The sequence below is a fragment of the Rhizobium freirei PRF 81 genome (assembly GCF_000359745.1).
Classification (GTDB): domain Bacteria; phylum Pseudomonadota; class Alphaproteobacteria; order Rhizobiales; family Rhizobiaceae; genus Rhizobium; species Rhizobium freirei.
In genome coordinates this window covers 115,344-173,014 of sequence record NZ_AQHN01000096.1, presented here as the reverse complement: position 1 = coordinate 173,014, position 57,671 = coordinate 115,344, and the positions used below count along the sequence as shown (strand labels likewise).

52 protein-coding genes and 2 pseudogenes (2 of these 54 cut by a window edge) are annotated in these 57,671 nt (G+C 59.6%); 21 read left to right on the top strand and 33 right to left on the bottom strand.

The genetic code is table 11. The features are described from left to right. The 9 genes from RHSP_RS33015 to RHSP_RS32975 form a co-directional block, all read right to left on the bottom strand. Window positions 1-12: the 5' end (the start) of an ABC transporter permease gene (locus RHSP_RS33015; protein WP_004130109.1), read on the bottom strand. Its footprint begins 1,002 nt before the window's first position; only the first 12 of its 1,014 coding nucleotides appear in the window; the start codon lies at window positions 10-12; the stop codon falls past the left edge of the window. A 12-nt stretch (window positions 13-24) separates the two neighbouring features. Then, on the bottom strand, window positions 25-993 hold the full coding sequence (locus tag RHSP_RS33010; protein WP_004130106.1) for an ABC transporter permease: 969 nt from the start codon (window positions 991-993) through the stop codon (window positions 25-27). After that, window positions 993-2,552, bottom strand: a complete 1,560-nt coding sequence (locus tag RHSP_RS33005) for a sugar ABC transporter ATP-binding protein (protein ID WP_004130104.1) — start codon at window positions 2,550-2,552, stop codon at window positions 993-995. The genes RHSP_RS33010 and RHSP_RS33005 overlap by 1 nt, the downstream gene beginning before the upstream one ends. A gap of 509 nt (window positions 2,553-3,061) precedes the next feature. Next, a complete protein-coding gene (locus RHSP_RS33000) occupies window positions 3,062-3,460 on the bottom strand; it encodes a GFA family protein (RefSeq protein ID WP_037156033.1) in 399 nt (132 codons plus the stop codon). A gap of 2 nt (window positions 3,461-3,462) precedes the next feature. After that, the gene (locus tag RHSP_RS32995) at window positions 3,463-4,713 is read right to left on the bottom strand and encodes an LL-diaminopimelate aminotransferase (RefSeq protein WP_240535564.1); all 1,251 of its coding nucleotides are present in this window, start codon (window positions 4,711-4,713) and stop codon (window positions 3,463-3,465) included. A gap of 43 nt (window positions 4,714-4,756) precedes the next feature. Continuing rightward, window positions 4,757-5,926, bottom strand: coding sequence for an ABC transporter substrate-binding protein (locus RHSP_RS32990; protein WP_004130098.1), 1,170 nt, complete (start codon window positions 5,924-5,926; stop codon window positions 4,757-4,759). A gap of 128 nt (window positions 5,927-6,054) precedes the next feature. Beyond that, window positions 6,055-7,179: an LLM class flavin-dependent oxidoreductase gene (locus RHSP_RS32985; RefSeq protein WP_004130096.1), complete on the bottom strand. Its 1,125-nt coding sequence runs from the start codon at window positions 7,177-7,179 to the stop codon at window positions 6,055-6,057. A 55-nt stretch (window positions 7,180-7,234) separates the two neighbouring features. Further along, a complete protein-coding gene (locus RHSP_RS32980; protein ID WP_018328914.1) occupies window positions 7,235-7,636 on the bottom strand; it encodes a carboxymuconolactone decarboxylase family protein in 402 nt (133 codons plus the stop codon). A gap of 89 nt (window positions 7,637-7,725) precedes the next feature. Beyond that, window positions 7,726-8,235: a flavin reductase family protein gene (locus tag RHSP_RS32975; RefSeq protein ID WP_004130091.1), complete on the bottom strand. Its 510-nt coding sequence runs from the start codon at window positions 8,233-8,235 to the stop codon at window positions 7,726-7,728. A gap of 129 nt (window positions 8,236-8,364) precedes the next feature. Here RHSP_RS32975 and RHSP_RS32970 point away from each other — a divergent pair, with 129 nt between their 5' ends. After that, window positions 8,365-9,132, top strand: a complete 768-nt coding sequence (locus RHSP_RS32970) for an SDR family oxidoreductase (RefSeq protein ID WP_004130089.1) — start codon at window positions 8,365-8,367, stop codon at window positions 9,130-9,132. Between the two features lie 375 nt (window positions 9,133-9,507). On the opposite strand, the gene RHSP_RS32965 is transcribed toward RHSP_RS32970, so the two are convergent. The 6 genes from RHSP_RS32965 to RHSP_RS32940 all read right to left on the bottom strand — a co-directional run bounded on the left by RHSP_RS32965 (window position 9,508) and on the right by RHSP_RS32940 (window position 17,119). Next, on the bottom strand, window positions 9,508-10,740 hold the full coding sequence (locus RHSP_RS32965) for an alpha/beta fold hydrolase (RefSeq protein WP_200863316.1): 1,233 nt from the start codon (window positions 10,738-10,740) through the stop codon (window positions 9,508-9,510). A gap of 108 nt (window positions 10,741-10,848) precedes the next feature. Continuing rightward, window positions 10,849-11,538: a GntR family transcriptional regulator gene (locus RHSP_RS32960; protein ID WP_004130085.1), complete on the bottom strand. Its 690-nt coding sequence runs from the start codon at window positions 11,536-11,538 to the stop codon at window positions 10,849-10,851. A 151-nt stretch (window positions 11,539-11,689) separates the two neighbouring features. Beyond that, window positions 11,690-12,346, bottom strand: coding sequence for an N-acyl homoserine lactonase family protein (locus RHSP_RS32955; protein ID WP_240535563.1), 657 nt, complete (start codon window positions 12,344-12,346; stop codon window positions 11,690-11,692). Window positions 12,347-12,487: 141 nt separating this feature from the next. Beyond that, the gene (locus RHSP_RS32950) at window positions 12,488-13,612 is read right to left on the bottom strand and encodes a zinc-dependent alcohol dehydrogenase family protein (RefSeq protein WP_004130080.1); all 1,125 of its coding nucleotides are present in this window, start codon (window positions 13,610-13,612) and stop codon (window positions 12,488-12,490) included. Between the two features lie 12 nt (window positions 13,613-13,624). After that, a complete protein-coding gene (locus RHSP_RS32945; RefSeq protein ID WP_004130068.1) occupies window positions 13,625-14,518 on the bottom strand; it encodes an MBL fold metallo-hydrolase in 894 nt (297 codons plus the stop codon). A gap of 84 nt (window positions 14,519-14,602) precedes the next feature. Then, window positions 14,603-17,119 carry a methyl-accepting chemotaxis protein gene (locus RHSP_RS32940; RefSeq protein ID WP_004130065.1) on the bottom strand — a complete coding sequence of 839 codons (2,517 nt, stop codon included), beginning with the start codon at window positions 17,117-17,119 and terminating at the stop codon, window positions 14,603-14,605. Between the two features lie 461 nt (window positions 17,120-17,580). Here RHSP_RS32940 and RHSP_RS32935 point away from each other — a divergent pair, with 461 nt between their 5' ends. Further along, entirely contained in the window at window positions 17,581-20,025 is a 2,445-nt protein-coding gene (locus tag RHSP_RS32935; protein ID WP_004130063.1) for a beta-glucosidase, read from the top strand. 19 nt (window positions 20,026-20,044) lie between these two features. On the opposite strand, the gene RHSP_RS32930 is transcribed toward RHSP_RS32935, so the two are convergent. Continuing rightward, entirely contained in the window at window positions 20,045-20,374 is a 330-nt protein-coding gene (locus RHSP_RS32930; protein ID WP_004130061.1) for a hypothetical protein, read from the bottom strand. 253 nt (window positions 20,375-20,627) lie between these two features. On the opposite strand from RHSP_RS32930, the gene RHSP_RS34275 reads away from it, so the two are divergent. Then, window positions 20,628-20,885, top strand: a complete 258-nt coding sequence (locus RHSP_RS34275; protein ID WP_037156026.1) for a hypothetical protein — start codon at window positions 20,628-20,630, stop codon at window positions 20,883-20,885. Window positions 20,886-21,062: 177 nt separating this feature from the next. On the opposite strand, the gene RHSP_RS32920 is transcribed toward RHSP_RS34275, so the two are convergent. From RHSP_RS32920 to RHSP_RS32905, 3 genes are all read right to left on the bottom strand, one after another. Beyond that, a complete protein-coding gene (locus RHSP_RS32920) occupies window positions 21,063-22,061 on the bottom strand; it encodes an MBL fold metallo-hydrolase (RefSeq protein ID WP_004130059.1) in 999 nt (332 codons plus the stop codon). A gap of 614 nt (window positions 22,062-22,675) precedes the next feature. Continuing rightward, entirely contained in the window at window positions 22,676-24,541 is a 1,866-nt protein-coding gene (locus RHSP_RS32910) for a TRAP transporter large permease (RefSeq protein WP_004130056.1), read from the bottom strand. Between the two features lie 9 nt (window positions 24,542-24,550). Beyond that, the gene (locus tag RHSP_RS32905; protein WP_004130054.1) at window positions 24,551-25,567 is read right to left on the bottom strand and encodes a TRAP transporter substrate-binding protein; all 1,017 of its coding nucleotides are present in this window, start codon (window positions 25,565-25,567) and stop codon (window positions 24,551-24,553) included. A 394-nt stretch (window positions 25,568-25,961) separates the two neighbouring features. Here RHSP_RS32905 and RHSP_RS32900 point away from each other — a divergent pair, with 394 nt between their 5' ends. Beyond that, window positions 25,962-26,930 (top strand): NAD(P)-dependent oxidoreductase, encoded by a 969-nt coding sequence (locus RHSP_RS32900; RefSeq protein ID WP_015341921.1) that lies wholly within the window; start codon window positions 25,962-25,964, stop codon window positions 26,928-26,930. After that, window positions 26,927-27,775: an alpha/beta fold hydrolase gene (locus RHSP_RS32895; RefSeq protein ID WP_004130049.1), complete on the top strand. Its 849-nt coding sequence runs from the start codon at window positions 26,927-26,929 to the stop codon at window positions 27,773-27,775. Before RHSP_RS32900 ends, RHSP_RS32895 begins: the two co-directional genes overlap by 4 nt. Window positions 27,776-27,846: 71 nt before the next feature. On the opposite strand, the gene RHSP_RS32890 is transcribed toward RHSP_RS32895, so the two are convergent. Beyond that, window positions 27,847-28,776 carry a LysR substrate-binding domain-containing protein gene (locus tag RHSP_RS32890; protein WP_004130046.1) on the bottom strand — a complete coding sequence of 310 codons (930 nt, stop codon included), beginning with the start codon at window positions 28,774-28,776 and terminating at the stop codon, window positions 27,847-27,849. Window positions 28,777-29,006: 230 nt separating this feature from the next. On the opposite strand from RHSP_RS32890, the gene RHSP_RS32885 reads away from it, so the two are divergent. From RHSP_RS32885 to RHSP_RS32815, 15 genes and pseudogenes are all read left to right on the top strand, one after another. Further along, window positions 29,007-29,858 (top strand): sugar phosphate isomerase/epimerase family protein, encoded by an 852-nt coding sequence (locus RHSP_RS32885; RefSeq protein ID WP_004130031.1) that lies wholly within the window; start codon window positions 29,007-29,009, stop codon window positions 29,856-29,858. Window positions 29,859-29,879: 21 nt separating this feature from the next. Then, window positions 29,880-30,872, top strand: a complete 993-nt coding sequence (locus tag RHSP_RS32880; protein ID WP_004130028.1) for a dihydroxyacetone kinase subunit DhaK — start codon at window positions 29,880-29,882, stop codon at window positions 30,870-30,872. A 10-nt stretch (window positions 30,873-30,882) separates the two neighbouring features. Further along, window positions 30,883-31,608, top strand: coding sequence for a dihydroxyacetone kinase subunit DhaL (gene dhaL / locus RHSP_RS32875; protein ID WP_004130025.1), 726 nt, complete (start codon window positions 30,883-30,885; stop codon window positions 31,606-31,608). After that, window positions 31,517-31,897, top strand: a pseudogene (locus RHSP_RS32870) (DUF1419 domain-containing protein); the annotation flags it as partial. The gene dhaL and the pseudogene RHSP_RS32870, both read left to right, overlap by 92 nt. 145 nt (window positions 31,898-32,042) lie before the next feature. Further along, on the top strand, window positions 32,043-37,142 hold the full coding sequence (locus RHSP_RS32865; protein WP_004130020.1) for a helicase-related protein: 5,100 nt from the start codon (window positions 32,043-32,045) through the stop codon (window positions 37,140-37,142). A 583-nt stretch (window positions 37,143-37,725) separates the two neighbouring features. Then, window positions 37,726-39,468, top strand: a complete 1,743-nt coding sequence (locus tag RHSP_RS32860) for a ParB/RepB/Spo0J family partition protein (RefSeq protein WP_004130017.1) — start codon at window positions 37,726-37,728, stop codon at window positions 39,466-39,468. A 96-nt stretch (window positions 39,469-39,564) separates the two neighbouring features. Further along, a complete protein-coding gene (locus RHSP_RS32855) occupies window positions 39,565-40,041 on the top strand; it encodes a hypothetical protein (protein ID WP_004130013.1) in 477 nt (158 codons plus the stop codon). Next, complete coding sequence (locus tag RHSP_RS32850; protein WP_004130010.1) at window positions 40,038-40,922, top strand: DUF7007 domain-containing protein; 885 nt, start codon at window positions 40,038-40,040, stop codon at window positions 40,920-40,922. The genes RHSP_RS32855 and RHSP_RS32850 overlap by 4 nt, the downstream gene beginning before the upstream one ends. Then, complete coding sequence (locus RHSP_RS32845; RefSeq protein WP_037156020.1) at window positions 40,922-41,278, top strand: hypothetical protein; 357 nt, start codon at window positions 40,922-40,924, stop codon at window positions 41,276-41,278. The genes RHSP_RS32850 and RHSP_RS32845 overlap by 1 nt, the downstream gene beginning before the upstream one ends. 293 nt (window positions 41,279-41,571) lie before the next feature. Next, a pseudogene (locus tag RHSP_RS32840) lies at window positions 41,572-42,384 on the top strand (BID domain-containing protein); the annotation flags it as partial. Further along, entirely contained in the window at window positions 42,381-42,947 is a 567-nt protein-coding gene (gene traF, locus RHSP_RS32835; protein WP_004129996.1) for a conjugative transfer signal peptidase TraF, read from the top strand. The pseudogene RHSP_RS32840 and the gene traF, both read left to right, overlap by 4 nt. Then, on the top strand, window positions 42,937-44,100 hold the full coding sequence (locus tag RHSP_RS32830) for a conjugal transfer protein TraB (protein WP_004129993.1): 1,164 nt from the start codon (window positions 42,937-42,939) through the stop codon (window positions 44,098-44,100). The genes traF and RHSP_RS32830 overlap by 11 nt, the downstream gene beginning before the upstream one ends. Window positions 44,101-44,117: 17 nt before the next feature. Further along, the gene (locus tag RHSP_RS32825) at window positions 44,118-44,735 is read left to right on the top strand and encodes a TraH family protein (RefSeq protein ID WP_004129991.1); all 618 of its coding nucleotides are present in this window, start codon (window positions 44,118-44,120) and stop codon (window positions 44,733-44,735) included. A 186-nt stretch (window positions 44,736-44,921) separates the two neighbouring features. After that, a complete protein-coding gene (locus RHSP_RS32820; protein WP_037156014.1) occupies window positions 44,922-46,115 on the top strand; it encodes an ImmA/IrrE family metallo-endopeptidase in 1,194 nt (397 codons plus the stop codon). Window positions 46,116-46,124: 9 nt separating this feature from the next. Next, window positions 46,125-46,619 (top strand): DUF4411 family protein, encoded by a 495-nt coding sequence (locus RHSP_RS32815; RefSeq protein WP_004129985.1) that lies wholly within the window; start codon window positions 46,125-46,127, stop codon window positions 46,617-46,619. Between the two features lie 17 nt (window positions 46,620-46,636). On the opposite strand, the gene RHSP_RS32810 is transcribed toward RHSP_RS32815, so the two are convergent. Beyond that, window positions 46,637-46,855 (bottom strand): helix-turn-helix domain-containing protein, encoded by a 219-nt coding sequence (locus RHSP_RS32810; protein WP_004129982.1) that lies wholly within the window; start codon window positions 46,853-46,855, stop codon window positions 46,637-46,639. Window positions 46,856-47,039: 184 nt separating this feature from the next. On the opposite strand from RHSP_RS32810, the gene RHSP_RS32805 reads away from it, so the two are divergent. Continuing rightward, window positions 47,040-47,360 (top strand): transcriptional repressor TraM, encoded by a 321-nt coding sequence (locus RHSP_RS32805; RefSeq protein WP_004129979.1) that lies wholly within the window; start codon window positions 47,040-47,042, stop codon window positions 47,358-47,360. On the opposite strand, the gene RHSP_RS32800 is transcribed toward RHSP_RS32805, so the two are convergent. From RHSP_RS32800 to trbB, 12 genes are all read right to left on the bottom strand, one after another. Then, window positions 47,357-48,070: an autoinducer binding domain-containing protein gene (locus RHSP_RS32800; protein ID WP_037156048.1), complete on the bottom strand. Its 714-nt coding sequence runs from the start codon at window positions 48,068-48,070 to the stop codon at window positions 47,357-47,359. The two genes, RHSP_RS32805 and RHSP_RS32800, sit on opposite strands and share 4 nt — an antisense overlap. A gap of 323 nt (window positions 48,071-48,393) precedes the next feature. Next, window positions 48,394-49,689, bottom strand: a complete 1,296-nt coding sequence (trbI, locus tag RHSP_RS32795) for an IncP-type conjugal transfer protein TrbI (RefSeq protein ID WP_004129973.1) — start codon at window positions 49,687-49,689, stop codon at window positions 48,394-48,396. Between the two features lie 12 nt (window positions 49,690-49,701). Further along, window positions 49,702-50,142 (bottom strand): conjugal transfer protein TrbH, encoded by a 441-nt coding sequence (trbH, locus tag RHSP_RS32790; protein WP_037156011.1) that lies wholly within the window; start codon window positions 50,140-50,142, stop codon window positions 49,702-49,704. A gap of 3 nt (window positions 50,143-50,145) precedes the next feature. Next, on the bottom strand, window positions 50,146-50,958 hold the full coding sequence (gene trbG, locus RHSP_RS32785; RefSeq protein WP_037156008.1) for a P-type conjugative transfer protein TrbG: 813 nt from the start codon (window positions 50,956-50,958) through the stop codon (window positions 50,146-50,148). Window positions 50,959-50,975: 17 nt separating this feature from the next. After that, window positions 50,976-51,638 (bottom strand): conjugal transfer protein TrbF, encoded by a 663-nt coding sequence (locus tag RHSP_RS32780; protein WP_004129966.1) that lies wholly within the window; start codon window positions 51,636-51,638, stop codon window positions 50,976-50,978. 24 nt (window positions 51,639-51,662) lie between these two features. Beyond that, on the bottom strand, window positions 51,663-52,838 hold the full coding sequence (trbL, locus tag RHSP_RS32775; RefSeq protein WP_004129963.1) for a P-type conjugative transfer protein TrbL: 1,176 nt from the start codon (window positions 52,836-52,838) through the stop codon (window positions 51,663-51,665). Beyond that, complete coding sequence (gene trbK, locus RHSP_RS34260; protein WP_338059961.1) at window positions 52,832-53,002, bottom strand: entry exclusion protein TrbK; 171 nt, start codon at window positions 53,000-53,002, stop codon at window positions 52,832-52,834. The genes trbL and trbK overlap by 7 nt, the downstream gene beginning before the upstream one ends. Window positions 53,003-53,028: 26 nt before the next feature. Next, entirely contained in the window at window positions 53,029-53,832 is an 804-nt protein-coding gene (gene trbJ / locus RHSP_RS32770; RefSeq protein ID WP_004129947.1) for a P-type conjugative transfer protein TrbJ, read from the bottom strand. Then, on the bottom strand, window positions 53,804-56,260 hold the full coding sequence (locus tag RHSP_RS32765) for a conjugal transfer protein TrbE (protein ID WP_004129944.1): 2,457 nt from the start codon (window positions 56,258-56,260) through the stop codon (window positions 53,804-53,806). The genes trbJ and RHSP_RS32765 overlap by 29 nt, the downstream gene beginning before the upstream one ends. Before the next feature lie 9 nt (window positions 56,261-56,269). After that, complete coding sequence (locus RHSP_RS32760) at window positions 56,270-56,569, bottom strand: conjugal transfer protein TrbD (protein WP_004129942.1); 300 nt, start codon at window positions 56,567-56,569, stop codon at window positions 56,270-56,272. Beyond that, a complete protein-coding gene (locus RHSP_RS32755) occupies window positions 56,562-56,945 on the bottom strand; it encodes a TrbC/VirB2 family protein (protein ID WP_004129938.1) in 384 nt (127 codons plus the stop codon). The genes RHSP_RS32760 and RHSP_RS32755 overlap by 8 nt, the downstream gene beginning before the upstream one ends. Next, window positions 56,935-57,671: the 3' portion of a P-type conjugative transfer ATPase TrbB gene (gene trbB / locus RHSP_RS32750; protein ID WP_004129936.1), read on the bottom strand. 241 nt of this gene lie beyond the right edge of the window; 737 of the gene's 978 nt are visible here — the last part of the coding sequence; its start codon lies off the right edge, out of view; the stop codon is at window positions 56,935-56,937. The genes RHSP_RS32755 and trbB overlap by 11 nt, the downstream gene beginning before the upstream one ends.

Genomic DNA, 57,671 nt, shown 5'->3' with positions numbered 1-57,671 from the left:
GAGTAAAGTCATTACAAGTCCTCCCTAGAAAGCCGGGCGCCGGGCCGTCATGAATACGTTGACGAGGAGCGATGCCACGAGGATCAGGCCGAAAGCCATTTGCGTCACGAACCCTGTCACGCTTCCGAAGCTGAAGGCGGAAAGCAGGTACGAGATGAGGAACATGTTCAGCGCACCAAGCGTCGACCCCAAAGCCCCCCCTCTCCCGCCAGCCAGGTTTGCGCCACCGAGCACCAGGGCGGTAACTGCCTGGAGCGTGTAGCTGCTTCCCTGGGTAGGATCGCCCGAAGAGATCAATGCCGTATAGCTGAGCGCGGCAAGGCCAACGAAGACGCCGCCGAGGAGATGGGCGCAGATGCGTACGGTGTCGACTTTCATTCCGCTCGTGTAGGCCATCCGTTCGTCGGCGCCTGTCATGCGGAGGTGGGAGTAAAAGGTGGTCCGGCGCATAGCGGCCCAAAGAGCGAACGCCGCCAGGACGATAATCAGCACCGGAGATAAGATCGTGGTTCCTGCTCCCCACGTCATCATCCAGTCCGGCGCGACGCCGCCGGGCCTTGACATGACCATGAGGTTCACGCCTGAAAGGACGAGGAAGCTGGAAAGCGTGACGATGATGGGGGCGACCCGGACGTAGATGATGATGAGCGCCTGCAGCAACTGGTACAGTGCGCCGACTGCCACCACCCAGCAAACCACCGCGAGTGGCGACGTGTAACCACTTGCCGAGAGCCAGCCGATCAGGGTGACGTTCACGAAACCCATCAATGGGCCAACGGAAAGATCAACCGAACCGCGTCCTGCCATCACGATCGGTGTCAGGGCGAGCGTTGTGAGGATCAAAGGCGCTGCGACGATGATTGCTCCGCCCATTCCGGTTGCGGTGAACAGCCGCGGCGACAGCAAGGCTGCAGCGACGAGCAACACTCCGAAAAGAACGAGCGGTACGGTCAGCGACCTGTCGAGCGCAGGAAATCCAAAACGTTGCGACATCAGTGTGCCTTTCTCTCTTTGGAGAATTCCATGGTGTCGGCAACCGAGCGGCCGAACATTGCAGCGAGAATGGTTTCTTCGTTGATGTCGGGGCCGTCGAGGGAGCGATGGATGCTCCCTTTGTGAAAGACATCGACGCGATCGGCGAAACCAAGAAACTCCTCGATCTCGCTCGAAAGGTAGATTACCGAGCCGCCACCTTCGGCAAACAGCCGAAGCTCGCGATACAGGTCGCGTTTGGTGTTGAGGTCCACGCCCCGAGCAGGGTCGTTAAGAACGATCACTCTGGGATCATTGGCGAAGGCGCGACCGATCAGGACCTTCTGCTGGTTACCACCGGAAAGGGACGTAATCCGGTTGTCCGGGTGGCCGATCTTGACGCGGAGCCGCTCGACCTCCCGGGCAAACGTCTGCTTCAGCTTTTTCCGCCTGATGACACCGAACGGCCCCAGGTTCTTCTGATAGATACCGATGGCGAGGTTCTCGAAAATGCTCTGCTGCGGGAAAATTCCTTCCCGCTTCCGGTCTCCGGATACGTACACAATGCCCTTGTTCGCGGCGTCGTCGAGCGTGCTGACTTTGACGAGACCGGTGCTTTCCCTGTTCAGGATCCGGACCTCCCCTCCGAAGGGCGAGATGATCCTTGCGACCAGTCGCACGAAGGCGTCCTGGCCCTGGCCGTCCAGTCCCGCGACGCCGACGATAGAACCCTGCGGAAGGACGAAGTCGAACGGTTGCGATGCCTCCTGGGGGCGCGCGCCATGGACGGAAAGAGCTTCCTTGCGATCACCCGGCAGGCCCGGTGCAGACGTTGAAGCAGCGGCGGAAATCTGGCGGTCTTGAGGGGTCATCATGCGCAGGAGATTGGCCTCGGTGATCTCGGATTTCTCAAGGACACCGACAGTGAAACCGTCTCTCAGTATTGTCGCCCGATCGGCGATCCGGACGAGCTCGGCGATGCGGTGCGTAACGATGATTACCGCGCACCCCTCGGACCGGAGTCGATCGATCTCTTCGTGGAGGCGGACGGTCGCGTCGAGATCGAGTGCCGCCGAGGACTCGTCCAGGATCAAGACCTTGGGTTTCCTCAGAACGGCCCGGGCGATAACGATCCATTGCTTGATGCTGAGCGGAAGATCACCGACGTTCTGCCGGAGATCGACAGGCTTTCCCACCAGGCGGTCGAGGAGGCTTTGCGCAGCGCTTTCACGTTCCCTGGAGGCTTTCCGAAGCGAGAACAGGTCCTCGCTTCCTACGAAAAGGTTGTCGAGGACACTCGCTTCATCGGCGACAAGGACTTCCTGGAAGATCGTAGCGAGACCAACCCCTTTGGCATCGACTGGCGAGGTGATGGACTTGCCAAGGATCAGGACAGATCCTGCATCGGCAGCGATAACGCCGGACATGATCTTCGCCATGGTGCTCTTGCCGCTGCCATTCTCGCCAACGATCGCGTGCACCTCCCCTGCCTTGGCGGCAAAATCGCATTTCTTCAATGCCTTCGTTTCGCCAAACGATTTGGCAACGGCCGTCATGCTTACGGCGACGTCTTTCGTCATGCCCATCCTCCCCTTTAGGCAGCAGCAGATCGCGCCAGGACATCCGATGCCCGGGCCTCTTGCCGAATTGTGACTGCCGTCTTTGAACGCTCCGAGAACTCGCTCGGTGAACTATAGAATGACAGATTGTCTGCTAATCTGTCAATAGTGCCGCCATGCCCATATCGGGATGTCGGGTTGACTTCGATGAAACCGGTTGGTCGCTCGACGCCCTCAAAGTTCCAAAAGCATGTTGTCACGCACCTGACGTCGGTCGGAGGTTCTCAAGCGGAGTTCCGCCCGATCTGAAGCGATCTGGCAGCCATCGCGATCAGGACAGGACCAAAGCACTATTGAGGGTGTCCGGTAATCCGAAGAAGGCAACCGTTTCGATTGGGGGCATACGGAACATCCCAACCTCCGCGCGTCGAACGCGGCAAGTGCCATTCGATCATCCAGCCTTCCCCGCTGGGGAAGCGGGCAGATCGAACTCATGGTCGATCGGCCCTTGGCGCGGGCAACCGTGGAGATCACGGGAACTCTTCGAAGTTTTCCTTCGCGGGGTCGTGAGCAAGCCACGGCCTGGCGTGGGACAGCCAGACGTTGGACATAGGAACCGAACCAGGATCGGTGTCAAAAGTGCCTGCCCGCAGCACCTTCATCTCCGGGTTGGCAGGCCGTTCGGCATAAACGTGCGAACCACACCGTGAGCAGAACCACCTCAGTTTTCCAGGGGTCGACTCAAAGCTGTGAAGGACGTCCTCGCCGGAAATCAGCTTGAAGTTATCACTCTTCACCTTGGCTGCAGTGTTATGATCGGCCGCATGGGACTTTCTGCACGTCTGGCAGAAGCAGTTCCACATCGGGCCGTCCAGTTCCGACACTTCATACTGTACCGCTTTACATTGGCAAGATCCGAGGATCGGCATCTTCAAAATCCTTTCATCGCTTTATCCAGTTGTGGCTGTCGCGCGCTTGCAGAAAGCCACCGCTTCAAGTTCCGTGCGGCCTGCCGGATCCTGTCTTCATTCTCCACGAAAGCCAGCCGTACGTATTCGTCACCCATCTCACCGAAACCGATACCCGGCGAAATCGCGACCTGTGCCTTCTCGAGCACGAGTTTCGAAAACTCCAGCGAGCCAAGGTGTCGGAAATGCGGGGGTATCTTCGCCCATGCGAACATCGTGGCCGCAGGAACTGGAACGTCGAAGCCGGCATCGGCAAAGGTCTTCACCAGTGTATCTCTGCGCGTCCTGTAGATGTCTCTTGCCCGCGCGGCGTCCTCCCCGTCCGAGTTTAGGGCATGAGCGGCGGCGACCTGTATCGGCGTGAATGCTCCGTAGTCCAGGTACGATTTCACGCGCGTCAACGCTCGGATGAGCCGTTCGTTACCCACCGCAAACCCAACGCGCCAACCGGGCATCGAGAATGTCTTCGACATCGAGGAGAATTCGACGGCCACGTCGATCGCGCCGGGGACTTCGAGAACAGACGGCGGCGGGGGACCGTCGAAGTAGATTTCAGCGTAGGCGATATCCGACAGAACGATGAGATCGTGCTTCTTCGCGAAGGCGATGACGTCCTTATAGAAATCGAGCGTCGCGACGCGAGCGGTGGGGTTTGACGGGTAGCTTATGATGAGCGCCAGAGGCTTCGGTACCGAATGCCGCACCGCCATTTCGAGAGCTTGGAAGAAGGTCTCATCCGGCTCGACCGGTACCGACCTTATCACGCCCCCTGCCATGAGAAATCCGAACGTATGAATCGGATAGGAAGGGTTCGGACAGAGAATGACATCCCCGGGGGCGGTTATGGCCTGTGCCATGTTCGCAAACCCCTCCTTGGACCCGAGCGTCGCAACAACCTGGGTATCCGGATCAAGCTTCACATTAAACCGGCGGGCGTAATACGCAGCCTTGGCGCGGCGAAGCCCGATAATGCCCTTGGAAGCCGAATAGCGGTGCGTGCGCGGATGCTGCACCGCTTCGCATAGCTTGTCCACAACCCAGCTTGGCGTGGGAAGATCGGGATTGCCCATTCCAAGATCGATGATGTCGACTCCGGCCGCGCGCGCGCTGGACTTGAGACGGTTCACCTGGTCGAAGACGTAAGGGGGCAAACGCTGTATCTTGTGGAATTCCAACTTCTGGTTCCTTATCGTGGGTCCTCCGCGCCGACGGATGAAGCCGGCGCGGAGGTCGCGGGACAACTTGGGAGGTCGTCGATTACTTCTTCGGCCGCCAGGCCAGCGGATCTTCCGGGCGCTCGAAGTACTGTGCTGCTACGTCCGCGGGCCACCATGCATCGCCCTTGGGCTCGATCCACGCCGTGGAGTTCGGATCGCAATCTTCCGGAATTGCTTCCTTCACATCGTCGATCGTGTAGGGAAGAGCCGGTCGCAGGATCGACTGGATCTTCGGCCCCTGGCCTTGGAGCGTCCTCATCATCACGTCCCACACCAGGCGGGCGTCAGCCCGCGGCGGCCAGAAATGGAAGCTCTGGCTGATGAAGTCGGGATTGTTGCGCCAGTAGCACGCCGCCGACGCCTCGCCGCCGAGGACGATTGGCATCATGTCGCGCCCGGACTGCTGGACCGCGTTGACGACACCGTTTTCCGAGGCCGACTGGACGAGGATACCAGCGATTTCGGTAGGGTTGGTCGCGAGGAATTTCTGGACTTCGACCTGGGCGACCTGATCGGTCCACTTGCCGGCGACATCGCCCACGACGGTGATGTCCTTGTACTCGTCGAACGCCTTCTTGGCACCGACATTGAAGCTGTCGGATGATGCGAAGCCCGGGATGCCCGAAACCGTCAGCACGTTGCCCTTGCCGCCGATTTCCTCCGCCAGCCATTTTGCGGCCGTATAACCGCCCTGGGTGTTGTTTTCGGTCGCATTGATCGCGTAGGGCGATGTCACGTAACCCGAGAACGAGAACACCGGAACGCCCTTGGAGTGCGCGTATTCGATGGTCTGGTTGATGGCCGTTACGTTCGAGCAGCAGATGATGATAGCATCGACGCCGTCGTCGACCATCTGGCGCATCTGCTGGATTTGCGTCGCGTCCTTCAGGTCGGACTGCGTGACGACAAGCTCAGATACCAGTCCAGCCTCCTTGTATTTCGGAAGCAGAACCTCGTTCAATTCAGTGAGGATCTGGGCACGCCACGTGTTGCCTGCATAAGTGGATGCGTAGCCGATTTTCCATGGCGGCGGCCGCTTCGCCACAAAATCCTTGAGCGGCGTACCACCGAGGGGAATTGCCGGGTCCACGAGCTCGTAAAGCTTTTTCTGGTCCGGTGGTAGCGAGTCTAAGCCGTCCGCGAATGCGGCGGTGGTCATCAGGCCTAGCCCGGTGATCACGCTCAATGCGGTGTAAACCTTCTTTAGCATGTGTAGGGTCTCCTCCCCTCTGTGCATCCGCTACAGCAGTTGACGCCGTTGGCGTCGAGCCACGGAATTGGTGAAAAGTGTTTCGATTTCGGATTGGTGGCGGGCGGCTTGCGCCGCCCGCGGAACGGTCAGTTCCTGAGGCCAGCCTGTTTCAACAGAGGCATGACGCGGTCGTTGAAGAACGGCAGCTCTTCGTTGTAGTCGACCATTGTGAGAAGCGCGCCGTCGACGCCCGTGTTGCTCAATCCGACGAGCTTGTCGGCGACCTGTTCCGGCGTTCCGACGATCGGGTAGCCGCCCCAGCCAGCGATAAAGCGCTCCTTGAACTTCTGGTACATCTCTGCCGAGTGGTTCTGCGACTGAACCTGAAGAACCTCGCAGATGTTTTCGCAGGCTTCCCAATCGCCCTTCTGGTTCACGTAGTAGTCGTAGTAATCCCGGGCTTCCTTTTCGGTCTCGCGAACGACGACCGGGCACGCGGTGAAGGTTCCGAGTTCGCGCTTGTATTCCTCGCGAGCCAGCTCCTTCACCTTCTTCACCCACGCTGCGCCCGATTCCATGTCCTGCATGAAGCCGAAGTTGAAGTCGCAGAACTTGGCTGTGAAGTGCAGGCCCTTGCCCGACGAACCGGCGCAGATGAGGACCGGGCGACCCGTCTCTTTGTTATAGGGCTTCGGCTCGCTGAACGCGTCTTTCACCTTGAGGAACTGGCCGTCAAAGGTGACGCCGTTCTTCGTCCACAGAGATTCGACGATTTCCATCCATTCCGTGGCATATTCGTAGCGGGTGTCGTGTTCCATCATCGGAACGCCGAACATCTCCATTTCCGGGGTAAACCAACCCGTCACCAGGTTCAGGCCGTATCGGCCCTTCGAAATATTGTCGATCGTCGTCGCCATCTTCGTCGCGACGATCGGGTTCAGGGTGGGGATATGCGTCGTCGAAAAAAACTGCAGCTTCGTGGTCACGGCAGCCAGGGCCGCGGCCCACGTGAACGTGTCCATGTTCACGCCGTTGAAGTTCGTCGGCCCGCCGAAACCGCGCCATCGGGCGATCGGCACCATGCATTCCCAGCCGGCCGCTTCAAGCTTTTTGGCAATTTCGACATTGTGTTCGAAGGTCGGTTCGAACGTTGATTCCGCGGTGGTGATGGCGCAAGCGCTGGAACAATTCGTTCCGAATACGCCAAGCTTCAGCTTGTTGCCGTTAAACATCGGGTTTCCGGCGGCGCGGAAATCATCGCTGGTCGTCATATTGAAGTCTCCTCCACAGAGTTAGTCTGTTCCCGGCCCGAAAGCCGGGCACCGATTAGATACCCATGTCCTCGAAGACTTCCTGCGCGACGCGGAAGCTGTCGATCGCCGCGGGCACGCCGCAATAGATCGCGACCTGAAGGAAAACTTCGCGAAGCTCGTCCTTGCTGAGGCCGTTATTGATCGCGCCGCGAACGTGCAGCTTCAACTCGTGGGGGCGGTTAAGGGCGGAAATCATGCCAAGATTGAGAAGGCTGCGCGAACGGCGGTCCAGGCCGGGCCTGTTCCAGATCTCGTTCCAGCAATACTCGGTGACAAGCTCCTGCATCGGCCAGTTGAACTCGGTCGCCTTGTTTACCGAAGCGTCCACATATGCACCGCCGAGAACCTCCCGACGGGTCTGCAGACCCTTTTCGAACCGTTCACTGACGGGACGCCCATTCACTTGCGATTTCATATCGGTGGCAATAGTCACGGATCAAACTCCTCATTATCGGCCGAAAGGCATTTGGTGGATGTCATAGGCCGAATGCTCGGCCAAACGTTTCAGGCGGCAGCATCGATCAGCGCTGCCGATCTAACCAATTTCCCGTCCTCGTAGAGGAGCGGGGCAATACTCTCGATAAACCGGGCCTCGATGACTTCCCCGAGAACGACGTCATGGGTGCCAACGGAGACTGCGGAGTTGAGGCTGCAAACGAATGCGGCCTGGGCGTCGCCGAGGACGGGAACTCCGCCAGCCCCGATCCACTCACCGTGAGCGAACCTCTCCTCTCCCTTCAGTTTTCCACTGAACAGCGGAACCAAAGGCGCATGACTAAGATGCAGCATGTTCACTGCGAATTTCCCCGCCAGCTTGAGCGGGCCGCTGATCGAAGCCGATTGGTTGATGCAAACCAGGAGGGTCGGAGGGTCAGCCGTCACTGACTGGACGGCGGTTGCAGCCATGCCGTAACGGGCACCTTCCCATTCCGTCGTGATCAGGCAAATTGTTGATGTGAACCGGCGTAAAGCAGTCTTGAACGCCGCTTGCGCTGCTATTTCAGCACCAGCCATCGTTACCTCCCCCAAGTCATTCGTGACCTAAGATAAGCAGATTGGCAGACAATCTGTCAACACGTTTTGTTGGTCATTGACAGATTGTCTGCGAAAATGTTTTCTTGGGCAATGAAAGAGGAGACGATTATGGATCTAGAATCGAAAGTCTGTGTGGTGACCGGGGCTGGCAGCGGGATCGGGCGCGCAACAGCTGAACTGTTTGCGCGCCAGGGCGCTAAGGTTGGCGTCGTCGACGTCAACATCGATGCAGCACGAGACGTCGCCCGAGAAATTGGGACGGATGCGATCGCATTAAAAGCCGATGTGTCTTCCTCCGCCGAAGTCGAGGCGTTGGTCAGGTCAGTTAAGGAAAAATGGGGGCGTATTGACGTTCTCGTCAACAACGCGGGGTTCGGAATGACGGGAAACGTCACCACCATCGCCGAATCCGACTGGGACCGGATCATGGCGGTGAACGTGAAGGGGATCTTCCTCTGCTCGAAATACGTGGTTCCGATTATGGCGGAACAGGGCAACGGATCGATTATTAACACGACCTCATACACCGCCGTGTCAGCCATCGCCAACCGCACGGCCTACGTGGCGTCGAAAGGCGCGATCTCGGCACTCACGAGAGCCATGGCACTGGACCACGCAAAAGACGGGATCCGCGTCAACGCTGTCGCCCCCGGGACGATCGACTCGCCCTATTTCACCAAGATTTTTGCGGAAGCGGCGGACCCACAAGCCTTGCGGGAAGACTTCAACGCCCGTGCAGCCTTGCACCGGATGGGCAACCCGGAAGAGATCGCCGAGGCGATGCTCTTTCTCGCTTCGGACCGCTCGCGGTTTGCGACCGGAAGCATTCTCACAGTCGACGGAGGATCGTCGATCGGTAACCACTTGGTGCGCTGAAGCACATAGGTGCTGGCGGGTGCCTCCTTCTTGACCACGGGAGGCATTTTTGCTGTGGTACTACGTGTCGGAAACACAGAGACCCGCAGTGGGAAAAGATAGAGATCACGCGCAAAGCTGCGTGATCAAGACCCTGCGATGAGACGTCGCTACGGCGCTTTATAGGCGCATCGCCGCGCCTGATCCTTCCCCCAGATATCGCGGGAATTTTCTCAATCCACACCGGAACTTCTCGGGAGCGCGTGAGGGATGCCGCCTGCGATGCCGGCCGTGTCATCGCCGGGACGCCAATTGCAAAGCCTCGGTATGCGCCCGCCCGCTTTCGCATGCGATCGCCCGGCGGCTGCACCGGGCGACGAGAGTCAATCCAACCGCTCAGCGAGCGGCGTGCCGTACGAAATCGAGCCCTTTGACAAGATAGCTCCGGAAGAAGTTCGGGTGTTCGCACATTGGAAAGTGACCTAGTCCGCCCATAACGAGGTGGAGGCATCCCGGAATAAGTTCGGCGAGCTTGGCACCGTCGGCCGGCGTGGCTGAGTAGTCATAGTCGCCCGAGAGCAGCGCCACCGGGGTGCGTGATGGGTCAATACGGGGAGCTGTCACTGCTCCGTCGAACTCGTCGCTGTAGAAGGAAAGATCCCCTGGGTAAACTCCGGGCGCTCCCTGCGAATAGATCCAGCTTGACCTCCTGCGCTCCCCTGCGGGGCTCAGTGGGCTCATGATCCCTCTGACATATGCCGAGTTATGAAGTGAGCCGTGTACGTTTACGTTGTGCTGGTATGGGTTCCTCCTTCCCTTGGAGCGGAAAGGTGGCTCGATCGCCACGATCCCGAGGATATGCTCCGGCCGTTCCGCCGCGAGAACCAGCGACATTGCCGCGCCCATGGACCCACCCGCGACAATCGCCTTTTCGCGAACCACCTGTTCGAGAATGGCCGTGCACCATTTCAGGTAGATCGATGCCGTGAGCTTGTAGGGTGCTCCGTCCCACGTCAGCGGCGGCATGGACCGACCGTGGAATGGTAGGTCAACCGCGATCAGCCTGTAGCTTTTCGCAAGCTCGGTGTCCGCGAGCTGAGGCATGAATTGGCGGCTATCTGCTCCGGCGGTGTGAAGAAACAGGACCGGCACCCCCTCACCTGCTTCTTCGTAATATATTTCATGGGGGACGTCATCGATATTGACGACGGCATACCGCCCCCGAATTTGACGCAGGTCGCGTTGCGCACGCTCCGCTGTCATCTCGGGGGACGTGACGACGAGCTCGAACACCCGTTCGAGAGCCGGGCGTGCTTTCGCGAGGTCGAGCGGTGAGCCCGCGATCTCGAAGAGAGGGTTTGCAAGCTGCAACGCCGTGAAGGAGTGAAAGGTCGCCGGCGGCGGCGTCATCAGAACCTGATCCCAGGCGTCCGTGGTGGCCCTCACTGTCACCTGGGGGTCACTGCTTTCCCCCGAGATCTCCGCGCCGCCTTCAGCGAAATCGAGGGCGATCACCTGATCGCCGACGTAGAAGGCGATCTTTATCGTCAGGTCCGGAGTGAGCCGGGGCAATTCCTGATCCCCAAGGGCCTCCGACATGCGGGACCGCAATTCATTAAAAATGGCCAAAGCAACCTCCCTGTTCGAGCGAGCGCCAGGCCGCACGCGTCGGCAGCGCCATGACTTCGAATAAGCAGATTATCAGACAATCTGTCAATACCGGCTAATGCCGCTTCTTCAATCGCCGTGGTTTTCAGAGGTTTTACGCAGGTAGTCCAACGCGACCTTAGCCGCCATATCGATGTGGTACTTGCAGGCTGCGGCGGCTTTCGGTCCGTTTCGGTCGGTAATGGCCGCAGCGATCTCCTTTATCTCTTCCACACTGTGGTTCAAGCGCCCCGGCTGCGTCATCGACGTCATGCGCAGGAGCGTCACCCGATTGTGGAGCGATGTCAGCATTTGCTTGACGAAGACGTTTCCGCTCCCTTGCATCAGGCAGTCGTAAAACGCGGTTTTCGCCTTGATGAGCCTGCTACCGGCGCCGTTTGCCGCGGCTTCCGCAAACTCAGCAACCGCCTCATTGAGTGTGTGAATATCCTGGGCGGTTCCGTTTTCAGCGAATTCCTTTCCAGCATAGCTCTCGAGCAAAGCCCTGACGCTGTAAAGCTGAGCGGCTTCTTCGTAAGTGATAGTGCTGACGACGGGGCCGCGGTGCGGATAGCTGGTAATGAGGCCCTCGGCCTCGAGTTGTCGAAGCGCCTCGCGGATTGATGTTCGTCCGACACCGATCGACTCGCAGAGTTCTCGCTCAACGAGGCGCTGACCCGGCTTGAAACGGCCGCTGGATATCGCCTGCCGCAGTTTATCCTCTACCTGAGTGCGCAAAGTGGCACTCTGCCGTGCAATCTGTAAATCCATATCACCCATAGGATCCAAAAGTCCGTTTTACCAAGGCCGGAACCGGCCGCGCAAGTCATGGTACTATATGGTGGGTTATCCCGATGAGACAACCCGATTGTCTGACGAAAACGAAGAACACCCAAGCCTGGCCTCTTACCGGACATTCCATGCGTCCCCATTACCGTAGAACCTTTGCAAATGCGAGATCCGGTGACAGCGATGGGAAACTCGTCAGGACTGCGGGATCGTGGCCTGGAACGAGTACTCCGGACGGTCCTGAAAGCTCACGGAGAGTTCGGTATCCCTCCAATACGTCGGCGTAATCGGCGAAAAGCGGAAAGACGTCGTCATGCTCTAGAAAGCGTTGAAAATGGAGTGCGTCCGATGCGATAACGACGACGTCATTGCCATCGTCCAGCCTCACGACCTGAAGGCCCCTAGAATGACCGCCGACGAGATGGATAGTGAGCCCCTCCATAATCTCGCCGTTCCCGTCGTGGAAGCACACCCTGCCGGAAAACGTCAGGCGGACCGCATCGACTACGGCGTCCACCGCAAAGGGACGCCGAAGACGATCATGGCACATGCATCGTCCTGTACCGTAGGCCATCTCCCGATCCTGCAAGTGGAACAGGGCTTCGGGGAAGTCCGCAAGGTTTCCTGCGTGATCATAGTGAAGATGCGTGATGACGACGTCGGTAATGGACGATGCGGAAATCCCGAGCTGGCGAAGCGCCTCGACCGGATGGATCAACATGGTCCTCCCGCGCCTTTCAGCCTCCTGCGGGCTAAACCCGGTGTCAACCAGGATCAGACGTTCACCATGGCGGATCAACCAAACGAAATACTCGATCCTGCCCGGGGCGTCGTGGGGATCTCCTGCTTCCAGGCCGAGTTCGCCAACGGGCCGAACCGCAGTGCCGTAATGTATCGCCAGGACTTTCCAGTCGGTCAAATTCTCGCTCCTTCCGCAGGCTCAAGGAACCAGCAGATGCCGGATCACCTCGCCACGGTCTAACCGGTCGAAGGCCTCGTTGATTTCCTCAAGCGGGCCAGTGCTGGACAACAGTCTCTCCACGGGCAACCTACCCTTGAGGAACAGGTCGATATAGCGGGGAACATCGCGCGAAGGTACGCAGGACCCCATGTAGCTGCCTTTGATGACGCGTTCTTCCCCGACAAGAGGAAGCGGCGAGATCTCGAATTTGGTGTTCACGTTCGCCAGACCCGCTGTGGCCGTCGTGCCGCCGCGCCGCGTAATGCCATACGCGGTTTCGAACGCTTTGCTCGACCCTGCCATCTCGATGGCGTAGTCCACTCCCCCGCGGGTCGCTTCCTTGACCTCGCCGATGACATCCGGCGTGGTTGCCAGGAAGGTACGCGTCGCGCCCAGCGCCTTAGCCAACTCAAGCTTCTCCGGCATCAAATCGATGGCAACGATCTCGCTTGCCCCGCTAGCCACCGCTCCGAGGACGGCCGACAACCCCACGCCTCCCAGGCCGATGACGGCGACCGACTGCCCCGGCTTCACGCCACATGTATTTACGACGGCACCGACGCCTGTCATCACGGCGCATCCGAACAAGGCCGCCATGGTGACGTCCACGTCTTTGGTGATCTTGACGACCGAGTGCGCCGACACGACCGCGTATTCCGAAAACGCCGATACGCCGCTGTGATGGTTGATATCGTAGCCCCGAAGACGGATATGCTTGCTACCGTTCAACAATGTCCCGGCGGCGTTTGCGCGATAGCCCGGCTCACAGAGGCTTGCGCGTCCTCCCGCGCAGTAATCGCAGTGTCCGCAGATGGGCAGGAACGACATCACGACGTGATCGCCAACCTTCACTGTATCCACACCGGGTCCGATTTCTTCGACAATGCCGGACGCTTCATGCCCCAACGCGACAGGCAATGGACGGGGGCGGTCGCCATTTATCGCCGACAGGTCGGAGTGGCACACACCAGCGGCCTTGATTTTGACCAGGACCTCAAGATTGCCCGGAGGCGCCAGGTCGACGGTCTCGACACTGAGAGGCCGCGAACTTGCATACGGCCTGGGAAGCCCTGACTCTCGGAGAATGACTGATTTCATCTGCATTGTCGCGTATTCCTATCTCGAGAGCATCTGCATGGCGGCGGGTACGTAGCGGAAGCCTTCCCCCTCCCGGGCGACGTTGCCGAGCCCGGGCCACGCAAAGTGATAGGACATCACTGGTATGCGGTCTGTCGCGAGCATATCCAGCACCCGTGTGCGCGACCGCGCCGAGAGCTTGGGATCGGTGTCGTACTTGAACTCCATCCACGGGCGTTCCATCAGCAGGATATGATGATGGGTCAGATCGCCGAGGAAGCAGAGCCGATCGTTGCCCGACTGCATGAGGAAGCAGAAGTGGCCCAAGGTGTGGCCTGGAGCGTGCACTGCCTGCACGCCCGGCAGAAACTCCTGACCGTCCACGAAATGCGTTATCCGATCACGGTGTGGAAGAAGGTTCCTCCGGGCATTTTCCACCTGGGCCTTGAAACCGTCATCAAGCTTGCCTCCGTCGGTCCAGTCATCGAAGTCGCTTTCGCTTATGAAGATCTCCGCGTTGGGAAAATTAAGCTTGCCGTCCCGATCGCAAAGTCCGCCGGTGTGGTCGATGTGTGCGTGGGACAACACCACGGCATCGACTTCCAAAGTGTCGATCCCTGCCTCCTGCATGCTCTTCAGCAGGCGACCGGTCGTCGGCCCGAAAATCTTCGACGTCCCCATCCCGGTGTCGAACAGGATGGTCTTTCCGTTGATTTTGACCAGCGGGATGTTCTGCTCGAGGGTCACCGACGAACTGGACAGGAAGTTCCTGTCGAGCATTTCCGTCACCGTGGCTGCGTCGACCCCAAGGAAATTCTCCCGTGGGTCGCCCAATTCCAACGGTCCGTCCGAAAGTACCGTTATTTCGCCGCTTCCGAACTTGAACGGATAGAAATAGGGCAACTTAGTCTGATGCGCTTGGTCATTGAGCACGCCGCTTATCCTCCCAGATTGGCTGCACCATTTGACAGATTGTATGAAAATCTGTCAACACAATAGTGGTGATTGTCTACGAAGTCAGGAAACGATCGAAAGCACGTGACCCCTTGGCCTGCCGATGTTGAACTGTTCGATCTGCTGCATCAGCCGCTGGGTCTCTTTTGTGAGTTCTTGGGTGGCGGCGTGGGCTTGCTCGGCGATGGCAGCGTTTCGCTGGGTGCTGTCATCGATCTCGCCAACGGCATGGTTCACTTCAATAAGCGAAGCCGCCTGGTCCCTGCTCGCCGCAGCGATAAGCTCAACCCTTTCGGAAATTCCGGCAACATTCGACGATATCGCAATCAGCACCTTGCCCGCCTCGTTCACCAATCGCGATCCCGAGGCGACTTCCTCGCTTGATCTTGCTATGAGTTCCTTGATTTCCTGGGCGGCTAGAGCCGACCGCTGGGCAAGTTCCCTGACTTCCTGGGCCACGACAGCGAAGCCCTGCCCCGCTTCTCCAGCTCTCGCGGCCTCGACACCGGCATTGAGTGCCAGGAGATTGGTCTGGAAGGCAATCTCGTCGATGACGCCGATGATTTGCGAAATGCGCCCGGAAGCCGCTTCTATTCGTCCCATAGCGTCAACCGCGTTCGTGACCACTGAAGCAGACGCATCCGCGGCCTGCTTGGTTTCTTTTACCAGCTGGGCTGCGGCTTGTGCCTGCTCTGTCGAGGAACGCACCGTCGCGGTGAGTTGATGAACAGCGGCCGCGGTCTCCTCCAACGACGCGGCTTGACGCTCGCTGCGGCGGGAGAGATCATCGGCGCCACTGCTGAGGTTGTCTGCATTTTGCCGAATGAGCACGATGTTGCCGCGAAGTTCCGACATCGTCGCCTGCAAACGCAGCAACGAATTGTTGAAGTCCCGTCGCAATTGTTCCAGCCGCCCGGAGAACGGTTGATCGATCGTGCTCGAAACATCACCGTTGGATAACCTCTCCAGCCCAGCGGCAAGACTGTCGACGGCGTCGCCGATCTGTTTGTCGATCTCGGCTTTCTCCGCCTCGTTGTGCCGACGTTCAGCTTCGGAAGCCGATCGTTGACGATCCGCGTCGTTCTCGATCTCGATCTTCCTCGCGGCATTCTCCCTGAAGACACAGAGCGCCCGGGCCATTTCTCCGAGCTCATCAGCGCGCTCAGAACCGCCGATCTCAATGTCAAGGTCCCCTTCCGCCAAACGCCGCATGTCGTCGGTCAACTGGACAACAGGTTTTTTGAAAGTCGCAATCATCCCGAAGCCAGCGAGAAGTGCGACGAGGACGCCGGCAAATGTCGTGATGAGGCCAATGCCATTCGCGTAAGCCGTCTCTTCAATGGCTCTTGCGCGCTGGGCGTCGGCAAACGTCGTGAGGTGGCCCCATATGGTGTTCAACTGGTCTGTCGTTTGCCTATATTGCGCACGCCTCACTTCCGAGATCTCGACGAGCTTCGCACTGTCCTGCGTCATACCCTCTACCGCCGGCGGCACCGTATTCTGGACTGCCTTGAAAAGGTCGAGGTCGGAAGCGGCACTCCAGATGTCCAATATCTCCTTCTTCGTTCTGTCAAAGTTCTGGACGAGCTGCGCACGGTTTTGTTCGGTAGGGTCGGCTATGAAGCGCGCAAGGTTTATCCTGATGAGATAGCTGGAGTCTGAAAGTCTTCGGCTGCCGTCCAAGGCGCTGCTGATCTTCGCCAAATGTTGGTCGAGACCTGCGAACTCGACGATTGCTTTCTTTGTTTGCTGGTTCGCTACCGCGTTAATCGCGACGGAGATTTCCTTGAACGCGGACATTGCGGTGTCGAGGCCTACGGTGTTGTCCGATGAAGCGCCCTGCGACAGAAGTTGTGTTACGCTTTTCACCGCGCCATCGACCGAGCTCGACAGTTTTGTGGCGTCCGATGGCAAGGAAGCCCGCAGATTTCGGGCGCTCCGACGCAACTCGCCCACTTTGCCGCCCAAATATTTGAGTTTCAACTCGGTCGTTCCGGCGAATTGGTAGCCCGCGGCAAGATCAAGGAAGAAGGTTGCATAGCCTGTCACCCTGTCGGCATCGCGCAACATCGATTTGGCGGCGCCCTCGGACTGCTCGCCGGACTTCCTTAACTCGTCTGCTAGCCTGAGCATTTCATTCTGCGACCAAACCAGCGATTCAGAATGATTGGCGATCGAGCTTATCAGTTTCTCTTCGCTTTCATGGATGCTCCAGAGAGAACCAAAATTGTTCACCACGTCCAGCATAATCGCGTTTGCCGACTGGAGGCCTTCGCTTTCCGCCGTAGCTCCGGCATTCGTCACCAAAGCCTGCAGATGCGATTGCTGCGCGAGCAGGTCAGCCTTCACGCGATCGCGCCTTTCTTCCGACGCCTCGTCGAGAAACTCTCTCATCGAGGCGGAGACGTCACGGAAACCCGAGAGCACCTGCATCACCTGGCTTGAGGTTTCCAGGCGGCTTTGTAGGAGACCCGCGGCGTAGTGCCCCAAAAACCCCACCGCGCAAATACTGATTATGAAAGGCAGTACGAAAATGATTACTTTTGTCTGTAGCCGGAAACGGGACAACAGCCTGTCCATTGTGGTCCATCCTTGTCCATAGGCGGTGAAGAAGCTTCATCAATCGGGATCCGCCTCCGATGGAAGCATCGAATCATCAATGACGACACGAGGCTGCGCGACTGAGGATTGTCTGTCAACAGATTGTCTGATAAAGCATGTTCAGGTTTATCAAATTGTCTCGCGAACTTGCGCAGGAATAACTCCAGAACCGGCGCTGCCGCAGCCGGCACAACTTTCACCGCTTACATCGATCAAACCGCGATGTCCTTGTTTTCAGTGGAAAGCGGTGACGGCATCTCGGCCATGTGAAGACTGCGAACATGTCGTCGTCGTGGTGACGGCGCCTTGGGGAACAAACGGGTCCTTCTCATGGATGGACGGCTCCTTGGATGACGCCGACCTCACCAGCTTTCCCAATATGCATATCGAGATGCCCGATCTGGGGAACGGTAAGTGTTGAGATTGAGGAAGCAGAGAAGATGACTGATACGAGAGCATTGCTCGATAATATGACCTTGGCCGAGCAGGTCTCGCTACTTTCCGGCGATACGTTCTGGTCTTTACCGCCCATCGACCGCCTAGGGATAGGGAGATTGCGCTTGACGGACGGCCCCAACGGCGCCCGCGGGGCGGGGTCTTTTGTCGGGGGTGTGACTGCAGCGGCTTTCCCGGTAGGCATTGCCATCGGAGCGAGTTGGAACCCGGACCTAGCCAGGGAAATCGGCAGTGCGCTAGGTGACGAGGTTCTTTCCAAAGGGGCCCATGTCTCGCTGGCGCCGACCGTTAACATCCAGCGCAGCGTCACAAACGGCCGAAACTTTGAGTGTTTCTCTGAGGATCCGATACTGACGGCGGAACTTGCCGTCGGCTATATCGAAGGTCTGCAGTCCAAGAAAGTGGGTGCCACGATAAAACATTTCGCTGGCAACGAGTCCGAGATCGAACGTACAACCATCTCTTCAGATATCGATGAACGCACTCTGCGCGAAGTCTACCTAATACCCTTTGAGGCGGCGGTGAAGCGGGCAAAGGTCTGGGCCGTGATGTCTTCATATAACAAACTAAACGGTACTTACACGGCGGAAAGCCATTGGCTGTTGAACGAGGTACTGCGCGGTGGCTGGGGTTTTAACGGCGTGGTGATGTCGGACTGGTTCGGCTCGCGTTCGACCGCACCCACCGTGAATGCTGGGCTGGATTTGGAGATGCCGGGCCCGACCCGCGACCGCGGCTCCAAGCTTCTGGCGGCGATCGACGCGGGCGAGGTAAGTGTCGAGACCGTCCGCGCCTGTGTGCACAATATCCTGACCCTGATGGAACGCACCGGCGCAATCAACGATCATCGCGAGTTTAAGGAGTACGCCATTAATCGGCCGGAACATAGGGCACTCATCAGGCGCGCGGGAGCGGAAAGCGCAGTTCTGCTACAGAATGACGGCATCCTGCCATTGGCTCAGCAAGGTACGGTCGCCATCATTGGACCCAATGCCAAGATCGCGCAGATTATGGGAGGCGGCTCGGCGCAGTTGAACCCCCACTATGTCGTCAGTCCGTGGCAGGGGCTGGCGGACGCCCTGGGTGAGGAGAACGTGTTCTACGCTCAAGGTTGCAGCAACTATCGGTTTCAGCCGCTGATCGAAAACCCGACAACCTTCGAATTTTTCCAAGGGAGGGAGCTTGCTGGCGAGCCCGTGAAGGTTATCGAGGAACCGTCGAGCCTCGGTGTATGGTTGCCCCCCGTGGCCGGGGGCACCGTCGATCCGCATCGCTTTTCCGCCCGAATGCGCACCGTCTTCACAGCCTCAGAAGCCGGCGGCTATCGCGTCGGCCTGACCTCGGCGGGGCTTGGCCGTGTCTATGTGGACGGCAGGCTTGTGGTGGACGCCTGGGCTTCCTGGACACGTGGTACCACATTCTTTGAAGAAGGCTGCGAGGAGGTCGTGGGTGAAATCACGCTCGAAGCCGGCCGTAAATACGAGGTCGTCGCCGAGTACGCCCGGCACGATCACGTCAACCTCTATATCGCCGCAATTCGGGTAGGAATAGGCAGGTTTTCGGCCGAAGCGGAGATTGCCGAGGCAGCAGCCGTCGCCGCGAAGGCTGATCATGCGGTAGTCTTCGTGGGCAGAACGGGCGACTGGGATACCGAGGGCTCCGATCTCCGCGGCATTGCGCTTCCTGGTCTGCAGGACCAGCTTGTTGAGGCGGTAATTGCGGCCAATCCGAACACGATTGTCGTCCTGCAAACTGGTGGACCGGTGGAAATGCCCTGGCTTTCCAGTGCTCGTGCAGTACTGCAATGCTGGTATCCCGGCCAGGAAGCTGGCAACGCGATCGCCGATGTCCTCCTCGGCAAGGCCGAGCCCTCGGGCCGACTGGCACAGACCTTCCCGGTGCGCTGGGCTGACAATCCCACACATACCGAGGATGACGCGGTCTATCCAGGCAAGAATGGCCATGTGCGATATGACGAAGGTGTGTTCGTTGGATATCGGCACTACGATCGCCAGGACATTAAGCCACTGTTCCCCTTCGGTCATGGTCTTGGTTATTCAAGCTTTGCGATGTCAGACCTGACGGTAGGGCTGCCGGATGCTGCCGGCGCGGTGACAGTGACACTGGGATTGACCAACGTCAGCGAGCGGCCAGGTTCGGCAGTGGTGCAAATCTATGTCGGCGATGTTGAAGCATCTGTACCCAGACCGGTCAAAGAACTGAAAGCCTTCTCGAAAATCGCCCTGGAACCCGGTGAGAAACGAAGGCTCAGTTTCATTCTTGACGCCCGAACATTTGCCTTCTTCGACACGACCGAGCGGTGCTGGCGGATAGAGACGGGGGGATTTGCAGTTATGGCTGGGTTCTCGGCCACCGACATCCGTTTGAGTGGAACTGTCACGCAAAAGGGCGCTGTCTTAGCGCTCTAATCGTGCAGAGAATCAAAGACTACGTTTGGTGGTGGTTGAGTCCTAAAATGAGCGCAGTGCGGTGAAGCTCGGTGAATGAGTGAAAGAATGGCTCAAGACGGGCGATATTGTCATCGACAGGAAGGATACCGACCTTCATAGGCGGCGAAGATGGCGTCGGAAGCGTTGGCGGACACGTTCGCGACAGCGTCGGTCCTACAATTTTTTTGATGCCTTTCGCAGTCTCTCGAACTGAGCTCACGCTTGTCGCGAGATCGGAATCGTCAATCGTATCGAGGGCTGCCACATTCTCGTGCAATTCGGCTCGACCGATCTCCTTCAGGACATATGTATCGAGCAGAAATTTCAAGCTTAGTCATCCAGCGCGCTACGATCGGGAGCACCGATCGACACGAGCGATATCGTATCCACCGTGCGAAGATTGCGGGCAGCAAACTTGGATCTCGATGGCCCAACCCTGATCATTCCTGGCAATGCGAAATCTTGTTTTCGGACGCGGAGCCACGGACAGACGCCGTCGCTCTGTGCGGAAACTTGAGCCTGCAGCCCTCTCCAGGTATCTATCGGTCGAGAGCGCAAAATTACAGGCACAGGATGCGGCGATGCTGAAAACCGACACCCGCCAAGCAAATTGGCGCCGTGCTAATCCAGCGAAATATGATGCTCATCTTGCTGTACAGCGAGCCGTAAAGGCAGGCGACCTGGAAAAGCAAACATGTGAGGTCTGCGGGATTGAAACGGTCGACGCCCATCATGATCAATACGACGACCCTTTAAAGGTGCGCTGGTTATGCCGACGGCATCACACAAGGCTTCACCACTACGGCGAGGATATGTTTCCGATCAGGAATTGCCTTTAGGTGCGGTCCGCCGATCGCTCTTGATTTCAGTTGGCGTTCCCGCGTGACTTGATGTCTAGCAACGCGATGAAGGCGCACATTGCTTGTTGCGTAACTTCCGCCATGTGATGATTTCGTTCGACTGCCCTCCGGATAGGATTGACGCGAAGGCATTGCCCTCGCGCCCTTCTCTACCACTCAGTCCAACAGGCTAAGATGTAGTGGCTCAGGAAAATACGCGAAGCCCTCTCCCGCTATGCCAACGTGCCCGTAGCCCGGCCATGGGAAGTGGTAGGACATGAAGGGTATTCTATTGGAGGCCAGCATTTTCAGAATGCGCACACGCGATTGAGCTGACAGTTTGGGATCGGTATCGAACGCAAATTCCATCAAAGGCTTTTCGAACAGAAGCACAGGATGATGAGTGAGGTCGCCGCCATAGCACATTGTCTTTCCTGCTGACTCAATCATAAAGCAGCTATGGCCGAGTGTGTGTCCAGGAGCGCTAATGGCATGAATACCAGGAAGAAACTCTTGTTCGTCCTGGAAAAAAACCATGCGGTCCCGCACGGGTTTGAGGTTGTGGATCGCGGCTTTAACTAGACCGTTGAGATCGCCTCCAAGTTTTTTCTCGTCGGTCCAGAAATCGTAGTCGGTTTGGCTGATGTACACCTGGGCATTTGGAAACGTTGGTTTCCCGTCGTCGCCCCAGATTCCGCCGACGTGGTCCCAATGAGCATGCGAACAGACGACAGCGTCAATATCTTCCAGCGCAATATTCGCGGCGGCCAAGCAAGACTTGAGACGGCCAGTCGTCGGGCCAAATTGCTTAAGCGATCCCATCCCCGTGTCGAACAAAATCAGCTTGCCACCGATGTTTACGACAGGTGCGTTCTGAGCGAGAACGACCTCATCCGTGGGCAGGAAGCTGTGGTTTAGCATGGATCTTATCTCGTCGGCAGGGACGCCGAGAAAGCTTTGTGTCGGGTCGCCGAGCGGAAGTGGGCCGTCTGATACGATGGTTACCTGGGCGTCCCCAATGGCAAATCGATAAAAGTCCGGAGCTTGTGCCCCGGAAACGGGGCTCGCCCCAGCGTGAGCCGCTACACTGTTCGCACCCAAAACGGCTCCACTCAAAGCAGCTCCCCCTGCCAATAGTAAGTTGCGGCGGTCGATCTCGAAACGTTCATTTCCCATTTCACTCCTCCCCATTTGTAAAAATGCGTCTGCAGACCGCGCTTGTCTTGCGACGGATTTCGGCTTTGTCTGCATCGGAAAGGTATCAAGTGGCAGGTCTAGGACAATTGAATTGCAAGTCCATTTCAATGAGCATCGCTCAACAAATGATCTCGCTCCGACCTGCGATTCATCAATCGAAACAACCGGTTTCGGGGTACCGCGTTGGTCCGGCCATCAGATCTCGTTGGCTTTCGGTGAGTTCGAAAGAACTCTTGGCTCCCTGACTGCGGGACGCGGCTCGCATCCGAATATCGGCAAGATTATCGTGGATCGCCTTGGCTGCCTCATTGTTATGTGAGTGGCTCTGCGTCAGGTCGCCAACGGTGTTCATTAAGCGCTCGGAGGATAGATGTTACCTCTTCCCTCGAAGAGCGCACCGCTCCTGAGGAAGAAGCCACGGAAAACCGCGAGGACGTAACGATCTTCGGGTGGGCGCTACATTTCTTCCCGGGCATATTGCGGAGCCAGCAGCATGCTTCTGAAGCGCGTTGCCAGCCCGGCATTCCGCCTTATCCGACATGGTTACGACCGTAGAATGGCCGACTTCTCTACCGGCCGCCTACGGTCGCACGTCATAGGAAGCCGATCGAGATCCAGGGCACCGCTGCGACGATCGCAAGCCCGAGAAGCAGGGCGATCATGTACCCCCACAGCGGCTTTATGCCTTCCACCGGGTTCACACGGCCGATTGCACAGGCGGCATAATAACCGACGCCGAACGGCGGGAGGAACAAGCCCACTCCCATGGCGAGAATGACCACGATCGAATAGTGCACGTCGTGGATCCCTAATCCCTTGGCGATCGGAAATACCAGGGGTGCGAACAGAACCACCGCGGGAATGCCTTCCAGCACGCTACCGAGCACAATGAACGCGACGATCGACACGATCATAAAGATCGGCGCTCCTCCGGGTAGACCCGCCATCGTCTGAACCAGCCCACGCGAAAAACCCGATTGAGTCAGGCACCAGGCCACAGCCGTTGCCGCCGCGATGATGAAAAGGATGGCTCCGGACAAGACCGCCGTTTCCACCAGCATCGGACCCACCCGCTTCCAGTCGAACCGGCGGTAAATGAGGAGGCCTGCCAGCAGCGAGTAGGCAATGCCGATTGTCGAGACTTCCGTGGCGGTAGCAACGCCTTCGACAACCGCTGTACGGATGATAAAAGGTAGGGCCAAAGCCGGAAGCGCAATCAGGAATGTGCGAAAGATCTCCCTGGCTGGCGGCTTGCGAAAACCCGACATGTCCTCGTTGCGATAGCGCCACCAGACGACAACGCAAAGCATCAATCCGCAGACGAACGCCGGCAAAAGACCGCCTATGAACAGGGCCGAAATCGATACGCTCGTAACCGATCCGATGGTGATCAATACGAGGCTCGGCGGGATCGTCTCCGTCTGCGCACCCGTAGCCGCAAGCAGGGCCACGAGATCGCCGGGCTTTGATCCTCTCGCTTTCATCTCCGGGAACAGTGCCGGGGCGACAGCAGCCATGTCGGCGGTCTTCGAACCCGATATCCCAGACACCAGATACATTGCCGCGACGAGGACGTAACACAGGCCGCCTCTGACATGTCCGAGCAAGGACGCCAGGAAGTTCAGCATCGCTTTTGCCATGCCCGTAACCTCCATCAGCATACCCAGCAGCACGAACAGCGGGACCGCTAGGAGGAGAAGATGCGACATTCCCTCATCAAGCCGACCCGCGATCACGCTTATCGGACGGCTCGTACCCAGAGCCACATAACTGATGGCAGCGAGAGCGAACACGAACGCGATTGGTACGCCGCTCAGCACACCTAGTGCGATGAAGACTACGAAGAAAAGCACGAGGTTCCAGTTGCCCATCGCCATGATCAACGGTTTCGCCGCAATCGCCAACCCTATCAAGCATGCGGCTACAAGGACTCCGATCAGGAAATCGCTCAGCCTGATGCGCTGAAGGGCATTGGTCACGCCAAGGATAAGCATCAGGCCAAGTCCGATCGGAAGACCAAACGAACGCCATGCGACCGAAACTTCCATCGCGGGAGTGACGACCGGAACTTCATGAAGAGCGTAGACCGTGGCCTTGGGCAGAAGAAGCACGCAGACCGAAAGGCAAAAGACAAGTGCAGCCACCTCCAGTCTTGCCCTTACGACGGGCGGCATCGCGTCCGCGATAACGCCCATCCTCATGTGCTGTCCGCGGTGAAAAGCGAGGACCGCGCCCACGATCGAAAGCCAGAGGAACAACATGGAGGCGAGCTCGTCCGACCAGATGAGCGGCTCGCCCCATGCATAGCGGGCGAAGACGCCCGCCGACAGCACGAGTACCTCGACGACAACAAGTGCTGCGGCGATCAATTCAATCAGGCGCACCACGCCCGCTTCAGCTTTGGCCAGGACTGGCCACGCGCCGATCACCGGGGGGCTGACATTTTCAGAAGTAGCCATGTCAACGCCTCAGATCAATTTGCCCGAGGTAGACTCCAGCAACGCCCATGCTTCCTCGCCAAAACGCCCCTTCCAATCGGAATAGAACGACGAAGCTTGCAGCGTCGCGCGGAACTTGGAAACATCGACGTCGATAAATTCAAGACCCTTGCTCGTCAGCTCTGCCTGGAGTTCGGAATTCAGCTTTTCGACATCAGCGCGTTGCACGATAGCCGACCGATTGATCTCGGTGACGACAATGTCACGCAAGTCCTCAGGCAGCATCTCGAAGTTGTCCCGATTGGCGAGAATCCAGAAGCCGTCCCACATATGGTTGGTCCGGGAGAGATACTTTTGAACCTCGTACATCTTGGCAAAGTAAATGCCAGCGAGCGGGTTTTCGAGACCGTCGGCGACGTGGGTCTGGAGTGCGGAATAAGTTTCGCCCCATGGAATCGACGTCGGCGCGGCGCCGAGAGACTTGAAAAGCGATGTCCAGAGCGGCGCAGGAGGGACGCGGATCTTGAAGCCCTTGAGGTCCTCGGGCGACTTGATCGGTTTCCCGATCGAGGTCGTCTGCCGAAAGCCGTTGTCCCACATCTTCTCGAAGGCGATCAGGTTGACCTTCTCAAAAGCCGTCCGGATGCTCCGGCCGAGCTCACCATCCACCGACTTCCACACCTGCGCGTAGTCGGGGTAGGCAAATCCTACACCGGTGATGGCCGCCGGCGGGACGAGTGTCGCTGCGATGAGGCCTGTCTGCGCAAGAAGGTCCAGGCCACCTGATCGAAGCTGGCTGAGCATATCAGCATCGGTGCCGAGCTGGCTCGCGGGGAACACTTGAATGCTCACGCGGCCGTCTGTCTGCTGGCTGATCTTGTCGGAAGCCTCGGTCATCCGCGTGTTGAGCGGATGATCAACCGGCATGATGTTGGCGAATTTAAACGAGAATTCAGGCGAACTCGCACGCATGATGCGCGGTGCCGCAAGCGCGGCGGTCATCGCCACGGAACTCATAATAAGGGTACGGCGATTCATTCTGATCATTGGTTCCTCCTCTAACCGTGTTGATCTATGTCGATGTTTTTAGGAGCCTCCAGCGCAGGCGCTCTCCTCGTAAGCGTCCTCAGTTTCGTGCAGGTTGCTTAGACCTTGGACTGATGTCGCTGAAGCCGGAAGCCTCCCACTGTGCGGCTGGACGTAAATTAGGCGCTTGCGCCAAACGTCCGCAAATGAATTGCCTCCGGCCAATGGTGAGTTGAACTCAGGCGAGTTCGGCGTGACCCGCGATGGAGGCAAAGTTTTTCTGGGAGAACGCGCCAGGCAACATGAATCCAGGTCACATGTTTTTTGCGCAAACTCTTTTGATGTGGAGGAAGCCGCCATGCTAACCGCTTTGCATGCGAGCATGGCACTCCGGTGGGATGTGCCGGCCTATGACGTGCCAGTATCGCGGAGGAGACCGGAATTGCACCAAGCTTTAGAAACAAAGCCGAGCCCGGCACGAGGACCGGGAAAACCGACAATCGGTTTTATCGGTCTCGGCTCGATGGGATTGCCGATGGCGTCGCATCTCCTAAAAAGCGGCTTCAGGGTCAAGGGGTTTGACATCTCGGAGAATGCTCTAAGAAGCTTCGCTGACAGTGGCGGGACTGCCTATCCAGACGCTACAGAAGCGGCCAGCGAGACCGACGTCTTGATGTTGATGGTAGTCAACATCGACCAGGCGCACCAAGCCCTCTTCGAACGGGGCGCCCTGGCAAATTCAACCAGGGCCAGCGTCGTCGTCCTGATGTCAACATGCCCTCCCGGCGAGGTTGAACAGCTCGCCGAGGCCGTTATTGCTCGCGGTCACCGGTTTCTGGATGCGCCTGTTTCCGGCGGCGTCGCCGGAGCGCGCGACGCGTCGCTCTCCATCATGGTGGCTGGTGACAGGCAAACCTATGAGATGAGCCGCAATCTTTTCGACGTGCTCGGCTCCAAGATCTATTATCTCGGAGAGCGGCCTGGCCAGGCATCGGTTGCCAAAGCAGTCAACCAGTTGCTGTGCGGCGTACACTTGGCGGCAGCGGCTGAGGCGCTGTCGCTCGCCGAAAGGGCTGGCCTCGACACCTCAACGGTACTCGAGATCGTGTCCGGCTCGGCGGCCGCCAGCTGGATGCTCAACGATCGTGGCCAGCGGATGCTTCTGGAAGACCCTGAGGTAACGAGCGCGGTAGACATTTTTGTGAAAGATCTCGGTATCGTGCTTGCCGCCGGCTCCTCTGCCAGGGCCGCCCTGCCGCTCGCCTCCGTTGCGCATCAGTTCTTCCTTGCCGCGTCTGGGCAGGGGTCAGGCTCGGCAGATGACAGTCAGGTCATTCGTGCGTATCGGGGAATGACCGCGGGCCAGAAGGAGGCAAAAAAGTGAGTGCCGAGATCAAAAGCAATTACGCGCGACTGTCCGGTATCACCATGCACTACCTGACCGCAGGATCCGGTGAGCCGCTGGTTCTCCTTCACGGGGTGCCGCAGAGTTCGCACGAATGGCGGCACGTGATCCCCTTCCTCGCGGACAAGTACGCGATCATCGCGCCGGACCTGCGGGGCCTCGGCGACACTTCCCGGCCCGCCGATGGGTACGACAAGAAAACGATTGCCGAGGACGTGTGGGAGCTTCTTTCTGAACATCTGAAGATCGATCGCTTCAATCTTGTGGGACACGACTGGGGCGGCCCGGTGGCGTTTGCCCTGGCCGCGCAGCACCGGGGGGCTGTTAGCAAGCTCGCGATCCTGGACGTTACCATTCCTGGCGATGGAGCGGACATGTCGCAAGGCGGCCGCCGTTGGCACCACCCTTTCTTCAGGACGCCGGATTTGCCGGAAGCGATGTTCGGCGGTCGCGAGCATATCTATCTGGAATGGTTGTTTGACAATTACGGCAGCCGGGCAAACGTGCTATCTCAGGAAGACAAGAATGAGTATTTCCGTACCTACCTGAAACCGGGTGGCCTGCGCACACTTCTCGCCTATTATCGGGGCTTTCCAACCGACGTCAAAGACAACGAGTTATTCCTCGAGAGGGATGGCAAGCTCGAAATGCCGGTCCTCGCCCTGGGCGGAGACAGTGGTTTTGGCCGCGGCATGGAGACGATGGAATCACTGCAGCGGGTGGCAAGTGACGTTCGAGGCGGATTGATCCCGGGCTCGGGTCACTGGGTTGCGGAAGAAGCTCCCGAATTCATAGCGAACGAACTCGGGAAATTCTTCGGCTAAACCACTGCCTGACGTCGGGGATGCGCGTCTGATCCACCAGTCGCGCATCACCGACCCTGATTGCGCATAACTCACCTCCCGCCGACGTCGATCTCACTCGCAGAAACCGCGTCGCCAGCCAGGGTCTCTTCGATCCAACGTTTGAACAGAGCGATCTTTGGCGTTCTTGCCCTGGACCGTAAGTACACGAGACTATGGCAATTGATGCTGGGGCCTTCCAGGCCAAACGGCGCAACGAGCCTCCCGCTTTTCAGATCTTGCCGGACGAGTATGAGGCTTTCCAGGCAAACGCCAAGTCCATCCGCGGCCGCATTGATGGACATGAAAGATCTATCGAAACGCAGCCCCCGATCCATGTTGAGCCTCACACCGTGGTCGTCGGCCCAATCCTGCCAGCGATAGAGGTTCACTTCGGAGTGGATGAGCGGAAATCTGGCGAGATCCTGCGGTGAGCGTATTCCGTTTGCGCCCTCGACCAACGATGGGGCGCACAGGACCACTATTGGCTCGGGCGGGAAGGGCTCGACGGCGATGCCAACCTCCACGGGCTGCGTTCCGTAGCGGATGTCTATATCGACGTTGCCGGTCCTGAGCTCGGCCGGGTCACCAGAAGCGTGCAGTCGAAGATCGATCTCCGGATAGCGGGCGCTAAACCGGGCGAGGCGAGGCATGAGCCACTGCGAAGCGAGACTGACAACCGAATGGATATTCAGAATGTCACTTTTGCCCTTCTTCGTGAAATTGCGCGTGGCGCTCTCGATCCTTCGAAAGGAGGCGCTGATCTCTTCAGCGTAAGCCCTTCCCGCGTCAGTCAGCATGATTGAACGCCCGGAGCGATGAAATAAAGCAATTCCGAGCTCCGAATCCAGCGCGGCCATTTGATGGCTCACGGCCGAGGGGCTGATGCTCAGTTCCTCGGCGGCTTTTCCAAAAGATCCAAGACGTGCGACAGCTTCCAACACCTGTAGCGATCGCAGCGAAGGAAACTCCAACGCGCTCATCACCCCTCCTCCCCGTTTATGCGTGCCTCGCCACCTTTCTTACTTGAGACATTCAGTACGCTGGAGGACGCCCTTCCTCTATATTCCATGAGGAAATTTAACGCAAATGATGCATTTGTTGAGATGCATTCATGCATTGACCGATGGAATTCGCTTGTCCGGATGAAGCGTTTTTAACACTTTGCCCTTCGGAACGGCCTTTGCGCCGTTCTTTGCTAAGGGAGGAATGCATGGCTGAACGGGTGATCTCCGTGTCCGGCGCGCCGTACGACGGGCATAGCAGAGAGGCCGCACTGGAGAGCGCGGCAACCCTCGGGTTCACCCATTTCGAGCCGGCCTTTATCGTTGGATATACAGAACCCTTCGATGAGACCGCCTTCACACCTTCCGAGATGAACAGTTGGCGCAGCGCGCTTAGGTCTTCGGGGCTCTTGTGTCATGCAATGTCGTCGCACATCGACCTCGGTTTCGAAGATTCGGTCGAAGTGTTCACGGGCCGCATGGCATTCGCCGCGGCGATTGGAGCCAAAGTTATTGCGACCAACGCGGCCGCCCGACAAAGAGAGGCAACATTCCGTCGCAACGTCGAAACCATACTGAGAAGAGCGGAAGCCTTTGATATCATCGTTGGCCTGGAAAACCCAGGAGACGGCAGCGATAGCCTGATCAACACCGCGCGGGACGGTATTTCTCTTGTTGAGGAATTCGGATCGCCCTTTCTAAAGCTAAATTACGACGCTGCAAACACGGCGTCACATCGACCGGACATGGACGATCTCGCAGGTGATGGAATCCTGGCGCTGCCGGAATCGGCGCACGCCCATATCAAGGATGTCCGTGAAACCGACGAAGGTTGGTTTTTCTGCGATATCGGCGACGGCAAGGTCGGGTGCGAGCGCCTCCTGGCTGCAATCGCAAAGCTCGACAGCCTCCCGGTCAGTATTGAACTTCCCTTGAGACTGCATCGCAATCGGCAGGCGCAGCCCGTTCGCCGCCAAGATCCCGTGCCGCTGTCAACGATCGAGGACTCGCTGGGTCGGTCGCTCAAGGTCGTCCGGCGAGCGCTCAACCACAATCAATGACCGTGTCTGGAGGAGGACGCAGTGCAACGTTTTGTAAACAACCGCGATGAGGTCGTGGAAGATACCATCAGGGGCTTTGTGAAGGCACACCGAGACATCGTGCGCCTCGCCGAAAACCAACGCGTGGTGACGGCGATTGACCGGCCCGCGCAAGGAAAAGTGGGTGTCGTAACTGGAGGTGGCTCCGGACACGAGCCTGCCTTCATTGGCTATATAGGCCGCAACATGCTCGACGCGGTCGCGGTCGGCGAGCTGTTTTCGTCGCCAACGGCAAAGAGCTTTCATGATGCCATACGCGAAGCGAATGGTGGAAACGGCGTCGTTGTCCTCTACGGAAATTATGCCGGAGACAACATGAACGTGAAAATGGCGATGAAACTCGCCGCGAAGGACGGCATCGAGGTTGCCACGGTGGTTGCGAACGATGACGTGTGCTCCGCCTCCGCCGAGGAGCGGGAGAAGCGCCGAGGCGTTGCCGGAGAGATCTTCATGTGGAAGGTCGGCGGAGCGAAAGCGTCGATGGGCGCCAGCCTATCCGAGGTTCGTGACGCAGCGCAGAAGGCCATCGACAATTGCCGCTCGGTCGGTGTCGGATTGGGGCCGTGCACTCTTCCAGCGGTCGGACATCCGAACTTCCAGATCGAGCCTGGCACCATTGAAGTCGGTATCGGCCATCACGGCGAGCCGGGCGTGCGAGTAGAAGCGCTCAAGAGCGCATCAGAGGTCGCCAAGGATATGTGCCAGATCGTGCTGGATGATCATGATCTCGGCTCGGGGACAGAAGTGGCCGTACTGGTATCTGGCCTTGGCGCGACACCGCTGAACGAACTTTACATTCTCTTCGACACAGTCGAGGAGGAAATCTCCGGCCGCGGCCTCAGGATCCACAAAGCGTATGTTGGTAACTACTTCACGTCTCTTGAGATGGTTGGAGCGACTTTGACGGTCATGGCGCTCGATGAAGAGCTAAAGTCGCTACTGGAGGTCGAGGTTCGCTGCGCGGCGACGCTTTAAGGAGGGAACAATGCAAAAAATGAATAACGCGGCAGCCGGAGAAATCGTAGTCTCCATGGCAAGAGCGATCATCGATAACCGCGCCTACCTCAGCGAGATCGACGGCAAGATTGGCGACGGCGATCACGGAATAAATATGGCGAAAGGTTTCGGTTTAGTGGCCGACCGGATACGCGGCAAGGAGCTATCGCTCGCAAAAGCGCTTGAGACCCTCGGAACAGTCCTGATGACCGAGATCGGCGGATCTATGGGTCCGCTTTACGGTGTGATGTTCACCGAGTTTGCCCAGCAGATCGATCAGGTCGACCAGATCGACAACAAGACGTTCAGCCGAATGCTGCATGCTGGCTTGACGGGTATTCAACAAATTGGTTCGGCCAAAGTCGGCGACAAGACATTGCTTGACACGTTGGTGCCTGCTGTTGAAGCTTTTGACAATGCGACATCAGAAGGGAAATCCTTCGACGAGGCATTGGAACTCCTCGTTGCGGCAGCCGAAAGTGGCCGCGATTCGACGGTGAACTTGATCGCGCGGATCGGCCGAGCCAGCAGGCTGGGCGAACGATCGCTCGGCGTGCTGGATGCTGGTGCGACGTCTTGCGCGCTGATCCTCAAGGTGTTGTCTGAGGGAACCCGTAATAGGCTTCCTGACCGGCTCGGTGACGTCAGTGTTCTTCGCACTACGGATCGACGAGGCGATCCGCTATTTTCACGGCTATTGCGACCTTTCCGATAAAGCGTCCGTCGAGACCATGCGCCGTGCGATCATCGAGCACGAGAGCCGCCCGGTCCGGGCCATGACGCACGAGGAACGCCTCGAGCATATCTGGAGCAGCACGGCGGACGACTATCGCGGCTATGCGGGCGAGCGCTGGCCAGAGGCCTCACGCGGCAAGCGCACGGTGATGCTCTACGGCGGTAAAGGCGGCACTGTTCTGAAGCTGCTGGAAGACCTCAGCGACGACGAGATCGCCGCCAAGCTGCCAGTACAACTGCGCCACCTCCCCTCGCCGATCGCGGCTTGAGAGTTTCCGATTGCATCCGTGCGCGAAGCAATCGCGCTCGGCCCACGATAGCCGCGCAGCCCAGGTAGGCGGCCCCTCCACCCCTTCGCGTTCCTCGACTGTCGCTTGCGGCAGATCGATGACGCTCGCTCACAAGGAGCTTTCGATGAGCACCGATCCCTTCTCCCTTAATATGTTTGGCAGCAGCGCTTTGTCATCAGGACTTGGTCTTGGCGTCACGGCGTTCGGCGGTTTTGCCGCCAACGACGACGAGCCCGACCCGACCCCGCCGTCTCCTGCGCCGGCGCGGGCTCTGCCGGTGACCAACCGGCCGGTCCCCCGAAAGCAGGGGCAGCGCGCCAACTTCTATCTCGACGACGGCGACCGCGATCTCGCCGCGACCTGGAAGGAGCGGGCACGCATCAATGTCGCGGCCATCCTCACCGCCAACGAAATCGAGAAGATGAACCTGCCGGCGACCCCGGCCGCGCAGGCGAGGCTGATCCGCTTCACTGGTTTCGGCGCCGGCGAGCTTGCGAATGGCATGTTCCGGCGGCCGGGGGAAACCGATTTCCGAACGGGTTGGGACGATCTCGGTAGCTCACTGGAAACAGCGATCAGCGAGGGCGAATATGCGTCCCTTGCCCGTTGCACCCAATATGCCCACTTCACCCCCGAATTCATTATCCGGGCAATCTGGAATGGCTTGCAGCGCCTTGGCTGGCGCGGCGGTCGCGTGCTGGAGCCGGGGATCGGAACAGGCCTGTTTCCGGCGCTGATGCCGAAACAGTATCGCGAACTGAGCTACGTCACCGGTATCGAGCTCGATCCCGTCACGGCCCGCATCGCGCGCCTGCTGCAGCCGAAGGCGCGCATCATCAACGGCGATTTCGCGCGTACCGACCTCAATGCGATCTACGATCTTGCCATCGGCAACCCGCCCTTCTCCGATCGGACGGTTCGCTCCGACCGGCAATATCGTTCGCTCGGTCTTCGGCTGCACGATTACTTCATCGCCCGATCGATCGATCTCCTGAAACCCGGTGCCCTGGCCGCCTTCGTCACCAGCGCCGGCACAATGGACAAGGCAGAGGGCACCGCACGCGAACACATTGCCAAGTCCGCAGACCTGATCGCCGCGATCCGACTGCCCGAAGGCAGTTTTCGGCGTGACGCAGGGACCGACGTCGTGGTCGATATCCTCTTCTTCCGCAAGCGCAACGCAGGTGAACCGGAAGGCGACCTTTCGTGGCTCGACCTGGAAGGGGTCCGGCCGGCTGCCGAGGACGAGGGGGCGATCCGCGTGAACAGGTGGTTCGCGCAGCATCCGGAGTTCGTGCTCGGCGATCATGCCCTGACCTCCGGCCCCTTCGGGGAGACCTATACGTGCCGGTCACGTGCTGGCGAGGGGCTCGACGCGGCGCTGACAGCAGCCATCGCGCTTCTTCCGGAAGGCCTTTATGACGGCGAGCCGACCGCCATTGACATTGATCTGGAGGATGAGCTTGCCGAGATCGTCGATCTCAGTCCCGACAATGCCAAGGTGCGCGAAGGCAGCTATTTTGTCGACGTCAGACATGGTCTCATGCAGGTTGTCGACGGCGAGCCTGTTCCGGTTCACGTGCGCAAGGCCCGCAGCGGCGAGGGAATTTCGGAAAAGCATGTCCGGATCATTCGCAAACTGATCCCGATCCGTGATGCCGTGCGCGACGTCCTGAAAGCCCAGGAACTGGACCGGCCGTGGCGCGAGCTGCAGGTACGGCTGCGCATCGCCTGGTCGAACTTCGTGCGCGATTTCGGCCCGATCAACCACACCACTGTCTCGATCATCGAGGATGAGACGACGGGCGAGGTTCGTGAGAACCATCGCCAGCCGAACCTTCTGCCATTTCGCGACGATCCGGACTGCTGGCTGGTCGCCTCCATCGAGGACTATGACCTCGAAACCGACACGGCCAGGCCCGGGCCGATTTTCTCAGAACGCGTCATCGCGCCCCCTTCCCCGCCCGTCATCACCTCCGCCGCCGATGCCTTGGCCGTCGTCCTCAACGACCGCGGACGCATCGACCTCGATCATATTGCCGAACTTCTTCATTGCGACACGGATGCGGCTCTCAATGCGCTTGGCGATACTATTTTCCGCGATCGCGCCGACGGCTCCTGGCAAACCTCCGATGCTTATCTCTCCGGGGCCGTGCGCACCAAACTTGCTGCCGCGGCAGCTGCGGCCGAGCTCGATCCCGCTTATGAGCGCAATGTCCGTGCGCTTCAGGCGGTGCAGCCGGCTGATCTCCGCCCGTCTGATATCACCGCCCGGCTGGGCGCACCCTGGATTCCGGCCGCTGATATCGTCGACTTCGTGCACGAGACGATGGGCGCCGAGATCAGGATCCATCACATGCCGGAACTCGGCTCTTGGACAGTCGAGGGGCGGCAACTTGGTTGGACGGCAGCCGGTACATCCGAATGGGGCACTGACCGCCGGCATGCCGGTGAGTTACTCGCCGATGCACTAAACAGCCGCGTGCCGCAGATTTTCGACGTGTTCAAGGACGCCGACGGTGAGCGGCGCGTTCTGAACGTCATCGACACCGAGGCCGCCCGCGACAAGCTCCAGAAGATCAAGCAAGCGTTCCAGAACTGGGTCTGGACCGATCCCGATCGCACCGACCGGCTGGCGCGGGTCTATAACGATCGCTTCAACAACATCGCCCCACGAAAATTCGACGGCTCGCACCTGAAACTTCCCGGCGCCTCTGGCGCCCTTGTTCTTTATGGGCACCAGAAGCGCGGCATCTGGCGCATCATCTCGTCGGGATCGACATATCTCGCCCACGCCGTCGGCGCCGGCAAGACGATGACCATGGCAGCCGCCATCATGGAACAGCGCCGGCTCGGTCTTATTGCCAAGGCGATGCTGGTCGTACCCGGCCATTGCCTGGCGCAGGCGGGGCGGGAGTTCCTGGCGCTTTATCCAAACGCCCGCATTCTCGTTGCCGACGAGACGAATTTTTCGAAGGACAAACGCGCTCGGTTCCTGTCACGCGCGGCGACCGCCACGTGGGACGCGATTATCATCACGCATTCGGCATTCCGGTTCATAGCCGTGCCGTCGAGTTTCGAGCAACAGATGATCCAGGATGAGCTCGAGCTCTACGAGGATCTGCTGACCAAGGTCGACAGTGAGGATCGCGTGTCGCGCAAGAGGCTCGAGCGGCTCAAGGAAGGCTTGAAGGAACGACTGGAGGCGTTGTCCACCCGCAAGGACGACCTGCTGACCATCTCGGAGATCGGCGTCGACCAGATCATCGTCGATGAGGCGCAGGAATTCAGAAAACTTTCCTTCGCCACCAACATGTCGACCTTGAAAGGCATCGATCCGAACGGATCGCAGCGTGCCTGGGACCTCTACGTCAAGTCTCGCTTCATCGAGACGAAGAACCCTGGCCGGGCTTTGGTTCTGGCGTCCGGCACGCCGATCACCAATACGCTTGGCGAGATGTTCTCGCTCCAACGCCTGCTCGGGCATGCGGCCCTCGCCGAACGCGGGCTGCATGAATTCGACGCCTGGGCCTCGACCTTCGGTGATACGACGGCGGAACTGGAGATCCAGCCATCAGGCAAATACAAGCCCGTCAGCCGTTTTGCTTCCTTCGTCAACGTCCCGGAACTGATCGCCATGTTCCGCAGCTTCGCCGACGTGGTGATGCCTGAGGATCTCCGCGACTACGTCAAGGTGCCTGATATCTCGACCGGCCGCCGGCAGATCCTGACGGCCAAGCCGACACAGGCCTTCAAGAATTACCAGACGATCCTCGATGCCCGTATCAAGGCGATCGAGATGCGCGAGGGACCGGCGCAGCCCGGCGACGACATCCTGCTCTCCGTCATCACCGACGGTCGCCATGCCGCCATAGATCTCCGCCTGGTCGACGCGGACAATGACAACGAACCGGACAACAAGCTCAACATGCTGGTCCAGAACGCTTTCCGCATCTGGCAGGAGACCGCGCAAAGCACGTATCTCCGCCCCGACGGCAAGCCTTTCGATCTGCCGGGTGCGGCGCAGATGATCTTTTCGGATCTCGGCACCATCAATGTCGAGAAAAGCAGGGGCTTTTCCGCCTACCGCTGGATCAGGGACGAGCTCGTCCGCATGGGCGTTCCGGCATCCGAGATCGCTTTCATGCAGGACTACAAGAAGTCGGAGGCGAAGCAGCGCCTGTTCGCCGACGTCCGTGCCGGCAAGATCCGCTTCCTGATCGGCTCGTCGGACACAATGGGTACCGGCGTCAATGCGCAGCTCCGTCTCAAGGCGCTGCATCATCTCGACGTCCCCTGGCTGCCTTCGCAGATCGAGCAGCGCGAGGGCCGGATCGTGCGTCAGGGCAATCAGCATGACGAGGTCGATATCTTCGCCTATGCCACCCAAGGTTCGCTAGATGCCTCGATGTGGCAAAACAACGAACGCAAGGCTCGCTTTATCGCGGCCGCTTTGTCCGGCGACACCTCGATCCGCCGGCTGGAGGATCTCGGTGAAGGGGCGGCCAATCAGTTCGGCATGGCCAAGGCGATTGCGAGTGGCGACGAACGCCTGATGCAGAAGGCAGGGCTGGAAGCCGATATCGCTCGCCTCGAACGGCTGCGCGCCGCCCATGACGACGACCAATATGCCGTGCGCCGGCAGATTCGTGACGCCGAACGCGATATCGAGATCTCGAAGCGGCGGATTGCGGAAATCGGCAAGGACATCGGGCGCCTCATTCCGACCGCGGCCGAAGCCTTTGCCATGACTGCCGTCGGCGAGGCTTTCAACGAACGGAAAGCCGCCGGTCGCGCCTTGATGAGGGAAATTCTCACTCTCGTTCAGCGCCAGCAGGAAGACGACAGCGTCATCGCCTCGGTCGGGGGCTTTGACCTCGTCTATTCCGGCGAGCGGTTCGGCAGGGACGATGGGTATCGCTACACGACCCTTCTCCAACGCACTGGAGCCGATTACGAAATCGATCTGCCGGTGACCGTGACGCCGCTTGGCGCTACCTCCCGCCTCGAGCACGCGCTCGACGGTTTTGACGAGGAGCAGGAACGCTATCGCCATCGCCTTCATGACGCCCAGCGGCGTCTCGCCTCCTACCGCTCGCGCGAGGGCGGCCTGTTTGCATTTTCCGAAGAACTCGCCGAGCAGCGCCGGCAACTACGAGACGTCGATCAGGCATTGGCAGCCGTGGCACGCGAGGAGGGTTTGGCCCACTCGGAAGCGGCCTGAGGTCTGACGCCATTTGCCTGACCTCCATCCGCGGATTTTGGAAGCGCTGCAGCATTCACATAGCTGCAGTGCACAAAAAGTGTTTTCCAAGTGGTCAAAATTCGAGCATAGTGCACACAGCTGATGCACATGGCGGCTTTCCTCCCAGTTCCGCCGCAGCAGCTGTTCCCCTCTGGAGGTTTATTGACCTTCACACTTCATGGGCCGCGGTTTCCGCTGGCCCATTTTTTATCTCCCATCTATCCCGATCGACATCCAGTCGCTTGCAAGCCGATGCGTTTTTGCAGGCCGGCGGCGTCAGCCGCCGAAATGAGAAGCAGGCAAGGGAGAAAAGGAGGAAGAGGGAGATGAACCGGTCGCAGAGCAGTCGGCTGGTCGCCGCTTCCGCTCAACCGCCGCCTCCGCATCCCGGCCACTCGCCCTTCGCAGGGCTGTCAGCCCCGCTCGTCCTTCGCGGCAGCAATGCTCGGCCGCAGTTGCACCCGGCCGCCTGCTCCGCGGTCCGGGAAGTGTCTTCGAAAAGAATGAAGACGCGAGAAGGGCAGGCAAAGGGCCGTGTCCAATCCCCGAGAAGGAGTATCCCATGCAACTGATGAAGGTCGATCCGCGTGCGCTGAAGGACAACCCTGACAACACGCGCCAGTCGAAGTCGACGCCGCAGGCCGACGCTCTGCTATTGGCGACGATCAAGGCCGTCGGCGTGATCCAGCCGCCAGTCATTTTCCCGGAAGGCGGCGGCAACGGTTACGTCATCGAAGCCGGTCACCGGCGCACCCGCATGGCGATCGCCGCCGGTCTCGAGGAAATCGACGTTATCGTCGTCGAGGCGGCCAATGACAACGGCGCCATGCGCTCGATGGTCGAGAACATTGCGCGCGAGCCGCTCAATCCGGTCGACCAATGGCGGGGCATCGAGCGGCTGGTCGCGCTCGGCTGGACCGAGGAGGCGATCGCGGTGGCGCTCGCGCTTCCCGTCCGCCAGATCCGCAAGCTTCGTCTGCTCGCCAACGTGCTGCCTTCCATGCTCGACCAGATGGCGAAGGGGGACATGCCCAACGAGCAGCAGCTAAGGACGATCGCGGCCGCATCGTCCGAAGAGCAGAAAGAGGTCTGGAAAGCCCATAAGCCCAAAAAGGGCGACACGGCGGCCTGGTGGCAGATCGCCAACGGCCTCTCGAAAACCCGCATGCATGCCCGCGACGCAAGTTTTGGCGACGATCTTCGCCTCGCGTACGGTATCGAGTGGGCCGAGGACCTGTTCGGCCCGGCCGATCAGGACAATCGCTACACCACCAATGTCGAAGCCTTTCTCGGCGCCCAGCAGGAGTGGATGGCGAGCAACCTTCCGAAGAAGGGCGCAATCGTCGAGGTCAACAATTGGGGCCAGCCGGAACTGCCCAAGAAGGCCGAACGCGTCTACGGCAAGCCGGCCAAGGGCGATTGCACCGCGATGTATCTCGATCGCGACGGCAAGGTGCAGAGCGTCCACTACCGGATGCCGGAGCCAAGGAAAACCGATGGGCGACCCGGTCCAGCCGGTGGCGCTTCGACGGAGGCCGACGACGACACCGATGTCGTCGGGAAGACCAGGCCCGAGGTCACGCAGAAGGGCCAGGACATGATCGGTGATTTCCGTACCGATGCGCTGCATGAGGCGCTCGCCCGGACGCCGATAGAAGATGACATGCTGATGGCGCTCCTGGTCATGGCCTTCGCCGGCACCAATGTTCGGGTCGATTCCGGCGCCAACGACACCGTCTTCGGGCCGAAGCGTTTCCAGCGTCATGTCGCGCGCCTCTATTCCGCGGATGGACGCTTGTCGTTCGATATGGACAGCGTGCGTGTCGCCGCCCGCTCCGTTCTCATCGACGTACTCTCATGCCGGCGCGGCATGTCGAACAGTGGTGTCGTCTCGCGCATTGCCGGTGACGCGATCGGCGCTGACGGTTTCCTTCCGAACATGGGGACCGAGGATTTCCTGCTTTGCCTGTCGCGTCAGGCGCTGGAAGCCGCTGCCAAGTCGGTCGATCTCGTCCCGCGGTCGCGGGTCCGCGAAACCCGCGCGGCACTCGTCGATCACTTCGCGGCCGATGCTGCCTTCGTCCTTCCGGCGGCGCTGTTTGCGCCTGACCCGAAGGACATCGCAGATCTCATGAAGCACGCCGATGATCTCGTCGGCGACGACGGCGACGGTGCGCAGGGCGAGAGCATCGGCGCCGACGGGTTCGATCCAACGGCGACGGGACATGACGATCTCGTCACCGACCCGGTGGGTGATGCCGCCTCCGACGAGGAGGAAACCGCCTACGGGATCGCGGCGGAATAGCCGCCGCCCCATCCTTCGCCGATTGATCTTCCGCCGCCGGTCGTCCCGGCGGCGGTTTCGTTTCCATCACCCGCAAAAAACATGAAGGAGGATGCGGTGTCCGCGTCTCTGATTTATGATCTCGCCCCGATCGGCTCCGTCGTCGGCTGGTCCGATGGTAGCCCACGACCGCCTGAGCGCCACAAGAAGAAACTGTCGGCTTGGCGAACGCGCAATAGCCAGGGTCGGCTGATCCGCAAGGAAGGCAAGCGCGGCGTCGGCAATACCAGTCTGACACCGTGTTTCACGCTGCATGAAGGCGATCTCGGCGCAAATGGCATCATCACCATCCGTATCCACCGGACCTTCTCGCTCGATAGCGGCCTGACATTCAAAGTTGTCGAGCGTCCCGCCCTTGGATCTGTTCGCATCTTCGATCGCCCCGGCGCCAATGCCGAACTCGTCCACCTGGGGAACAATCGGCAAGCGGCCGCGGAATGGCTCAGCCGGCATGGATATCCGCATGCGATTCTCGAGGAGGTGACGGCCGACGAGGTCGCTGCCGATCACATCGAAGGGAGAACCGCAGCATGACTATGCTCCCTTCGCAATCCTTCGAAGTCTCCGCCCCTGACGCGTCAGGGGCGGAGTTCGGCAGAAGCGCCGACGGCATGGCCGTCGCGCGTGTCGGCGATCTCGTCTTCGCCATGGTTCCCGCCCGGGATGGCCAGTATTTACTTGCCAGTGCTTGGCGCGCGTCACGGCCGCTTGCCGAACTGAAGCGCGATGATTTCTATTCGCACCACGGCTCTGTCGAGGGCGAAGCCGCGTTCCGTAACCGCATGATAGAACAGGCCGGGCACAGCCGCGAACTGCGGCTACTATCCCGCCAGACCGTCCGGGTGACCTGCAGCACCCCATGGGGGCCGTCGCAGGGCGCCACCGTCTACGCCGACGGAATCGTGTGCCATACGACGGCAGGGCATGGTGGCTTCAGGCTCTCCGACGCCCGCAATGCCAAGGTCCACCCGATGCTCAGGACAGATGGCGGCTGGTATGAAGAGGACGCCGCCTGGGCAATCGTTGCGCTGACCTTTCCGGACCTGTTCACGACCTATGAGCGCAACTGCGCCGACAAGACGATCCGCGACAGCTGGCCAGATGCCTGGGAAGCGATCTTCGATCGGTCGCTCGCACCGGGTGAATCGTACGAGAGGGATGCCCAGGCATTCGCACGGGAGCATGCCGGTGACTGGATCGTCACCGCGGCACTTCGTTCGGACCATCACACTGGTATGACCGAGGTGATCGCCACCATCGGCGGCATGCGCGGCGAGCGAGTGGAAGAGCGCCGCTTTCTGATGCCAAGCGACGAGTATGCGGCCGGCCGTTTCGGCTTCGTCATCGATGAGGCACGGCATGCCGCCTATGAGGGTCCCTCCAGCTTTGTCGCTTGGCGTGGGAGGGCGTCGTAATGTCCAATCCCGAGCAACGCGCCGCGCAGTTTACCAGAATGGAATCAGCGCGACGGCAGACCCAGCACCAGCTCGATTTGATCGACCGGCAGATCATGCGACGCATGACCACAATCATTCCCCAGCTTGGTCGCCGTCAGTGCGGATATCGTCGCGGCAAGGCGCCGGAGCCAGGCGCCTTCCTCGAACGCTACCGGTCCAATCTTGCAGCGATCACCGCCGAGCGTCAGCCGGAAATCGATGCGCTTTCGAGAAAACTCGCCCGACAGGATGCGGCAATCGCGGCGCTGCGGGCGAGAGCCGGGTCCGACGGCACAGTCGTGGCCGCTACCGGTCCGGGAGGCAGGACGCCATGAGCACGATCGGAGACCTGGAGCGAAGAGCAGGCATCGGCGCATCACCGGCGGAGCGCACCGCTTTCTGGCTGCAGTTCCATCACCTCGAAGGCGAAGCCTGCCTCAATGCCGGTGTCGCCGAACTCAGGCGGCTGATCGCTCAGAGGGAAGCACGGCCGGATCCCAGACCGAAAGTGCGCGCCGTTCGTCTCTCGCGCGAAACCCTGCCGCCTTTGACTCTGGAACAGGAAGCAGCACTTCAGGCCTATGCCGCCAAGCATGTCCGCGGCGCCTCGCAGTCCCCAATCCAAAACAACACCAAGGAGGCAAAGCCGATGGTCTCGGGCATCACAACCTTCGCCAAATCGGTCGAGCAGGCGATCGAGGACAAGGTCGCCGCCGATCCAGGATTGAAGAAGCAATGGGAGGAGGTCTCGACCCGCTTCCACCTCGTCTACGCCCAGCCGGAAAGCGCGTTCAAGGCCGTCAACGTCGACGCGATGCTGAAGGACGAGGCCGTTGCGAAATCCACTCTAGCCAAGATCGGATCGGAGCCTGAACGCTTCGGCGCGCTGAAGGGCAAGACCGGGATTCTCGCCAGCCAAGCCGGCAGACAGGAGCGAGAAAAGGCGCAAACGAATGCGCCGGCGCTGGCCCGCAACCTTGAGCGCTATCTGCGCCAGCGGGCGGAGGCGGAACGGAAGTTCGAGGTCGAAGAACGCGCTGTACGTCTGAAGGTCTCGATCGATATTCCCGCGCTGTCGCAAAGTGCCAAGCAGACCCTCGAGCGCGTTCGCGATGCGATCGACCGCAATGACCTCCCCGCCGGCCTCGAATATGCGCTTGCCGACAAAATGGTGAAGGCGGAACTGGAGGGTTTCGCCAAGGCGGTAGCGGAACGTTTCGACGAGCGGACCTTCCTGTCTCTCGCCGCGAAGGACTCCAATGGACAGACCTTCAATGCCGTCACGTCGGGAATGACGCCCGGACAGAAGGCCGAGGTGCAATCGGCTTGGAATTGGATGCGGACGGTGCAGCAACTCGCCGCGCATGAGCGCACGACCGAGGCGCTGAAACACGCGGAGACAATGCGTCAGACGAAGAGCCAGGGGCTCTCGCTCAAATGAAAGCACCCGTGTTTGCGTTCGGTACGCGAAGCGCTCAAAGGACCCATGCAGTCGTGCTCTTGGCCTTGGCGGCATCCGTCGTTGGCGGCGGTATTGCTGCCGCAATCGTCGGCGGTTTTCGCATCAATTTGACACCGAGCGAACCCCTCGGCCTCTGGCGTATCGTGGCGCTCGATCGCCCGGCAGCTCGCGGGGATCTCGTTTTCATTTGCCCTCCGCAAACGGTGGCGATGGTGCAGGCGAGAGAGCGTGGTTATCTCCGGTCCGGAACCTGCCCAGGCGGCGTTGCGCCGCTCATCAAGACCGTCGTCGCCGTTGCCGGGCAGCATGTCGAAATCGACGCCGACGTGACGATCGATGGACGCCGGATCGCGTTTTCCGAATTGGCTGAACGGGACGGCAACGGCCGGCCAATGACGTCCTATCCCGGCGGGGTCGTGCCTGACGAAAACGTCTTTCTCCACTCACCGTTCAGGGGCTCGTATGACTCCCGCTATTTCGGCCCCCTGCCCGCCTCAGGGATCCTCGGCCTGGCGCAACCGGTGCTCACCTATGCGCCATGAGCACCTTCAGCCAGGCGCATTGATCGCCGTCTCAATCGTCGCCGGTACGGTGGGATGGAATGGCTACGTCCTACTTCTTCCAGTCGCGTTTGCATTTCCGGTTCTCTGGGCGCTGGCGCGAACGAGGCGGACGGCAGCGATCATCTCGGCTGGTTACTTCCTCGCTGCATCCCGTGCATTGCCACAGGGCGTAGCGACCTTCTATTCGTCGGATCTTTGGCCGGGATTATTTCTTTGGCTCTGTGCGTCCGTTGGCTTCGTCATCGTGCATGCCGTCCTCTGGACAAGGAAGACGGGTGCTCGACCGTGTCGCTACCTCCTGGCAGCGGTTCTGATGGCCATGCCGCCATTCGGCATCACCGGCTGGGCTCATCCGATTACCGCAGCGGGCGTACTATTTCCGGGATGGGAATGGTGGGGACTGGCTGCTGCGACAGCCGGCCTCATGGGCCTCGTAACCCGCATGTGGCCAGCTGTCGCGCTTGTCCTGGCAGGCTTTTGGATCTGGTCCGCCGCAACCTGGGAGGAGCCGAGGCTACCGGAAAGCTGGCAGGGGGGCGATCTCGAACTGGGCGCGTCGCTCGGTCGCGACGTCAGCTTTGAGCGTCACCGTGATTTGATTGTCACGGTGAAGGATCGGGTGGTGGGCGGCGCACGCACCATTGTTCTTCCTGAAAGCTCCCTGGGCTTCTGGACGCTCACCGTCGAACGGTTCTGGGTGCAAGCTTTGAGAGGAACTGACGTCACCGTCATCGCCGGCGCAGCCGTCATCGATGCGGGCGGATACGATAATGTTCTGGTCGCGATCTCCGGCGATGGCGGGAGGACCCTCTATCGCGAACGCATGCCGGTGCCAGGTTCGATGTGGCAGCCGTGGCGGGCGTTGCTCTCTCAGAGCGGCGGTGCGCGGGCACATTTCTTCGAAAATCCGGTCGTGACGGCCGCCGGCCGTCGGATAGCGCCGCTGATCTGCTACGAGCAACTGATCGTCTGGCCGGTCCTGCACGCCATGCTTGAGGATCCTGATCTCATCGTCGCAGTCGGCAACGGCTGGTGGACGAAAGGGACATCCATCGTCGCCATTCAGCGCGCGAGCGCCCAAGCCTGGGCGCGGCTCTTTGCCAAGCCAATTGTCTTTTCCTTCAACACCTGATTGCCCAAGGAGACGTCATGCTCGACGCGGCCCTCATTCAGAAATGCGCCGACCCTTCTTTGAAACCTGCGATCGTCGAACAGTTCGTGACCGCTGCGGGCTCGAACGACCCATTGTCCGTCACCGTCAAATCCGGTGGCCGCTTGATCCTCGTTCCGAAGGCGACAACATCGGACGAGGCGATGGCGATCATCCGGCAGTACGTCGGCCAGGCGGTGGTTCGCGTCGGTCTGACGCAGTTTCCCGCCGGCATCGGGATCAAGGATGTCGCCGATCTGAAGCCCGATCTCGTCGATCCTTGCGAAAACCTTCGCAAGGGGACGGCGATGTTCGCGAAAGTCTTGCGCATCGTCGCCAAATGGTATGGCAATCCGAAAAGCGATGAGGTTTTCCCGCAGATCTTCGAGGACGCTGTCTATGCCTGGAAGACCGGGGAATTCGAGGGCGTGAGCGTTTTCCAGGCGCCCGATCCAGGGGGCTCAGTCGTCAATCAGCGTGAGCCGATCGACAGCGGGGGAACTGATGACGCACCAGACGACGCTTCCCTGCCCACCGACCACGAACCTCAAGATGAGAGGGAAGTTGGCGCAGCGGGAATGCGGATCGATCTTTCGCGTATCGGTGGGCAAAAGTAGCTGCCCAACTTCGTCCAGGATGATCGGGCGCGATCGGAGCCTGGCGTTGCGGATCTATCGAAGGCGAGCCGGCGACCGTGAAAAATGCTTCATGCTCGCCCACCGGCTCTGGCCTTCCTATATCTTTCCTAACGATTGCATGATCATATCAAAGGGCGTATCGCCTGCTTCGAACAGAGGAAAACGGTGCCCAAGGTCAATCCATCGATCCTGCGTTGGGCTCGCGAAACCGCGGGGCTCACTCTCGAGGATGCCGCTGAAAAAGTCGGTCTCGGCGAGGCTCGCGGCGTTGCGGGCAGCGATCGCCTGGCCATGCTCGAGGCTGGCGATAGCGAGCCGACACGGCCGATGCTTTTGAAAATGGCGGCGCAATATCGCCGACCCCTATTGACGTTTTATTTGGCAGAGCCACCGGCGGTGGCCGCGCGCGGCGAAGATTTTCGAACCCTGCCGGCTGAGTTCGCAAAGCGCGATGCGGCCTTGGTCGACACGCTGCTGCGTGAAGTGCGCGCGCGGCAGGAAATGGTTCGAGCCGTGCTCGAAACCGAGGACGAGGCCACCCCGCTCGATTTCGTCGCGTCGTTTGATCAAAGCCAGGGCGCCGAGGCATTGGCGAGCGCCATTCGGACGCGCCTTGTGTTCGAATTGAAGACGTACCGGCATGGAAGCGGCCGCGGAACGCCCAAGGGTTTTGCCTATCTTCGCGAGCGGGCCGAGGCGGCCGGCATTTTCGTGCTGCTTATCGGCAACCTTGGCAGTCATCACAGCACCCTGAATGTCGAACTCTTCAGGGGCTTTGCCTTCGCCGATTCCGTCGCGCCTTTCGTCGTGATCAACGATCAGGACAGCGAGCAGGCGTGGTCATTCACGCTTCTGCACGAGCTTGCGCATATCTGGCTCGGTCGGACCGGTGTCAGCGGGGGACGGCCGGCAAGCGCGATCGAGACGTTCTGCAATGATGTTGCCGGGCGCATCCTGATGCCCACGGCGGAAATCGTGCAGGAGCCTTCGCTCGTTGGGGCGTCGCAGGAACAGGTGATGGCGCGGATTTCCGCAATCGCGGATGCTCGGCAGGTCAGCCACTCCATGGTGGCCTACAAGCTCTATCGCGAAGGCATCATCGACCAGGAAACATGGTCCGCGGTCACCACGCTGTTCCGCCAGCAATGGCTGAGGAACCGAGCCGCGCAACGAGATCGCGCCAGGGAAAACGAGGGCGGGCCAAGTTACTATACGGTCAAACGCCATAAGCTCGGCAATCGGCTCGTCGAACTCTCCCGGCGAATGCTGGCGGAGGGCGCCTTGTCGCCTTCGAAGGCCGCCGCGATCCTCGGTGTCAAAGCCAGCAACGTCTACTCCCTTACCGATAGCGCGGCGTAAGGAGAAGCCGTGCATCTCCTCGACGCAAACGTTCTGATCACCGCCCATAATCTGTACTACCCGATCGGCCGGTTTCCGGAATTCTGGGATTGGTTGGTCCATATGGGCGAGGCCGGCGAGATCAAAGTTCCTGTGGAGATTCTCGAAGAAATCACCGAGGGCTCGGAAATCGGTCGCTGGCTGAGCGAAGCTGAGAACTACAGTGTTCTGCGGCTGGACGAAGATGTCGACCCGGCCTTGGTGCAAGCTGTTATCGAGAAATACGCTCCCGACCTGAACGACGCTGAGGTCATCGAGATCGGGCGGGATCCGTTTCTGATCGCCTATGCGATGGCGCTGCCCGCCGATCGAATCGTTGTGACGGTCGAGGCTTCGAAGCCAAGCGCAAAGCGCGCAAATCGCCGCATCCCCGACGTCTGCAAGGATCTCGGTGTCCGGTGGTGCAACAGCTTCGAAATGATGACGGCGCTGAACTTCACGACGGCTTGGCGATCCCGAGTCTGACGTTCGTGTGGGTAATGTCAGCCCGGATTTGTCTCCGTCAGGAATTCTCTTGGATCGACAGCCAGCGCTTGGGAGATCTGGCCCAGAACGGTGATCGTTGCAGACATCTCGGCGCGCTCAATGGCACCGATATGGCGCGCGCTTAGGCCCGTGAGATGCGCCAATTCTTCCTGCGTCAGTTTCTTGCCATGGCGTATGCGACGCAAATTCCTCGCCATGACCTCGTTGAGATCCATGACGTCAGCGGAAACAGAATCGGAATTATTGTTCTAGGAACTATAGTTCCGATTCGACAAAGCTTATGATATTGCCGGTCGTCGGATGTTTACTCTTCCAAGAGGATCGTCTGACATAGGAGCCAAGAGGCGCGCGCGAATACGGCGCAGTCGTGCCAATCCATCGATCTGGGAAGGAAAAGAAATGCAAGATGCGGGTTCCTCGCAAGCCGGAGGAGACCAGAGGAAACCTCGATACGATTTGATGGACAAGGCGGAATTGGAGACGCTGACAGTGGCCGCCATTCGCCAACATCGCCGTCTGCTTGCCGCCGATCAGGCCGTCTACGAGGAGTGGATACGCGCGAGCGAGGATCCTACGATCGCCAGTTCGGTTCTGGAGACGCTCCAGGAAGAGCATTTTGCGCGCCAAACAAGGGCCGCAGCTCAGCAGGACGCGCTTTCGGATATGCTCGACGCACTCGGCTTCGTGCCGGAAGTACCGGTCGATGACGATGTCAGCTAGCTGGGAGGCAGCAAACCCCGATCCTTGGCGATCGCCACAAGATGCGGCACCGACTCGGCGCCGAGCTTGCCACGCGCCTTATCGAGATGGTGCTGCACAGTCCGGAAAGCGATGCCGACCAAATTGGCGGTTGTAAGCGTACTCTTTCCTTTTGCCGCCCAGATCAAGCAGTCCATTTCACGCGGCGACAGCGCCTGCTTTGGATTGAGCGTGGTCTTGCCGCCGATCATCTTCAAGCGATAGTGGATCATCATCACCAATTGCACCGCCTTTTTCGGGTCGAAAGCGACCGGCACTTCCACATTCCTTTCGGAGGATGCGAAGGTCAGCATCATCGATGTTCCGTAGCTGCCTTCCACGGGAATGGTCATGCCGCAACGGATTCCGTGCTCGATCGATTCATTGCGAAACTTTCTGAGCTCAGATGAGCCGCGCGGTCTCCAATCGTCCGCCGTCCAGAAGAAGATATCGCCTTTTCGTTTTGCCTGCGTCACCACGGGATCGATATTGGAGTAATCGGCCGAGAGATAGGTGCGTTCCCATGGCTTTGGATAGGTGTTGAAGGTCTTGATCTGGGCGCCTTCCTTTTGAAGATAGGCAAACCGCTCGTAGCCGCAGGCCTCTGCGAAGCGCTTCATGGCACCTTTGATCGTAAGCTCGTCCTGCGCAGCTTCCAACATGTCGACGAGCGAGCGAAATTCTCCATCCACCAGCGTTTCTCCTGTCTTATCGACCTGTAGGTCGGTCATGATCTGGCACATCGAGACACTCGAACAGGCCTCGCCGCCCGGCGGCCAAGCCATAGCCACAATCAGCCACAGGCATCTCGACACAACCCACGGTGCCAGAGTAGCGCGGAGCAGTCCCTCTAGCCGTGTACGCCTAGCACTACCTGCGAAAAGACAAGTTTCAAGTCCCCTTGAACTAAAAAGATGACTAAGTCAGGAAAGTTATTGCGGGGATTGCAATGTTGCACCGGCATGCGCGGCATGTCGGTGGCTGAAATGGCGGCGAAGCTGTCGGACGATGTTCGTCAGTTTCTGCTGTAGGTCGACGGAAATATAATATCCTGGTCGACGAGCACGTTGAACTTGTAGCCGGGGCGGATCTGGATGGTCGGCTGCACATTCAGGTTCTTCGAGATGGTCTGCTCTGCGACCCTGCCAAAAGACTCCGCGAAGTTGCGGCGGGCCGCATCCGATGCGGTCTCCTGCGTCGCGAGCGTCGAGCTTTGCGGCATCGACATGTCGATCCCGGTTCCGATCAGCGCGATGAGCGCCGCAGAACTCCACGTGCGCCAGAGATGCCGATCGACCTTGTCCTTGAAGCCGCCATATCCTTCGGCTTCCGTACCGGCCATGCCGCCGATTTGCAGCGTTGCCCCATTCGGGAAGATGAGATCGGTCCAGACGACGAGGACACGTTCCTGGCCGAAAGAGACCTTGGAATCATAGCGGCCGAACAGTTTTGCCCCCTGCGGGATCAGAAGCCGGTAACCGGTGGCGCTGTCATAGACGTTCTGACTGACCTGCGCGGTGATCCGGCCGGGAAGGTCGGAGTTGAGACCCGTGACCAAGGTGGCGGGAATGACCGAGCCGCGCTTGAGCTCATAGGCTGACATCTGCGGCACGACCCGGTTCGGCAAATAGCCGAGGTCCTTGATGTCCTGGTTGAAGAAATCTTCCTTTGATGTCTGAGCGTTTGGATCGACATTCTGCCCGATCAGACCGGACTTCACGGCAGCGGCGTAAAGGTCCGAGGCGCTATTGGCAGTCGTCGCCTGCCGGTCGGACTCTCTGGAGGTGTTGGCTGCCTTGTCGATGTCGGAAATATCCACCTTCAACGGCGAGTCCAAAGCTGTCGCCCGCGCCTGGAGCCGGGCCATGCGCTGCCGTTGCGCTTCACGGATATACTGTTCGTCCTGCTCCCGTTTCAGGCGTGCCTTCCATTCCGCCTCCGATTCAAGTCTCGGGCGCCGCTCCTCTCGCTGGGTGGGTGTGCGATCAACAACGGCGGTTTCCTTCGCGACTTTCTGTTCGACGGCGGGCGTCGGCTGGAACACTTCGCGTTGTTCCGGATCGCCGATGATGCCGTCGGTGACACCACGCTTGAGCTGGTCGCCGAAGTTGGTTGCGGGAGCATTCGAGGCGCTGTCCAGATCGTTGTTCCGATTGAAAGGGAGACCGCGCCATGAAAGCCCGATGACGACGACGCCGACAAATAGCGCAACGATGATGATGGCGACGATGATTGGCAGACGGTTCAGACGGCGCATACCCTTCTGATCGTCGGCCTGGCCCGAGCTGCCCAGCTGCAGAGATTGCACCATGCTCGCCTCCCCTCAATTGCGCTGCATGATCGAGAGCGGGCTTGCCGGCACAGCACCTGCGGCCGTTGCCGTATACGCCCTGCCCAGCGCGATGGACGGCGTCGACAGCCTTGCAAGCACCTGGCCATCCACGCCGTCGATCGAATAGGCAAGCTCGACAGGTTTGACGTCTTTCTCGGCCTTGCCGTCGGTGATGACCGTATAGCCCCACCCTTTCAGCGCCGCCTCGAGCGCCGTAGCGAAGTCCGAAGCGTCCTTCTCCATCTTGATGGTCGTCGTGCCCGCGGGACCGATCTGCTCGGCAAGCCGGCTTGCCATGTCGCCGGCAATCGCACTTGCGGCGGGACCTGTGACAGTGGTGGGTGCCGAATTGGTCGTGAGACCGTCCTCGGCCGTCTGGCAGCTGGAAAGCATGGCGGCGGCGGTGATGATGATGGCGAGGTGCTTGCGCATGGTTCAGCCTCCCCGCCGGATGGTAATCTTCTGCTGCCGCCATCCGACGCCGGAGACGAGGATTGCTTTGTCGACCGCATAGTCGACGATCATCATGTCGTTCTTCATCCGGTAGTTGACGATGCGGTTCTGCCCACCACTGACGACGAAAAGAACCGGCGCATCCTGGCTCGAGACCGTTTTCGAGAATTGGATGTAGGTCTTGGCGCCGTCCGAATAGACCCGCTTCGGCTTCCAGGGCGCGCTGCCACTGATGGAGTAAGAAAAGTTCAGCTTGTCGGGCGCGGTTCCAGGAATGCCGCCGGTCTCCAGCCGGGAGTTGATATCGGCAAGCTTGGTCGAGACATCCTCCGGATAATCGAAGCCGACGCGGGCCATGTACTGGCTCGGATGCGATTTCAGCTGGACGTGATAGGTGCGCCGCGACGTCGTGACGACCATGGAAGTGACGAGACCGGCCTCCGAGGGCTTGACGATCAGGTGGATCGCCTGACCGCCGGTGGTGCCGGAGGTCGCGGGCTCCACCTTCCAACGAACAGTATCGCCAACCAGAACATCGCGAACGATCTCGCCACCTTGCAATTCGATATCGCAGACCTGCAGCGGCGAGCAGACGACCGACGGCTGCGTCTCGCCAAAAAGGAAGATGACTTTGCCATCGAGGCCAGTCGTCACCAGTCCCGATGTGCCACGCCATTTCCTGGAAATGTTCGTACCCTTCACCTCGTTGTTCGACATGCTCTGTGCTTGCGCACCGCTCACGAAGACGAGTCCGGCCAGGCAGCCGGCGGCTGCGAATATTTTTGTAATGTGCATTGAGAAATCCCCTGCCCTTAAAGCTGTGCTGTCCAGTCGAAATCCCGGACATAGAGGCCGATCGGATTGAGGCGGATGGTCGCCTCGTCCTGCGGCGCGGTGAGTGTCACCGTTGCGATTCCGCGAAACCGGCGCGTGCCGATTTCCTTGCCCTTGCGGTCGCGTTCGTATTCGGTCCAGTCGATCTGATAGGTCTGGTTCGACAGCGCCACGATGTTGTTCACCTCGATGGCGACGGTCGACGATTTCGCCTGTTCGAACGGCGAGTTACCGCGGAACCAGGCGTTGATCTTCTCGGTCGAGGGATCCGATGTTCGAAGGAGAGCGTAGGTTCGATCGATATACTGCTTCTGCACCACTGCATCCGGCGTGATCGAACGGAAGCTGGTGACAAAATTCCCGAGCGTCGCGCGCACCACCCGAACGTCGGCATATTCGATCTGTTGAGGATAGCCTGATGTCACCGCGGTCCCGAGTTTGTCGACCTCGACGATATAGGGAACCAGCTTGACCTGGGTGCTCAGATACATCGCATATCCAAAGCCGATCACGGCCATGGTCAAACCGAGAATGCCGACGATGCGCCATGCGGCGGCGGACCGAACGTAGGAACCGTATCGCTCGTTCCATTCCTGGCGCGCGGCAAGATAGGGGTTTTCGGGGGCGCGGTTCGCTGCCATCGATCGATCACTTTCTGATTGCGGTTAGTCTTTGCGTTCGGGAGGCGGTTTTAGCCCGCTATGCCCGCTGCGCGCCTGGTCGAGCTTGGCGTTAGCGAGACCGAGGATCGACCCGGCATAGGCGCCGGGAGAACCGATGGCCTTTTCCTTTGCAGCCGAGCCGGTCGCTTTTCCCGCGGACCCGATTCCTGCACCGAAACCACGAAGAGCCGCACCCGCAACGGATGACCCAGCAGCGCGAGCGGCCTGGGCAGCCGCAAAGCCTGCACCGGCCGCGCCGGTCGCGAGGAATCCTGCGCCCGTGGCGAACGATGCCGCCTGGCCGCCGTGCCTGATCGCCTCCATTCCGCCCGAAACGGACGCTCCTTGAACAACACCTTGAATGATGCTTGGCACATACATGGCGATGATAAAGACCACGACTGAAATGCCGGCAATGGCCAAGGTCGTGACGAATTGATCGGAGGACGCAGTCGGAGCAGTCGCCAGGCCTTGGAGGACTTGGGATCCGATCTTGGCGATCATCACGAGCGCCATCAATTTCATCCCGACTCCAAATGCATAGACTAGGTATCGGATCGCGAAATCCTTGGTATAGGATGAGCCTCCCAGCCCGAGCATGATCATGCCGGCGAGCAGCCCGACATACATCTCGACCATGACCGATACAAAAATCGCTGCCACAAGTGAGAAAGAGATGACGACAATCGCCATCGCCAGCACAGCTGCGACAGCCAGCGCATTGTCCTCAAACACGCCGAACTGTGCTTGTTGTGACATCTGCGAAGCGACCCGAATGCCGGCGTCGAAGACCTCGGCCGGCGACGCCGATCCGCCACCGGCGCCGATCTGGAAAAGGCTGTCGACAACGGCTCGGGCAAAAGAAGGCCCTTGGGTCAGGACGAACGCAAAAAAGCCGATGAACATGATGCGCCGGACAAGCTCGGCAAACCAGCTTTCAAGCGATGCTGCTTGGATTGCTAGCCAGACAGCAGCAATGCCAATCTCGATGGTGGCGAGAATCCAAAAGAGGGATTTTGCCGCGTCCATGATGGTGGTTTCCCATCCTTTCGCGGCGGTCGAAACCTGATTTTCTAGTTCGGTCAGGACTTGTCCCTGTTGCGCGAAGGCGGGAGCTGCAAAGACGAGGCAAAGGAGGCCTGCGATCAGGAACGATTGTTCAAGGGTACGCTTCACCATCTCGGGCGTATCTCCTGGCCGTCCGTTATCGGCGGCAGCTCCTTGCTCGAGCCAAAGAACCTCTCCCTGACGGCGCGTTGTTCTTCAGCGAGCGCAGGTTTACTGGATTCCCTGGAATTAACGATCAGTACCGTCGCCGCAGACGAAACAGCTGCAACAAGCACAAGGACGGCAATAACAACAGCTCGGCTCACCAGCGGGGCTCCATCTTTTGACCTTCGGGGATGCTCTTCACCTCAGCATTGAAGAACTTCTCTCGGCGGGCCTGTGCCAAGTCCTTGTCGGTCTGCTCAGTCTGAAGCCAGGTGCCCATCATGGTCATCTGCTGGGACACCAGGCCGCGAAGCTTCTGCATCTGTGCGACCTGCTGCGCGGCGATCTCGTGTCCGACCTGCAGAGCCTTCATCTGCCCGTCGGCGGTCTCGGACATGGACCGAAGCGAAGACATCGTGCCTTCTTCGGTGTCGAACTGATCGGCTGTCAGGCTCGCGGCCTTCAGCGTGCTGGCGATCGTGTCCCGGTTGGTGTCGGACCAGGTCTGATAGCTTGACGAAAAGCTCTCGGAGTTCGGCAGGTTGGTCTTGAGACTGGAATAGCTCTGGAAGCGCTGCTGCAGCACATCGTCGGCATTGCCCATGGAAAAGGAAATGCTCTGGCCCTGGTCGACGATGCTGCGAAGCTGGTTGAGATCGCTTTCGACCTGCCCCCACATATGCGATGGAAGCGTCGCGGTGTTCTGCAGCAGGTTCTGGTAGATATTGAGCTGGGTTTCGATCTGTTGCGCCAGCTGACTGATCTGGGTGAGCTGGTTCTGGATTTGCTCGCCAGATTGGCCAACAAGGGATACGAGCTCGCCATTGTTGAGAACCTGCGTCCATTCGGTTGCGGCCCCCGTGGCAGTTCCGGCATTTGCGGGCACAACAGCGCCAGCCGCCAATGCGACAGCCACCAGACCTGTAAGCAATCTATTCGAAATTGAGCAGCGATGCGGCATCGTGAACTCCTCTCGTTTGAAGCCAGTGGATCGGCCAATCGCGGCCGTGTTCGACCGTCAGCGCGCGGATGCGCTTCAGGTCTTCCTTGCCGGAGGCTCCGACAAAACTGAGCGCCACAGGGCCGAGCGCCATATCGAACAAGCGCCGGCCTTCCGGCGTGACGACGTAATATTCACGCTTGGGGGTGGCGTTTGAGACAATCTCGATCTGCCGCTCGTTGAAGCCGATCCGCTCGTAGAATTCGCGCGTCCCAGGCTCACGAGCGGCACCATTCGGCAGGCAGATCTTCGTCGGGCAGGATTCCTTCAGGACATCGATTATGCCAGAGCGCTCAGCGTCCGAGATGGACTGCGTGGCAAGCACGACGGCGCAGTTGGCCTTGCGCAGCACTTTCAGCCATTCGCGGATTTTGTCGCGAAACACTGGATGACCGAGCATCAACCAGGCCTCGTCGAGGACGATCAGGCTCGGTGGGCCATCGAGACGCTTTTCGATCCGACGGAACAGATAGGTGAGAACGGGCACGAGATTTCGCTCGCCCATATTCATCAGCTGCTCGATCTCGAAGGTCTGGAAGGCACCGAGGGTCAAACCGTCCTGTTCGGCGTCGAGCAACTGACCCATCGGTCCATCGACAGTGTAATGATAGAGCGCGTCCTTGATCTCGCGCATCTGAACGCCGCTCACAAAATCCGAAAGCGACCGGCCGGCTGCGCTGGCCATCAATCCGATCTGACGCGAGATAGCGTTGCGATGATCCGGCGTGATGGTAACGCCCTGCAGGGCGATCAACATTTCGATCCATTCCGTGGCCCATGCCCGGTCTGTATCGCTGGAGAGATCCGACAGTGGGCAGAAGGCCAGCGCCCTCCCCTCCTCATGCGCATCGCCCCCGATCTCGTAGTGATCGCCGCCGGCGGCGAGCGTCAGCGGCAGGAGCGAGTTCCCCTTATCGAAGGCGAAGATCTGGGCGCGTTCGTAGCGCCGGAACTGCGCTGCGATCAATGCCAGCAGCGTCGACTTGCCCGAACCGGTCGGCCCAAAAATAAGGGTGTGACCGACGTCGTCGACATGCAGGTTCAGGCGGAACGGCGTCGAGCCGCTGGCCACCTGCATCAGCGGAGGAGAGTTCGGCGGGTAGAATGGGCACGGTGCGACAGGGCTTCCCGACCAGACAGAGTTGAGTGGAATGAGATCGGCAAGATTGCTGGTGTTGATCAGCGGTTCGCGGATATTGCAATACCAGTTGCCCGGCAGACTGCCGAGAAAGGCGTCAGTGGCGTTGAGGGTCTCAATCCTTGCGCCGAAGCCTTCGGCCTGGATCAGCCGGCGGATTGCTTCGGCTTTCTCCCGCAAGGCTTCGCGATCGTGATCGAAGAGAACGATGACCGGCGTATAGTAGCCGTAGGCAACCAGCTGCGAGGAGGCTTGCGCGATGGCATCCTCGGTCTCGGCTACCATCGTCATGGCATCCTGGTCTACGGAGCGGCTTTGCGTCTGGAAGAGCTGATCGAAGAACGGCCGCACCTTCTGCTGCCATTTCTTGCGGGTGCGTTCGAGTTTTTGCCGCGCCTCTTGCGCGTCCAGAAAGATGAAGCGCGACGACCAGCGATATGTGAGGGGCATCAGGTCAAGGCTATTGAGAATCCCCGGCCAGCTCTCCGCCGGGAGACCGTCGATCGCCACGACGCCGAGAAAGCGGCTTTCGACCTTTGGGGTCAACCCATGCTCAAGCTCGGCGGTGGCGATCCAGTCGAGATACATCGGTGCATCCGGAAGCCGGATCGGATGGTTCTCGCCGGTGATGCAGAAGCGAACGAATTGCAGCAGCTCGTCGTAACGGGCGACCCGCTCCCCTCCCCGCTCGACAACCTCGAGCGTTTCCATCCGGCGTATAGACAGGGTATTGGCAAAATACTGCTCGATCTCGCGGACAGCGTTCTTGAAGACGAACAGCACCGTGTCCGCATAGCTCTTCTTGCGGCTCTCCTCGTCCGAGTAGATGTATTTGCTGAGGGCCGTCTTCTTGGACTCGAGCGGGCGATACGTGAGGACGAGCGCGTGCTTGCTTTCGAAATGCCCCTGCTCGCGCGCGAAATGCGCCCGCCGCTCGGCGTCGATCGCGCGTGTCACGACATCGGGGAAGTGGCCACGATCATCCGTCGGATAATCGAAGGTCGGAATGCGGACCGCTTCAACCTGGATCATCCAGCCGCTTCCGAGCCGCGACAGGATCGTATTGATCTGGCGCGAGAGTTCGTTGCGCTCCAGGTCGGTCGCGCTTTCGGAATCCGGGCCGGCAAAGTACCAGCCGGCCATCAGGCTCCCGTCTTTCAACAGGAGCACACCATTGTCGACCAGACCGGCATAGGGAACGAGATCCGCGAAGGATGGGCCAGTGGCCCGGAAGCGTCTAAGAGCGACCATGTCTCCTCCTCAATACCGACGCCACGGCGAGGAGGTCGCCTTGTAGTAATGGCGGTATGATATGTGGCGGACATAGACCTCCCGCATCAGCGGGTCTGCCTTTGCCATCATTCTCAAGAAACCAACGATGACGATCCAGATGGCAACGCCGAACAGGGCGGAGTATGCCGTCAGCACCACGAAAATAAGGATGACGGCAGCAAGCCCGGTGAGCAGCACCAGCTCCCGGTCCGCGCCCATCAACAGGTTCGGGCGCGATAGGGCACGGTGAATGCGGTTGCGTTGCAGTCCGGACAAGGCCTCAGCCATGTGCCCTCTCCCCTTCTCCGCTCGGATCGATGGACCTGGCTCGCTCGTCCGGCAGTCCGATCGACGCGCCGGTGGCGCCGAAAAGGCCAACGATGTTGGTCGCGCCGAGCAGGATACCGGCGACAAGCACCACATAGACGAGCCGCCGCGCGAAATCGTTGAGTTCGCCGCCGAAGATCAGCATGCCGCCGGCAATCGCCACTGCTGCAAGCGCGATGGCACCGGCAACCGGGCCGGTGATCGATTCCTGGATTTGTTGCAGCGGCCCTTCCCATGGGAGGCTGCCGCCGGAACTCGCGAGTGCGGGGGCAACCGACGCCAGGACGATGGGCACTGCAAGGAGCGCAGCGGCGATAGTAGCATTCTTAGGCGACATGGCGCGCCTCCTGTTCTTCCGTGAGCTCATCGGACTCGATTTCGTATTGGCCGTGTGCGTAGCGCTCGACCTGAATGACATCGCGAACGCGCCGACCCCTAGCCGTCCGTTCGATCGAGATGATGAGATCGACCGCCTCGCCGATCACCTCCTGCATCGGCTGTTGGCTGGCTTCGGCGGTCAGTTGCTCAAGGCGGCGGAGCGCCGACATTGCAGTGTTGGAATGGATGGTCGCGACGCCACCAGGGTGGCCGGTATTCCACGCTTTAAGCAAAGTGAGCGCAGCGCCGTCACGGACTTCGCCGACGACAATCCGGTCGGGACGCAGCCGCATCGTGCTCTTTAAGAGCCGCGCCATATCGACAGTATCGCTTGTGTGGAGAAGGACGGCGTTGTCGGCTGTGCATTGGATCTCTGCGGTATCCTCGAGGATAACGAGGCGGTCGTCTGGCGCCGACTTGACGATTTCGTTGATGACGGCGTTCGCAAGTGTCGTCTTGCCCGAGCCGGTGCCGCCGGAGATGATGATGTTGAGCCGAGACGAAATCGCGCTGCGGATTGTCAACGCTTGCTGCTCGCTCATCACGCCCGAGCGCACGTAATCCTCAAGTGGGATCAAGCGAGAGGCGCGACGACGGATGGTGAAGGCCGGCTTGGAGACCACAGGAGGCAACAGTCCTTCGAAGCGATGGCCGCCGATCGGCAGTTCGCCGGAGACGATCGGCT

Coding starts and splice junctions, on each gene's coding strand:
- RHSP_RS33010 (WP_004130106.1), bottom strand. CDS start 993: ATGTCGCAACGTTTTGGATTTCCTGCGCTCGACAGGTCGCTGACCGTA.
- RHSP_RS33005 (WP_004130104.1), bottom strand. CDS start 2,552: ATGACGAAAGACGTCGCCGTAAGCATGACGGCCGTTGCCAAATCGTTT.
- RHSP_RS33000 (WP_037156033.1), bottom strand. CDS start 3,460: ATGCCGATCCTCGGATCTTGCCAATGTAAAGCGGTACAGTATGAAGTG.
- RHSP_RS32990 (WP_004130098.1), bottom strand. CDS start 5,926: ATGCTAAAGAAGGTTTACACCGCATTGAGCGTGATCACCGGGCTAGGC.
- RHSP_RS32985 (WP_004130096.1), bottom strand. CDS start 7,179: ATGACGACCAGCGATGATTTCCGCGCCGCCGGAAACCCGATGTTTAAC.
- RHSP_RS32980 (WP_018328914.1), bottom strand. CDS start 7,636: ATGAAATCGCAAGTGAATGGGCGTCCCGTCAGTGAACGGTTCGAAAAG.
- RHSP_RS32975 (WP_004130091.1), bottom strand. CDS start 8,235: ATGGCTGGTGCTGAAATAGCAGCGCAAGCGGCGTTCAAGACTGCTTTA.
- RHSP_RS32970 (WP_004130089.1), top strand. CDS start 8,365: ATGGATCTAGAATCGAAAGTCTGTGTGGTGACCGGGGCTGGCAGCGGG.
- RHSP_RS32960 (WP_004130085.1), bottom strand. CDS start 11,538: ATGGGTGATATGGATTTACAGATTGCACGGCAGAGTGCCACTTTGCGC.
- RHSP_RS32950 (WP_004130080.1), bottom strand. CDS start 13,612: ATGCAGATGAAATCAGTCATTCTCCGAGAGTCAGGGCTTCCCAGGCCG.
- RHSP_RS32940 (WP_004130065.1), bottom strand. CDS start 17,119: ATGGACAGGCTGTTGTCCCGTTTCCGGCTACAGACAAAAGTAATCATT.
- RHSP_RS32935 (WP_004130063.1), top strand. CDS start 17,581: ATGACTGATACGAGAGCATTGCTCGATAATATGACCTTGGCCGAGCAG.
- RHSP_RS34275 (WP_037156026.1), top strand. CDS start 20,628: ATGCTGAAAACCGACACCCGCCAAGCAAATTGGCGCCGTGCTAATCCA.
- RHSP_RS32920 (WP_004130059.1), bottom strand. CDS start 22,061: ATGGGAAATGAACGTTTCGAGATCGACCGCCGCAACTTACTATTGGCA.
- RHSP_RS32910 (WP_004130056.1), bottom strand. CDS start 24,541: ATGGCTACTTCTGAAAATGTCAGCCCCCCGGTGATCGGCGCGTGGCCA.
- RHSP_RS32905 (WP_004130054.1), bottom strand. CDS start 25,567: ATGATCAGAATGAATCGCCGTACCCTTATTATGAGTTCCGTGGCGATG.
- RHSP_RS32890 (WP_004130046.1), bottom strand. CDS start 28,776: ATGAGCGCGTTGGAGTTTCCTTCGCTGCGATCGCTACAGGTGTTGGAA.
- RHSP_RS32885 (WP_004130031.1), top strand. CDS start 29,007: ATGGCTGAACGGGTGATCTCCGTGTCCGGCGCGCCGTACGACGGGCAT.
- dhaL (WP_004130025.1), top strand. CDS start 30,883: ATGCAAAAAATGAATAACGCGGCAGCCGGAGAAATCGTAGTCTCCATG.
- RHSP_RS32865 (WP_004130020.1), top strand. CDS start 32,043: ATGAGCACCGATCCCTTCTCCCTTAATATGTTTGGCAGCAGCGCTTTG.
- RHSP_RS32860 (WP_004130017.1), top strand. CDS start 37,726: ATGCAACTGATGAAGGTCGATCCGCGTGCGCTGAAGGACAACCCTGAC.
- RHSP_RS32850 (WP_004130010.1), top strand. CDS start 40,038: ATGACTATGCTCCCTTCGCAATCCTTCGAAGTCTCCGCCCCTGACGCG.
- RHSP_RS32845 (WP_037156020.1), top strand. CDS start 40,922: ATGTCCAATCCCGAGCAACGCGCCGCGCAGTTTACCAGAATGGAATCA.
- traF (WP_004129996.1), top strand. CDS start 42,381: ATGAAAGCACCCGTGTTTGCGTTCGGTACGCGAAGCGCTCAAAGGACC.
- RHSP_RS32830 (WP_004129993.1), top strand. CDS start 42,937: ATGCGCCATGAGCACCTTCAGCCAGGCGCATTGATCGCCGTCTCAATC.
- RHSP_RS32825 (WP_004129991.1), top strand. CDS start 44,118: ATGCTCGACGCGGCCCTCATTCAGAAATGCGCCGACCCTTCTTTGAAA.
- RHSP_RS32810 (WP_004129982.1), bottom strand. CDS start 46,855: ATGGATCTCAACGAGGTCATGGCGAGGAATTTGCGTCGCATACGCCAT.
- RHSP_RS32805 (WP_004129979.1), top strand. CDS start 47,040: ATGCAAGATGCGGGTTCCTCGCAAGCCGGAGGAGACCAGAGGAAACCT.
- trbI (WP_004129973.1), bottom strand. CDS start 49,689: ATGGTGCAATCTCTGCAGCTGGGCAGCTCGGGCCAGGCCGACGATCAG.
- trbH (WP_037156011.1), bottom strand. CDS start 50,142: ATGCGCAAGCACCTCGCCATCATCATCACCGCCGCCGCCATGCTTTCC.
- trbG (WP_037156008.1), bottom strand. CDS start 50,958: ATGCACATTACAAAAATATTCGCAGCCGCCGGCTGCCTGGCCGGACTC.
- RHSP_RS32780 (WP_004129966.1), bottom strand. CDS start 51,638: ATGGCAGCGAACCGCGCCCCCGAAAACCCCTATCTTGCCGCGCGCCAG.
- trbL (WP_004129963.1), bottom strand. CDS start 52,838: ATGGTGAAGCGTACCCTTGAACAATCGTTCCTGATCGCAGGCCTCCTT.
- trbJ (WP_004129947.1), bottom strand. CDS start 53,832: ATGCCGCATCGCTGCTCAATTTCGAATAGATTGCTTACAGGTCTGGTG.
- RHSP_RS32765 (WP_004129944.1), bottom strand. CDS start 56,260: ATGGTCGCTCTTAGACGCTTCCGGGCCACTGGCCCATCCTTCGCGGAT.
- RHSP_RS32760 (WP_004129942.1), bottom strand. CDS start 56,569: ATGGCTGAGGCCTTGTCCGGACTGCAACGCAACCGCATTCACCGTGCC.
- RHSP_RS32755 (WP_004129938.1), bottom strand. CDS start 56,945: ATGTCGCCTAAGAATGCTACTATCGCCGCTGCGCTCCTTGCAGTGCCC.